Annotated in this window: 50 protein-coding genes, 1 tRNA gene and 2 pseudogenes (1 of these 53 running past the window's edge); 30 read left to right on the top strand and 23 right to left on the bottom strand. The window is 70.2% G+C overall.

Annotated features, from left to right (window positions below; translation table 11 throughout):
• A protein-coding gene (locus ACGFZQ_RS27100; RefSeq protein ID WP_393842494.1) for a flavin-containing monooxygenase crosses the window boundary here: on the bottom strand, nt 1-1,159 show its 5' portion. The gene continues 380 nt to the left of window position 1, outside the view; the window shows 1,159 of its 1,539 coding nt (coding positions 1-1,159); it begins with the start codon at nt 1,157-1,159; the stop codon falls past the left edge of the window.
• Nucleotides 1,160-1,372: 213 nt separating this feature from the next.
• On the opposite strand from ACGFZQ_RS27100, the gene ACGFZQ_RS27095 reads away from it, so the two are divergent.
• Entirely contained in the window at nt 1,373-1,993 is a 621-nt protein-coding gene (locus ACGFZQ_RS27095) for a MerR family transcriptional regulator (RefSeq protein ID WP_393842788.1), read from the top strand.
• A 186-nt stretch (nt 1,994-2,179) separates the two neighbouring features.
• Here the strand turns inward: ACGFZQ_RS27095 and ACGFZQ_RS27090 are convergent, their stop codons facing one another.
• A complete protein-coding gene (locus tag ACGFZQ_RS27090; protein WP_393842493.1) occupies nt 2,180-3,004 on the bottom strand; it encodes an exodeoxyribonuclease III in 825 nt (274 codons plus the stop codon).
• A 59-nt stretch (nt 3,005-3,063) separates the two neighbouring features.
• On the opposite strand from ACGFZQ_RS27090, the gene ACGFZQ_RS27085 reads away from it, so the two are divergent.
• Nucleotides 3,064-3,570 (top strand): GNAT family N-acetyltransferase, encoded by a 507-nt coding sequence (locus ACGFZQ_RS27085; RefSeq protein WP_351739037.1) that lies wholly within the window; start codon nt 3,064-3,066, stop codon nt 3,568-3,570.
• A 236-nt stretch (nt 3,571-3,806) separates the two neighbouring features.
• Here the strand turns inward: ACGFZQ_RS27085 and ACGFZQ_RS27080 are convergent.
• The 7 genes from ACGFZQ_RS27080 to galU all read right to left on the bottom strand — a co-directional run bounded on the left by ACGFZQ_RS27080 (nt 3,807) and on the right by galU (nt 9,517).
• A tRNA-Ala gene (locus ACGFZQ_RS27080) sits at nt 3,807-3,880 on the bottom strand.
• 103 nt (nt 3,881-3,983) lie between these two features.
• Entirely contained in the window at nt 3,984-5,213 is a 1,230-nt protein-coding gene (glpR, locus tag ACGFZQ_RS27075) for a gephyrin-like molybdotransferase receptor GlpR (RefSeq protein WP_393842492.1), read from the bottom strand.
• Between the two features lie 184 nt (nt 5,214-5,397).
• Entirely contained in the window at nt 5,398-6,069 is a 672-nt protein-coding gene (locus ACGFZQ_RS27070) for a GNAT family protein (protein WP_351739042.1), read from the bottom strand.
• A 20-nt stretch (nt 6,070-6,089) separates the two neighbouring features.
• On the bottom strand, nt 6,090-6,626 hold the full coding sequence (locus ACGFZQ_RS27065) for a molybdenum cofactor biosynthesis protein B (RefSeq protein ID WP_393842491.1): 537 nt from the start codon (nt 6,624-6,626) through the stop codon (nt 6,090-6,092).
• Entirely contained in the window at nt 6,623-7,135 is a 513-nt protein-coding gene (gene moaC / locus ACGFZQ_RS27060) for a cyclic pyranopterin monophosphate synthase MoaC (RefSeq protein WP_351739047.1), read from the bottom strand. The genes ACGFZQ_RS27065 and moaC overlap by 4 nt, the downstream gene beginning before the upstream one ends.
• Before the next feature lie 127 nt (nt 7,136-7,262).
• Nucleotides 7,263-8,585, bottom strand: a complete 1,323-nt coding sequence (glp, locus tag ACGFZQ_RS27055; RefSeq protein ID WP_393842490.1) for a gephyrin-like molybdotransferase Glp — start codon at nt 8,583-8,585, stop codon at nt 7,263-7,265.
• Nucleotides 8,582-9,517 (bottom strand): UTP--glucose-1-phosphate uridylyltransferase GalU, encoded by a 936-nt coding sequence (galU, locus tag ACGFZQ_RS27050; protein ID WP_393842489.1) that lies wholly within the window; start codon nt 9,515-9,517, stop codon nt 8,582-8,584. The genes glp and galU overlap by 4 nt, the downstream gene beginning before the upstream one ends.
• A 133-nt stretch (nt 9,518-9,650) precedes the next feature.
• Between galU and ACGFZQ_RS27045 the strand changes: the two genes are divergently transcribed.
• Nucleotides 9,651-10,232: a 5-formyltetrahydrofolate cyclo-ligase gene (locus ACGFZQ_RS27045; RefSeq protein WP_393842488.1), complete on the top strand. Its 582-nt coding sequence runs from the start codon at nt 9,651-9,653 to the stop codon at nt 10,230-10,232.
• A gap of 96 nt (nt 10,233-10,328) precedes the next feature.
• On the opposite strand, the gene ACGFZQ_RS27040 is transcribed toward ACGFZQ_RS27045, so the two are convergent.
• Complete coding sequence (locus ACGFZQ_RS27040; RefSeq protein ID WP_351739056.1) at nt 10,329-13,091, bottom strand: penicillin acylase family protein; 2,763 nt, start codon at nt 13,089-13,091, stop codon at nt 10,329-10,331.
• Between the two features lie 259 nt (nt 13,092-13,350).
• Here ACGFZQ_RS27040 and ACGFZQ_RS27035 point away from each other — a divergent pair, with 259 nt between their 5' ends.
• From ACGFZQ_RS27035 to mscL, 6 genes are all read left to right on the top strand, one after another.
• Nucleotides 13,351-14,889, top strand: coding sequence for a potassium/proton antiporter (locus ACGFZQ_RS27035; RefSeq protein WP_393842787.1), 1,539 nt, complete (start codon nt 13,351-13,353; stop codon nt 14,887-14,889).
• A 302-nt stretch (nt 14,890-15,191) separates the two neighbouring features.
• Nucleotides 15,192-16,484, top strand: coding sequence for an MFS transporter (locus tag ACGFZQ_RS27030; protein ID WP_393842487.1), 1,293 nt, complete (start codon nt 15,192-15,194; stop codon nt 16,482-16,484).
• A gap of 67 nt (nt 16,485-16,551) precedes the next feature.
• Entirely contained in the window at nt 16,552-16,884 is a 333-nt protein-coding gene (locus ACGFZQ_RS27025; RefSeq protein ID WP_393842486.1) for an FmdB family zinc ribbon protein, read from the top strand.
• A gap of 100 nt (nt 16,885-16,984) precedes the next feature.
• Nucleotides 16,985-17,818, top strand: a complete 834-nt coding sequence (locus ACGFZQ_RS27020; protein ID WP_393842485.1) for an S-methyl-5'-thioadenosine phosphorylase — start codon at nt 16,985-16,987, stop codon at nt 17,816-17,818.
• 177 nt (nt 17,819-17,995) lie between these two features.
• The gene (locus tag ACGFZQ_RS27015) at nt 17,996-18,571 is read left to right on the top strand and encodes a hypothetical protein (protein WP_393842484.1); all 576 of its coding nucleotides are present in this window, start codon (nt 17,996-17,998) and stop codon (nt 18,569-18,571) included.
• A gap of 138 nt (nt 18,572-18,709) precedes the next feature.
• A complete protein-coding gene (gene mscL / locus ACGFZQ_RS27010; protein ID WP_393842483.1) occupies nt 18,710-19,186 on the top strand; it encodes a large conductance mechanosensitive channel protein MscL in 477 nt (158 codons plus the stop codon).
• 76 nt (nt 19,187-19,262) lie between these two features.
• Here the strand turns inward: mscL and ACGFZQ_RS27005 are convergent, their stop codons facing one another.
• On the bottom strand, nt 19,263-19,442 hold the full coding sequence (locus tag ACGFZQ_RS27005) for a hypothetical protein (RefSeq protein WP_351712247.1): 180 nt from the start codon (nt 19,440-19,442) through the stop codon (nt 19,263-19,265).
• Nucleotides 19,443-19,900: 458 nt separating this feature from the next.
• Between ACGFZQ_RS27005 and ACGFZQ_RS27000 the strand changes: the two genes are divergently transcribed.
• From ACGFZQ_RS27000 to ACGFZQ_RS26985, 4 genes are all read left to right on the top strand, one after another.
• Nucleotides 19,901-21,139 (top strand): low temperature requirement protein A, encoded by a 1,239-nt coding sequence (locus ACGFZQ_RS27000; protein WP_393842482.1) that lies wholly within the window; start codon nt 19,901-19,903, stop codon nt 21,137-21,139.
• A 39-nt stretch (nt 21,140-21,178) separates the two neighbouring features.
• The gene (locus tag ACGFZQ_RS26995; protein ID WP_351739073.1) at nt 21,179-22,201 is read left to right on the top strand and encodes a P1 family peptidase; all 1,023 of its coding nucleotides are present in this window, start codon (nt 21,179-21,181) and stop codon (nt 22,199-22,201) included.
• 167 nt (nt 22,202-22,368) lie between these two features.
• Nucleotides 22,369-23,595: an Ig-like domain-containing protein gene (locus ACGFZQ_RS26990; protein WP_393842481.1), complete on the top strand. Its 1,227-nt coding sequence runs from the start codon at nt 22,369-22,371 to the stop codon at nt 23,593-23,595.
• Between the two features lie 157 nt (nt 23,596-23,752).
• Nucleotides 23,753-24,499: a DUF6227 family protein gene (locus ACGFZQ_RS26985; RefSeq protein ID WP_393842480.1), complete on the top strand. Its 747-nt coding sequence runs from the start codon at nt 23,753-23,755 to the stop codon at nt 24,497-24,499.
• A 27-nt stretch (nt 24,500-24,526) separates the two neighbouring features.
• Here ACGFZQ_RS26985 and ACGFZQ_RS26980 read toward each other — a convergent pair whose 3' ends face one another.
• From ACGFZQ_RS26980 to ACGFZQ_RS26960, 5 genes are all read right to left on the bottom strand, one after another.
• Nucleotides 24,527-24,778 carry a hypothetical protein gene (locus ACGFZQ_RS26980; protein WP_393842479.1) on the bottom strand — a complete coding sequence of 84 codons (252 nt, stop codon included), beginning with the start codon at nt 24,776-24,778 and terminating at the stop codon, nt 24,527-24,529.
• Nucleotides 24,779-24,887: 109 nt separating this feature from the next.
• Entirely contained in the window at nt 24,888-27,008 is a 2,121-nt protein-coding gene (locus ACGFZQ_RS26975) for a fructose-specific PTS transporter subunit EIIC (protein WP_393842478.1), read from the bottom strand.
• Between the two features lie 247 nt (nt 27,009-27,255).
• Nucleotides 27,256-28,203, bottom strand: a complete 948-nt coding sequence (gene pfkB / locus ACGFZQ_RS26970) for a 1-phosphofructokinase (protein WP_393842786.1) — start codon at nt 28,201-28,203, stop codon at nt 27,256-27,258.
• Nucleotides 28,204-28,250: 47 nt separating this feature from the next.
• Nucleotides 28,251-29,012 (bottom strand): DeoR/GlpR family DNA-binding transcription regulator, encoded by a 762-nt coding sequence (locus ACGFZQ_RS26965; protein ID WP_393842477.1) that lies wholly within the window; start codon nt 29,010-29,012, stop codon nt 28,251-28,253.
• A gap of 283 nt (nt 29,013-29,295) precedes the next feature.
• Nucleotides 29,296-30,741: an MFS transporter gene (locus tag ACGFZQ_RS26960; RefSeq protein ID WP_393842785.1), complete on the bottom strand. Its 1,446-nt coding sequence runs from the start codon at nt 30,739-30,741 to the stop codon at nt 29,296-29,298.
• A gap of 218 nt (nt 30,742-30,959) precedes the next feature.
• Here ACGFZQ_RS26960 and ACGFZQ_RS26955 point away from each other — a divergent pair, with 218 nt between their 5' ends.
• Entirely contained in the window at nt 30,960-31,928 is a 969-nt protein-coding gene (locus tag ACGFZQ_RS26955; RefSeq protein WP_351739090.1) for a YafY family protein, read from the top strand.
• Nucleotides 31,929-32,209: 281 nt separating this feature from the next.
• Here ACGFZQ_RS26955 and ACGFZQ_RS26950 read toward each other — a convergent pair whose 3' ends face one another.
• Both ACGFZQ_RS26950 and ACGFZQ_RS26945 read right to left on the bottom strand, forming a co-directional pair.
• Nucleotides 32,210-32,794, bottom strand: coding sequence for a TetR family transcriptional regulator (locus tag ACGFZQ_RS26950; RefSeq protein WP_351739212.1), 585 nt, complete (start codon nt 32,792-32,794; stop codon nt 32,210-32,212).
• Nucleotides 32,795-33,667: 873 nt separating this feature from the next.
• Nucleotides 33,668-34,669, bottom strand: coding sequence for a sigma-70 family RNA polymerase sigma factor (locus ACGFZQ_RS26945; protein ID WP_351712267.1), 1,002 nt, complete (start codon nt 34,667-34,669; stop codon nt 33,668-33,670).
• Between the two features lie 241 nt (nt 34,670-34,910).
• On the opposite strand from ACGFZQ_RS26945, the pseudogene ACGFZQ_RS26940 reads away from it, so the two are divergent.
• Nucleotides 34,911-35,430, top strand: a pseudogene (locus ACGFZQ_RS26940) (GNAT family N-acetyltransferase).
• Between the two features lie 13 nt (nt 35,431-35,443).
• Here ACGFZQ_RS26940 and ACGFZQ_RS26935 read toward each other — a convergent pair.
• Entirely contained in the window at nt 35,444-36,256 is an 813-nt protein-coding gene (locus tag ACGFZQ_RS26935; RefSeq protein ID WP_393842476.1) for a dioxygenase, read from the bottom strand.
• Between the two features lie 135 nt (nt 36,257-36,391).
• Between ACGFZQ_RS26935 and ACGFZQ_RS26930 the strand changes: the two genes are divergently transcribed.
• Nucleotides 36,392-36,907 (top strand): MarR family winged helix-turn-helix transcriptional regulator, encoded by a 516-nt coding sequence (locus ACGFZQ_RS26930; protein ID WP_393842475.1) that lies wholly within the window; start codon nt 36,392-36,394, stop codon nt 36,905-36,907.
• Between the two features lie 89 nt (nt 36,908-36,996).
• Here ACGFZQ_RS26930 and ACGFZQ_RS26925 read toward each other — a convergent pair whose 3' ends face one another.
• Entirely contained in the window at nt 36,997-38,535 is a 1,539-nt protein-coding gene (locus ACGFZQ_RS26925; RefSeq protein WP_351739097.1) for an MFS transporter, read from the bottom strand.
• A gap of 264 nt (nt 38,536-38,799) precedes the next feature.
• A complete protein-coding gene (locus tag ACGFZQ_RS26920; protein WP_393842474.1) occupies nt 38,800-39,450 on the bottom strand; it encodes a TetR/AcrR family transcriptional regulator in 651 nt (216 codons plus the stop codon).
• A gap of 274 nt (nt 39,451-39,724) precedes the next feature.
• Between ACGFZQ_RS26920 and ACGFZQ_RS26915 the strand changes: the two genes are divergently transcribed.
• The 11 genes from ACGFZQ_RS26915 to ACGFZQ_RS26865 all read left to right on the top strand — a co-directional run bounded on the left by ACGFZQ_RS26915 (nt 39,725) and on the right by ACGFZQ_RS26865 (nt 53,354).
• The gene (locus ACGFZQ_RS26915; protein WP_393842473.1) at nt 39,725-41,026 is read left to right on the top strand and encodes a M6 family metalloprotease domain-containing protein; all 1,302 of its coding nucleotides are present in this window, start codon (nt 39,725-39,727) and stop codon (nt 41,024-41,026) included.
• 230 nt (nt 41,027-41,256) lie between these two features.
• A complete protein-coding gene (locus ACGFZQ_RS26910; RefSeq protein ID WP_393842472.1) occupies nt 41,257-42,843 on the top strand; it encodes an IclR family transcriptional regulator C-terminal domain-containing protein in 1,587 nt (528 codons plus the stop codon).
• A 357-nt stretch (nt 42,844-43,200) separates the two neighbouring features.
• Nucleotides 43,201-43,659, top strand: a complete 459-nt coding sequence (locus ACGFZQ_RS26905; protein WP_393842471.1) for a hypothetical protein — start codon at nt 43,201-43,203, stop codon at nt 43,657-43,659.
• 12 nt (nt 43,660-43,671) lie between these two features.
• Complete coding sequence (locus tag ACGFZQ_RS26900; protein ID WP_393842470.1) at nt 43,672-44,394, top strand: hypothetical protein; 723 nt, start codon at nt 43,672-43,674, stop codon at nt 44,392-44,394.
• Complete coding sequence (locus ACGFZQ_RS26895) at nt 44,381-44,929, top strand: SLOG family protein (protein ID WP_393842469.1); 549 nt, start codon at nt 44,381-44,383, stop codon at nt 44,927-44,929. The genes ACGFZQ_RS26900 and ACGFZQ_RS26895 overlap by 14 nt, the downstream gene beginning before the upstream one ends.
• A 115-nt stretch (nt 44,930-45,044) precedes the next feature.
• The gene (locus ACGFZQ_RS26890; protein ID WP_393842468.1) at nt 45,045-46,031 is read left to right on the top strand and encodes an AAA family ATPase; all 987 of its coding nucleotides are present in this window, start codon (nt 45,045-45,047) and stop codon (nt 46,029-46,031) included.
• A gap of 97 nt (nt 46,032-46,128) precedes the next feature.
• Nucleotides 46,129-48,672, top strand: a complete 2,544-nt coding sequence (locus ACGFZQ_RS26885) for a S8 family peptidase (protein WP_393842467.1) — start codon at nt 46,129-46,131, stop codon at nt 48,670-48,672.
• A 55-nt stretch (nt 48,673-48,727) separates the two neighbouring features.
• Nucleotides 48,728-49,705: an RNA-binding domain-containing protein gene (locus tag ACGFZQ_RS26880; RefSeq protein ID WP_393842466.1), complete on the top strand. Its 978-nt coding sequence runs from the start codon at nt 48,728-48,730 to the stop codon at nt 49,703-49,705.
• A gap of 350 nt (nt 49,706-50,055) precedes the next feature.
• Nucleotides 50,056-50,499 (top strand): hypothetical protein, encoded by a 444-nt coding sequence (locus tag ACGFZQ_RS26875; protein WP_393842465.1) that lies wholly within the window; start codon nt 50,056-50,058, stop codon nt 50,497-50,499.
• The gene (locus tag ACGFZQ_RS26870; RefSeq protein WP_393842464.1) at nt 50,496-52,583 is read left to right on the top strand and encodes a hypothetical protein; all 2,088 of its coding nucleotides are present in this window, start codon (nt 50,496-50,498) and stop codon (nt 52,581-52,583) included. Before ACGFZQ_RS26875 ends, ACGFZQ_RS26870 begins: the two co-directional genes overlap by 4 nt.
• A 33-nt stretch (nt 52,584-52,616) precedes the next feature.
• On the top strand, nt 52,617-53,354 hold the full coding sequence (locus tag ACGFZQ_RS26865; protein WP_393842463.1) for a hypothetical protein: 738 nt from the start codon (nt 52,617-52,619) through the stop codon (nt 53,352-53,354).
• Nucleotides 53,355-54,175: 821 nt separating this feature from the next.
• Here the strand turns inward: ACGFZQ_RS26865 and ACGFZQ_RS26860 are convergent.
• Complete coding sequence (locus tag ACGFZQ_RS26860; protein ID WP_393842462.1) at nt 54,176-55,357, bottom strand: hypothetical protein; 1,182 nt, start codon at nt 55,355-55,357, stop codon at nt 54,176-54,178.
• A 219-nt stretch (nt 55,358-55,576) separates the two neighbouring features.
• Nucleotides 55,577-55,738 carry a hypothetical protein gene (locus ACGFZQ_RS26855; protein WP_393842461.1) on the bottom strand — a complete coding sequence of 54 codons (162 nt, stop codon included), beginning with the start codon at nt 55,736-55,738 and terminating at the stop codon, nt 55,577-55,579.
• Between the two features lie 4 nt (nt 55,739-55,742).
• Here ACGFZQ_RS26855 and ACGFZQ_RS26850 point away from each other — a divergent pair.
• From ACGFZQ_RS26850 to ACGFZQ_RS26840, 3 genes and pseudogenes are all read left to right on the top strand, one after another.
• Nucleotides 55,743-56,096: pseudogene (locus ACGFZQ_RS26850) on the top strand (hypothetical protein); the annotation flags it as partial.
• A 71-nt stretch (nt 56,097-56,167) separates the two neighbouring features.
• Nucleotides 56,168-56,536, top strand: coding sequence for an alpha/beta fold hydrolase (locus ACGFZQ_RS26845; RefSeq protein ID WP_393842460.1), 369 nt, complete (start codon nt 56,168-56,170; stop codon nt 56,534-56,536).
• A gap of 106 nt (nt 56,537-56,642) precedes the next feature.
• The coding region (locus ACGFZQ_RS26840; protein ID WP_393842459.1) for a transposase at nt 56,643-56,921 on the top strand (279 nt) is incomplete at its 3' end.

Genomic DNA, 56,921 nt, shown 5'->3' with positions numbered 1-56,921 from the left:
TGGGCCCGATGATCGTCATCCAGTTGGGAAACCCGGCGGCAGCGGCACCGCGCAACGCCTCCATGCCGCCCTTCCATGCCTCCGCAAGGGTCCGCCCGTCGGCGCCGACGACCCGCTCGGCGATGGGCATGTCGGTGACGTGGAAGCCGGTGCCGAAGATGATCGCGTCGACCTCGGCGCTGCTGCCGTCGGCGGCCACCACCGTCGATCCGCGGATCTCGCTGAGCCCGCTCGCCACCACGTCCACGTTGGGCTGCGCCAGCGCCGGATAGTAGGTGCTGGACAGCAGGATCCGCTTGCAGCCGATGCGGTAGTCCGGCGTGAGCCTGGCGCGCAGGGCGGGGTCCTTGATCGCGCGTGCCATGTTGCGCTTGGCGAGGCTCTCGACCAGGCCGAGCTCGTCGGGGCGCTTGGTGAACGCCTGGACCTGGAGTTCCCGGATCCCCCACAGGAACCCGCGCCGGGTCTGGGTGGTGAAGGGCAGCGCCCGGTGCATCCGGCGTTCGGCGGCGCTGATGGCGCGGTCCACGCGGGGCATCACCCACGGGGGCGTGCGCTGGAGGAGCGTGAGTTTCGCGACCTCGGGCTGGATGGCGGGCACGATCTGGATCGCGGAGGCGCCGGTGCCGACCATGGCGACCCGCTTGCCGCGCAGGTCGTAGTCGTGGTCCCAGCGGGCCGAGTGGAAGACCTTGCCGGGGAAGGAGTCCAGCCCCGGAATCTCGGGGATCTTCGGGTCGGACAGCGGCCCGGTGGCGGAGACGACGACGTCGGCGGAGAGCGTACCGGCGGCCGTCTCGATGTCCCAGCGCAGTTTCTCCGGGTCCCAGGTCATCCGCTTGACCTCGGAGTCGAAACGGAGGTGGGGCCTCAGCCCGAAGACGTCGGCGACGTGCTCCAGATAGGCGCGGATGTGCTCCTGCCCGGAGAAGGTGCGCGGCCAGTCGGGGTTGGGTGCGAAGGAGAAGGAGTACAGGTGGGAGGGCACGTCGCAGGCGCACCCCGGATAGCTGTTGTCCCGCCAGGTGCCGCCGACGCTGCCGGCCCGTTCCAGGACGACGAAGTCGGTGATCCCCTCCCTGCGCAACCGCACGGCCGCGCCCAGTCCGCCGAACCCGGACCCGATCACCGCCACCCGTACATGCTCGTGCTGGGCCATCCCAGAGCCTCCACACATCGACCGTGATTACGCCAGTGAACACTGGCGCAATGGGACTGTAGAGCAGCTCCGTACTGATGGGTAGGGGCCGGACGGAGGAAAGTTACCGGCGGTACAACATAGGCTGCGCACGTGACGGACGACGGCGGACGAACAACCTCCACGGACCGCGACCAGCCCCACGCATCCGGCGGCGGACCGCGCGAGTACCGCATGGAGGAACTGGCCGGCCTGGCCGGCATCACCGTGCGCACGCTGCGCTTCTACCGCGAGCGCAAGCTCATCCCGCCGCCCCGCCGCGAGGGCCGTATCGCCTGGTACGACGACCACCACCTGGCCCGGCTGCGCACGATCTCGGCACTCCTGGAGCGCGGCCACACCCTGAACGGCATCGCGGAGCTGGCGGAGGCCTTCGACCACGGCCGCGACGTGGCAGACCTGCTCGGCGTCGGCACCCCCACCGAGGAGGAGCCGGTCCGCCTGACCCCCGAGGAACTCGCCGCCCGCTTCGAGGGCGAGGCCACCCCGGAGAACCTTGCCGCCGCCCTGGACCTCGGCTACCTCGGCACCGACGGCGACGACATCGTCCACATCAGCCGCCGCCTGCTGGACGCCTCGGAGGCTCTGGTCCGCGAGGGCTTCCCGCTCGCGGAGGTTCTGGCGGCCGGCCGAAGCGTCCGCGAGCACGCCGACGCCCTCGCCGAACTCTTCGCCGACCTCGTCCTGCGCCACGGCCCCGAGGACGACATGGAACGTCTGCGCCCCCTGGCGCGGAGCGTGGTGGAGGCGGAGATGTCCCTGGCCCTGGACCGGCGGCTGCGCAAGAGGGGCTAGATCCGGGCTAGATCACCGATCGCGAACATCACTCGGACCATCGATGTGCCCAGACGTAGTCCTCAAGCGACTCCGCCCACCTCACCCCGCCCTCGCCGGCCCGGCAGCGCGCAGTCGTCCGGCTCACCGCCTCGGACCGGATACCTCACGTCCGGCCTTCGCACTCGGCGAGGGCACCGGACCGCGTCACATCTCGAAGACCACCGTCACAGGAGCGTGATCCGACCACCGTTCATCATGGCTGGCCGCCCGCTCCACGACTGCCTTGACGGCGCGGGCTGCCAGCCCAGGGGTCGCCACGGCGAGATCGATCCTCCAACCTGCGTCGTTATCGAAAGCCCGCCCCCGGTAAGACCACCAGGAGTACGGCCCCTCGACCTCCGGGTGCAGCGCGCGCACGACGTCGACGTACCCGCCGTCGGCCGGGTCCAGGACACTGCCGAGCCACTCCCGCTCCTCCGGCAGGAAGCCGGAGTTCTTGGTGTTGCCGCGCCAGTTCTTCAGGTCGGCCTGCTGGTGGGCGATGTTCCAGTCGCCGCAGACGACGACCTCGCGCCCATCGGCGGCGGCCCGCTCGCGCAGCTCCTTCAGGTAGGCGAGGAACTCGTCCATGAACCGGTACTTCTCGTCCTGCCGCTCGGTACCGACCTCCCCGGAGGGCAGATACAGGGAGGCGACGGTGACGCCAGGCAGGTCGACCTCGACGTAGCGCCCGCTCGCGTCGAACTCGCGCGAGCCGAAGCCGACGCGCACACGGTCCGGCTCACGCCGGGTATAGAGGGATACACCCGCGCGCCCCTTGGCGGCCGCGGGGGCGTGCACGACGTGCCATCCGCCGGGCGCGCGCACCCCTTCCGGGAGCTGCTGCGGCTCCGCGCGCACCTCCTGCAGGCAGAGCACGTCCGCGGAGGTCTCCGCGAGCCACTCCACGAAGCCCTTCTTCGCGGCGGCCCGCAGTCCGTTCACATTCACCGAGGTCACAGTCAGCACCAGGGCACGATACCGGCACACTGGACGCAGTCCCGATGCCCATCGCGGTTCACCGCCTGCACGAATATACGATGCCTTACATGAATATACGTCGCGTCGCCTTCGACCACCCCGACGCCATCAAGCTGAACGACGAGGTCCAGGCCGAGTACCACCTGCGTTACGGCGACGGCGGCGACGCCACGGCCCTCGACCCGGCCGACTTCGCACCGCCGAACGGCGTCTACCTGATCGCGTACGACGAGTCCGACCGCCCCGTGGCCACCGGCGGCTGGCGCAGCCAGGACGAGAACGGCGAGGGCAACGAGGACGGCGACGCCGAACTCAAGCGCATGTTCGTCATCGAGGGGATGCGTGGCCGGGGCCTGGCCCGCCGCATGCTCGCGGCCCTGGAGGACGATGCCCGCGCGGCCGGCCGCCTCCGCATGGTCCTGGAGACGGGCATCAAGCAGCCGGAGGCGATCGCCCTGTACACCTCCAGCGGTTACGAGCCGTGCGTGAAGTTCGGCTACTACCGCCACTACGAGTCGAGCCGCTGCTATGCGAAGGCCCTGCGAGGCGAGAAGACCCTGCGGGGCGATCTGTAATCCACGTCACGCCTGGTCGTTCGAGGGCGCCATTTGAGGCAGGGACTCGGCGCCGGGCGCCGGGCGGATCGTGGTGCCGCCACGTCGACCCCAACTGCCGTACCGATCCGGCCGGGTGACCACCCGGCCCTCAGCCCTGGACCAACTCGCCCTTCGGCGGCATCCGCCGGTCGGGAGAACCCGGAAACAACGGAGATCCCGGCGATCATCATGATCGCCGGGATCTCATCGTGCAGTGGACCTGTGGGGATTTGAACCCCAGACCCCCTCGATGCGAACGAGGTGCGCTACCGGACTGCGCCACAGGCCCTTGCAACGAGTGAAACTCTAGCATCCCTGTCGGGGTGCTTGGAAATCCGTTCCCTGACTGGTCAGGACCGGGGTACCGGGAGGCGCCCCGCGCTCTCTTGGTGTCACTCGTTGGCCGCGCGCGGGCGGTCGCCGTCCTCGTACTGGTCGAACAGGGGCGTGCGGCCACGCTCGCGCGCGCGGCGCGCAGAGGCCGCGCGGCGCGCGTCGGTCCGGCCGTCCGCCGACTTGTCGTCGGCAGCGGTCTCCGGCTCCTCCGCCTCCGCCTCCGGCGCGACCGGCTTGGTCTCCTGCTCCGGCGCGACGGAGCTGGACCGGGCCGAACTCCAGGCGTCGGGCGCCCCCAGGTCCACGTCGGAGGTGGCGCGGGGCGCGACCGGCGCGGTCACGTACGTCGGCAGTGGCACCGGCACCGGGTCCCAGCTGTCCCCGTGCCCGGGCCGCCGCTGCCGTTCGCGCTGCTGGTCGACCCACTCGGCGTGGTCGGTCTGTTCGACTAGGGCGCGCCGGTCAGCGGCGAGCGCGGACAGGCCGGGGTCGGTCTCGGCCGCTGGTCCCTCGTCCGGTTCGTCGGCGACCGCGCCCGGGTCGAGAGGCGCGCGCCGCCGCGGCTGGCGCTCCCGCAACCGCTGTGCGGCGACCTCGGCCTGACGCCGGTCCATCTGGTAGGCGAAGCGCCGACGCTCCTGTGCGCGGAGGTAGGCGATGTAGGCGCTGAGCATGACGGCGGGTACGCCCGGCGCCCACAGGAACGCCAGCCCCCCGACGGCGGCGACGATCGCGCCCAGCGTGAATGCGACGAAGAGCAACACTGTGGTGCGCCGACGGCGCGCGAGTGACTTCGTACGCCGGGCGCGCGCTTCGGCCGTCTGTGCCGAGGACGCGCGCCGCGCGGCCGGAACTCGCTTGCGCGCGGGGGTGGATGCCGGGGCGGGCGTGGTGCCTGCCTGACGGGCTGGTGTGGACGGGGACTTGGCCGCCGGCGCGACCGCCTGGTCGCGTGCCGGTTCCTGGCGCCCGGGCGCCTCCGGCTCCGCCTCGGCCCGGACCTGACGGCGGGTCGGAGGCATGGCGAAGGCCCGGACGTCCACCGAGTCGGTGACGGCGTCCGGATCACCGGCGTCCTGCTCCCCCTCGAAGGCGGAGCGCGCCCGCAGGTCCCTGGCGTATCGGCGCTCCATCCCCGCCCGTCCGGACAGCAGCCGGATGGCGGTGCTGAAGCGTTCCGTCGGACGGGCCTCGTTCAGCTCGTCCTGCCTACGGAGCCACATCGGCACCAAGTAGGCGGCCCAGGCCCCGACAATGACTGCGTAGATGAGGCCGCTGCTGCTCACGCCTCACACGGTAGAGGGGTTTGCGTGGGGCCATCTGCCAATTGCGCCGGTGTGTCGCACGATCTGGCTGATATTTCGAGCTTTTTTTGTGACCGATGCGATCAGCCAGGCGTCGGAGCCGCGAATTCAATGCCCCGAGACGGTCACCAGTCGATCATTTTCGAACATGTATTCCATTTTTCGGCTAGCCGGGATTCCCTGGAGTGTTCTGCGGATTCCAGGGCACGTTCGGGGTGCCCGTCGTACCCGGTGCCTTCGGCGACTCGCTCTGGGAGCGTTCCCGCCGCCAGCGGGCGAGCAACCCCTCGGGCACTTCTTCCGCCGTGAGAGCGAAGACGAGGTGGTCGCGCCAGGCGCCGTCGATGTGGAGATAACGCGGCCGCAGCCCCTCCTCACGGAATCCGAGTTTCTCCACGACCCGGCGGCTGGGCCGGTTCTCGGGGCGAATGCAGACCTCGATGCGGTGCAGACCAACCGTGCGGAAACAGTGGTCCACCACGAGCGCGACGGCCGTCGGCATCACCCCGCGGCCGGCCACCGCCCGGTCCACCCAGTAGCCGACGTGTCCCGAGCACATCGACCCCCAGGTGATCCCGGCGACCGTCAACTGCCCGACCAGGCGCCCCTGGTACTCGATGACGAAGGGCAGCATGCGGCCCGCGTTCGCCTCGGAGCGCAGGTGCCGGACCATCTGCCGGTAGGTCGGCCGGTGCGCGATCGGGCCGCTGGGCGTGGGCGGCGGGATGGTCGCCTCCCAAGGGCGCAGCCAGTCGCGGTTGCGCCGGTTGACGTCGCGCCAGGCCCGCTGGTCGCGCACCCTTATGGGCCGGAGGACGACATCGCCGTCCACCAGCACGACGGGCCAGGATGGGCTGTTCAGCTCGCACCCCCGGTGCTGGATCTGGGGTGGTCGCCGCCTCGGATCTGGTCGACGGCGTGCGCCAGCAGCGGTTCCAGGACGGCCAGGCCGTCCCGTACCCCGCCGGTGGACCCCGGAAGGTTGACGATCAGTGTCCGGCCCGCCACCCCGGCCAGACCCCGGGAGAGCGCGGCGGTGGGCACCTTTTCCCGTCCGAACGCACGGACGGCCTCCGCGATGCCCGGGACTTCGTGGTCGATCACCGCACGGGTCGCCTCGGGCGTGCGGTCGGTGGGCGAGATGCCGGTGCCTCCGGTGGTGACGACGACGTCGTACCCGGCCTCGACGGCCGCGCGCAGGGCGGCTGCCACGGGATCCCCGTCGGGCACGACCCGCGGCCCGTCCACGGTGAATCCGAAGCCCTCCAGTCCCGCCGCGACCAGCGGCCCGCCCTTGTCCTCGTAGACGCCGGCGGCGGCGCGGTTGGAGGCGGTCACCACCAGCGCACGGTACGGCGCGCGCGGCGCACCACCGGCGGACGGCCCGGCGTTCACTCCCGGCTCCAGTCGCCCGACTTGCCGCCCGTCTTCTCCTCCACGCGTACGTCCGTGATGACCGCTCCCTTGTCGACCGCCTTGACCATGTCGATCACGGTGAGTGCGGCGACAGAGACCGCGGTGAGGGCCTCCATCTCGACGCCCGTGCGGTCCGTCGTCTTCACGGTGGCCTGGATCTCCACGGCGTCGTCCGCGACCGACAGATCCAGTTTCACACCGGAGACCGCCAAGGGGTGGCACAGCGGGATCAGGTCCGGGGTGCGTTTGGCGCCCATGATGCCCGCGATGCGCGCGGTGGCGAGGGCGTCGCCCTTGGGGACGCCCTCGCCGCGCAGCAACTCGATCACGCGGGGCGAGACGAGCACGCGTCCGCTGGCGCGTGCGGTGCGCGCGGTCACGTCCTTGCCGGACACGTCGACCATGCGGGCCGCGCCCACGTCGTCGATGTGCGTGAGGCGGTCTGGCGCAGGGCGTCCGGGGGTGTCCCCCCGGGAAGGCTCAGTCATGCTGTGTGGCGCTCCCGGTCCGGGCCCGTCGCGGTGCGGCGCTCGGGCCTGCTGTGCGCGACACGGTACCGCCATGCCGGCGCGCACCACCGGGCAGGACCGCCCGGCGAACGGGTACGCGCGCGGGTCAGCCGAGCAGGACGACCTCGACCTCGCTGCCGGGCTCGACGGACTCCACGTCCTCGGGTACGACGATCAGCGCGTCGGCGTGGGCCAGGGCGGTGACCAGATGCGAACCGGCGCCGCCCACTGCGGTCACCTCGCCGTCGGCGTACGCCCCGCGCAGGAACTGCCTCCGCCCCTTGGGCGAGCCGAGCGCCCGGTCCGCCTTGAGGGTCGCCTTGGTGCGGGGCCGGTGCACGTCCGGGAGGCCCATCAGGGTGCGGATGGCGGGGCGGACGAACAGCTCGAAGGAGACGTACGACGACACGGGGTTGCCGGGCAGGGCCAGCAGGGGCGTGTGGTCGGGGCCGATGGAGCCGAAGCCCTGGGGCTTGCCCGGCTGCATGGCGAGCTTGCGGAAGTCGATGCCGCCGCCCGCCTCGTCCGCGTCGCCGACGTGCGCCAGCGCCTCCTTGACGACGTCGTACGCCCCCACGCTCACACCACCCGTGGTGACCATCAGGTCGGCTCGGACGAGCTGGTCCTCGACAGTGGAGCGCAGGGTGTCGGCGTCGTCGACGACCGCGCCCACCCGGTAGGCGATGGCTCCCGCGTCCCGGGCGGCGGCGGTGAGGGCGAAGCTGTTGGAGTCGTAGATCTGGCCGCTGCCCAGCTCCTCGTCGGGCTGGACGAGCTCACTGCCGGTGGACAGGACGACCACGCGCGGGCGCGGGCGCACGCGTACCGAGCCGCGGCCGATCGCGGCGAGCAGCGCGATCTGTGGCGGTCCCAGCACGGTGCCGGCCTCCAGTGCGCGCTCGCCCGCCCGCACGTCGCTGCCCTTCGCGCGCACGTGTGCGCGTGCCTCGGCCGGCCGGTGCACGCGCACGTGCCCCTCGGCTCCCTCGGGCGCGAGGCTGCGCGCCACCATGCCCTCGACCGGTCCCTCGCCGAGTCCGCCGTCGGTCCACTCCACGGGGACGACGGTCTCGGCGCCGGGCGGCAGCGGGGCACCGGTCATGATCCGGGCGGCCTGGCCGGGACCGACCGGGGTGAGCTCCGCCGCGCCCGCCGCGACATCCCCGACGACCTCCAGGACGGCCGGGAACTCCTCGCTCGCGCCCGCCACGTCCGCGACCCGTACCGCGTACCCGTCCATGGAGCTGTTGTCGAACGGCGGCAGTGACACCGGCACCATGACGTCGTCGACCAGAACGCAGCCCTGGGCGTCGAGGAGTTGCAGCTCGATGGCTTCCAGGGGGCGGACGGTGGTGAGGATGTCCTCCAGGTGCTCGTCCACCGACCACAGGTGGTCCTGGCCGGCGGGGCGGGTCGCGGCGCTGCTCAACTCTGCTGCATCTCCTCGGCTACGTAACTGCGAAGCCAGGTCCGGAAGTCCGGGCCCAGGTCTTCACGTTCGCACGCGAGCCTGACAATGGCACGCAGATAGTCGCCGCGGTCGCCGGTGTCATAGCGGCGGCCCTTGAAGACGACGCCGTGCACGGGGCCGCCGGCCTTCCCCGCGGCGGTAGCCGCTGATGAATACGTCTGGGCGAGCTGCTGCAGGGCGTCGGTGAGCTGGATCTCGCCGCCGCGGCCCGGCTCGGTGTGCCGCAGTATGTCGAAGACGTGCGGGTCGAGGACGTAGCGGCCGATGATGGCGTAGTTCGACGGGGCGTCCGCCGGGTCCGGCTTCTCCACCAGGCCGGTCACCCTGACGACGTCACCGTCGACCGTGGTCTCCACTTCGGCGCAGCCGTACAGATGGATCTGCTCCGGGTCCACCTCCATGAGCGCGATCACGCTGCCGCCGTACTGCTCCTGGACCTCGATCATGCGCTGGAGCAGCGGGTCGCGCGGGTCGATCAGGTCGTCGCCGAGCAGGACGGCGAAGGGCTCGTGGCCCACGTGCGGGGCCGCGCAGAGCACGGCGTGGCCGAGGCCCTTGGGGTCGCCCTGGCGCACGTAGTGCATCGTGGCCAGGTCGCTGGACTCCTGGACCCTGGCGAGCCGGCTGGCGTCGCCCTTCTTCTGGAGCGCCGATTCCAGCTCGTAGTTGCGGTCGAAGTGGTCTTCCAGGGGGCGCTTGTTGCGTCCGGTGATCATGAGGACGTCGTCGAGCCCCGCGGACACGGCCTCCTCGACCACGTACTGGATCGCCGGCTTGTCGACGACCGGCAGCATCTCCTTGGGAGTGGCCTTGGTGGCCGGCAGGAACCGGGTGCCGAGGCCGGCCGCGGGAATGACAGCCTTGCTGATCCTGGGGTGCGACTGAGTCATGTCCGCAACCTTATCCGGTGCCTTTGCGAAGAATCTGAGGCTCCGGTTAATTGACACTCATATGAGCGGATTAGAAAGGATGCGGGGACGACCTGTGCAGCACAGTGAACCCGGGGGCGAGACTGACAAGCGAATGTTGCGACGAGAATTCCTGGGGGTGAGGAACAGGTTGACGACAGACGTCGTCAGGGAGTCGTCCGACGCGTTGGCCGAGCACGCTCTGGAACTGCCCGAGCTGGCGCGTGCACGCACGGTGGCGGCGTACGTCTCCGTCGGGAGCGAGCCCGGCACCCTCACGCTACTCGACGCGCTGCTCACGCGGGGCGTACGCGTCCTGCTCCCCGCGCTCCTGCCGGACAACGACCTGGACTGGGGCGCGTACGCCGGGGAGGGCTCCCTCGCGCGCGTCCAACACGGCGGGAAGATGGCGCTGTTCGAACCCTCCGGTGAACTCCTCGGCCCGGACGCCGTGCTCGCCGCCGACGTCGTGCTGCTGCCGGGGCTCGCGGTCGACGCGCGCGGGATGCGGCTGGGGCGCGGCGGAGGGTCGTACGACCGCGTACTGGCACGTCTGGAGCGCGCGGGCGCGCGCCCGGCGCTCGTGGTGCTGCTGTACGACACGGAGGTCGTCGAACGCGTGCCCGCGGAGGCGCACGACCGGCCGGTGCAAGCGGTGGTGACGCCGTCGGGCGCGCGCCGGTTCGCGGGCTCTTGAGGCAGCCGGCACGCGCGGCGACGGCAGGCGCCGGTACGTGAAGCGGCCCTCCACGCGTGCGTGGAGGGCCGCTTTCGCCGGCGTGCGGTCAACAGTTCAGGGTTTGAGGACGAGCGTGTCGCCGGTGCTCTTGTCGACCGCCTTGTCCGAGAACGACCACGGGAGCAGCTCGCCGTCGGCCCACTTGCCGGTCTGGTCCGTGTAGTGGGCGCTGAAGGCGTGGCCGGAGGCTCCGGTGAGGTTGATCCACTTGGATTTGTCGAGGTCGTCGAGGTTGACGACCATCCGCATGGAGGGGACCCAGACGACGCCGTAGCCGCCGGCGGCGTTCCAGCCGGTCGCGTTGACCGTGGCTTCGCCGCCGCTGAGCTTCCAGGGGCCGCGGTTGAGGACGTACTGGACGATGGCCGGACCGTCGGTGCCCAGCGTCTGGTTCTTCAGGAACAGGCGGTGCAGCCGGCCCCAGCTCCAGGTGTCGATGTCCTTGCCGAGCTTGGCGGTCAGCTCCCAGCGGGCGTCGACCATGGCACGCTCGAACAGCTCGTCCATGTTGTCGGCCTTGTTGCGGTCACCCGCTCCGGCCGGCGTCTTCCACCAGTCGCTGTCCGGCTTGTCCATGAGGGTGCGGACCACCTCGAACCAGCGGTCACCGCCGTCCGGCTGGGCCTGGTCGGCGTCGCGCTCGCCGCACTCGCGGACCTTGGTGTCGTCGTCGACCGGACCGGTGCCGTCGGCCTTCTCGACCCACAGGCACTGGCCCTTCACCCGCAGTTCCTTGGGCAGCTTGTTGCCGAAGGCGAGCTTGAGGATGTTGCGCCAGACCGCGTTGAAGTAGGCGGCGGCAGCGGAGTCGGCGTCCTGGGTGTAGTCCCAGCCCTCGAGGAGCTTCTGCGCCTCGCGGACGTCCTTGTCGTCGAGGTTGATCTTCAGCAGCTTGGGCACGAGCAGCTTGGCGATCTCGCTGCTGTTGTCCAGCTGCATCTGACGCATGTCGTCGGTGGAGATCTTGCCGCCGTCCTTGATCTTCGACTCGATCAGGTCGGTGATGCGCTGGCTGCGGGCGCCGTAGCCCCAGTCCGTGGTGAGCGTGTAGGGGTACTTGTCCTTGTCGACCACGGCCTGGTTGGCGGTGACGATGTAGCCGCGCTTCGGGTCGTACTCGTAGGGCAGTTCGTCCTGCTTGATGTAGCCGGTCCACTTGTACTTGGAGTCCCAGCCGGGGGCCGGGATGGAGCCGTCGTCGGCCGACGAACGCGTGGGGATCTTGCCGGGCAGCGTGTAGCCGATGTGGTTCTTGGTGTCGGCGTAGACCAGGTTCTGCGACGGCACGTCGAACTGGGCGGCCGCCTCGCGGAACGAGCTCCAGTCGGACGCCCTGTCGAGGGCGAAGACTGCGTCCATGGTGGTGCCCGGGTCGAGGGCGGTCCACTTCAGCGCGACGCCGTAGCCGTCGCCGCGGTCGGGTGCGGCGTTGTCGACGGAGGCCTTCTTGCCGACCTTGACGAGTTCGTCGTCGCGGTCGGAGAGCAGGGGCATCCCGTCGGCGGTCTGCCGTACGACGATCTTCTTCGAGGTGCCGCCGGCGACCTTGATGGTCTCCTCGCGGCTCGTGAAGGGCTTGGTCCTGCCGTCGTACAGGTAGCCGTCGCCGGAGAGCTTCTCCAGGTAGAGGTCGGTGACGTCGACACCCGAGTTGGTCATGCCCCAGGCGATGTCCGCGTTGTGGCCGATGATCACACCGGGCATGCCGGCGAAGGTGTACCCGGTGACGTCGTACTGGCACTTGCTGGAGACCGTGGTGCAGTGCAGGCCCATCTGGTACCAGACGGACGGCAGCGAGGCCGACAGGTGCGGATCGTTGGCCAGCAGCGGTTTGCCGGTGATGGTGTACTGCCCGCCGACGACCCAGGAGTTGGAGCCGATGCCCTGGCCGTTCACGCCGACGGCCGTGGGGACGTCGTCCAGGACGTTGTAGAGGCCCGCCAGCTGGCTTGTCAGCCCCGAACCGGTGGCCGACGAGGTGGAGGAGCCACTCGTGTCCGTCGAGGTCCCGGAGCCGCTCGTGGAGCCGCTCTGCTCGAACGTCTTGGTGAGCTCGTCGTACTGGCCCTCCTGGACGATCGGCTTGTTACGGCTGTACGGGTAGTCCGGGTAGAGGTCCTTGATCTGCTGCGGGCCGAGGCGGCTGGTCATCAGGGCCCGGTCGATCTCGTCATCCATGTTGCCGCGCAGGTCCCAGGCCATCGCCTTCAGCCAGGAGACCGAGTCGACGGGAGTCCACTGCTCGGGCTTGTAGTCGTTGATGAAGCCGAGGGCCGCGTACTCCAGGGAGATGTCCTTGCCGTCCTTGCCGGCGAGGTAGGCGTTGACTCCCTTGGAGTAGGCCTGGAGGTACTTCTTCGTCGAGTCCGACAGCTTGGTGTCGTACTCCTCCTTCGCGACCCGGTCCCAGCCCAGGGTGCGCAGGAACTCGTCGTCCTTCACCTGGCCCTTGCCGAACATCTCCGACAGGCGCCCGGACGTCATGTGACGGCGCACGTCCATCTCGTAGAACCGGTCCTGCGCCTGGACGTAGCCCTGCGCCATGAACAGGTCCTCGTCGGAGGAGGCGTAGATCTGCGGGATCCCGTAGCCGTCCCGCTTCACGGTCACGGGTCCGGAGAGGCCCTTGAGCGTGAGCGAACCCTTGGTCTGCGGGAAGGACGCGCGGACCGTGCTGATCGACCAGTACGCCCCGTAGGCGATGCCCCCGACGATGGCGAGGACGAGCACCAGAACGATCAGGCGGGCTTTGCGCCCCTTCTTCCTGCCGGACTTGCCAGGCTTGTCACCCGATGTGGCGGTGGTGTTGGGGGGCATCGCTGTCCTTGCTGTCCTAACGCGAGCGGCAGGCGGTCCTGGAGTGCTGGAGCAACCATAGGCGCAGGGCCTTGCGCGCCTTGACGCGGTGTCTGGAACCGGCGGGCACGGGCGTTCGATCTTGCCTCGCGGAACGTCAAGAAAGCGTCAAGAGTTAGGTAAGGTAACGAAGTACTTGGGTGCGGGGTGCCGCAGCCTCGGGTCTTGTGTACGTGAGCTTTCGCGTCGCCCGCGCGCGAGCCGACGAAGGGAATCGCCACTGACTGTCCAGCACCTCAACCAGCTCCTGCTCGTCTGCTCCCTGGTCCTGCTCGTCGCCGTCGCGGCGGTCCGGATCTCCTCGCGTAGCGGGCTCCCCAGCCTGCTCGTGTACCTGGGGATCGGCGTCCTCATGGGCCAGGACGGCATCGGCGACATCCACTTCGACAACGCCGAACTGACCCAGGTCATCGGGTACGCGGCCCTGGTCGTGATCCTGGCCGAGGGCGGTCTCGGCACGAAGTGGAAGGAGGTCGAACCGGTCCTGGCGTCCGCGTCCATGCTGGCCCTGGTCGGGGTCGGGGTGAGCGTCGGGGTCACCGCGGCGGGCGCGCACTATCTGGTCGGGCTGGAGTGGCGGCAGGCGCTCATCATCGGAGCGGTGGTGTCCTCGACGGACGCGGCGGCGGTCTTCTCGGTGCTCCGGCGCATTCCCCTGCCCGCGCGCGTGACGGGCACGCTGGAGGCGGAATCCGGCTTCAACGACGCCCCGGTGGTCATCCTGGTCGTCGCCTTCTCCACCGCGGGACCGGTCGAGCACTGGTACGTCCTGCTCGGCGAGATAGCCCTGGAGCTGGCCATCGGCGCGGCCATGGGCCTCGCGGTCGGCTGGCTCGGCTCCTGGGGCCTCAGGCACGTGGCGCTGCCCGCCTCCGGCCTCTACCCGATCGCCGTGATGGCCATCGCGGTCACGGCATACGCCGCCGGCGCGCTGGCGCACGGCAGCGGCTTCCTCGCCGTCTACCTCGCCTCCATGGTGCTCGGCAACGCCAGGCTGCCGCACTGGCCCGCCACGCGCGGCTTCGCCGAGGGACTCGGCTGGATCGCCCAGATCGGCATGTTCGTCCTGCTCGGCCTGCTGGTCACCCCGCACGAGCTCGGCGACGACATCTGGCCCGCCCTGATCATCGGGCTCGCGCTCACCATGGTGGCGCGGCCCCTGAGCGTGATCGTCAGTTTCGCGCCGTTCCGTGTGCCCTGGCGGGAGCAGACCCTGATGTCCTGGGCCGGCCTGCGCGGCGCCGTCCCCATCATCCTGGCGACGATCCCCATGGTGAACGGCGTCGACACCAGCCACCGGATCTTCAACATCGTCTTCGTCCTGGTCGTCGTCTACACCCTCGTCCAGGGGCCGACGCTGCCCTGGCTGGCCCGCAAGCTGCGGCTCGGCACCGGGCCCGAGGCAGCCGACCTCGGCATCGAGTCCGCACCCCTGGAGCGGCTGCGCGGGCACCTGCTGTCCGTCTCGATCCCCGAGGGCTCGCGGATGCACGGCGTCGAGGTCAACGAACTGCGGCTGCCCGCCGGAGCCGCCGTCACCCTGGTCGTCCGCGAAGGAAAATCGTTTGTCCCCCTGCCCACGACGGTGCTGCGGCGCGGGGACGAACTCCTCGTGGTCGCCACCGACCCGGTGCGCGACATCGCGGAGCGGCGGCTGCGCGCGGTCGGGCACGGGGGCAAGCTGGCGGGCTGGCTGGGCACGAACGGGACGGCGGGCGCGGGGTCGGGATCGGGGTCGGGGTCGCCCTCCGGGCGGTGAGCGCGGGCGCGCGGGGCGCGTGAGGCGCGTATTAAGTGCGCGTTTCGGCGGGTTCACACCGCCGCCAATCCCAGGTGAACGGCCCCCGTGGTGCCCGTTTTCACAGGCCCACGAGGGGTTGAGCCCTGTACGATGAAAGCACCCTGATCGAACCAACTCTGCCTGACGCAGAGCTGGCGCGACCGTATGGCGGCCGGATCGCTCTTCGCAGTGGACACCGGTATCTACCGCAGTTCCGCGCAAGAGGACAGCTCTCGGCGCCCCCGCACGGGCGCGCTACCAGGCGGCAGAAAGGCACGGCCGTGGCATCCACGGTCACCACCGAGCCGTCGGAGAACTCGGCGCCGCCGTCCCGCCCGGGATACGGACAGCTGCTGCGCACCCGCGGCGCCTGGACGTTCCTGCTCCCCGGTTTCGCGGCGCGCCAGCCGTTCGCGATGCTCACCATCTCGATCGTGCTGCTCGTGCAGCACACCACCGGCTCATACGGCGCCGCGGGCGCCGCCGCGGCGGTCACCGGTGTCTCCATGGCGCTGTTCGCGCCCTACAGCGGCCGCCTCGCCGACCGCTACGGACAGCGCGCGGTACTGATCCCCGGAGTGCTGGCCCACACGCTGTCGGGCCTCGCCTTCACGGCGCTCGCGCTGGCGCACGCGCCCCTGTGGGCGCTGTTCGCTGCGGCCGTGCCGACCGGCGCCTCGGTGCCGCAGGTCGGCCCCATGGTGCGCGCCCGCTGGGGCGTGAAGCTCCAGGACTCGCCCCTCATGTCCACCGCGGCCGCCTTCGAGTCCGTCACGGACGAGCTCACCTTCGTCTTCGGGCCGCTGCTCGCGACCGCCCTGTGCACCACCGTGACCCCGGCCGCCGGCCTGGTCACGGAAGCCGCGCTGACCCTGGTCGGCGGCCTCCTCTTCGCCGCGCAGAGCGGCACCCAGCCGCGGGTGACCGGCACCGGCCACACGCGCGTGCAGCACGTCTCCGCGCTCCGCGTCCCCGGCGTGCGGGTGCTGGTCGTCGCGTTCCTCGGTATCGGATCCGTCTTCGGCGGCATGCAGGTCTCGCTCGCCGCGTTCACCGAGTCGATCGGCGAGCCCGGCCTGAACGGTGTCCTGTACGGCACCTTCGCCGCGGGCAACATGCTCTCGGGCATCGTCTGCGGCGCGATCGTCTGGAAGGCCGCCCCGCACCGGCGCCTGGTCGTCGGCTACGCGGCGCTCGCGCTGACCGCGTCGGCGCTGTGGACGTCCCACTCCGTGCTCGTCCTGGCCGGCCTCGGTCTGCTGGTCGGCATGTGCATCGCACCCGCGCTGATCACCGGCTACACGCTGGTCGAGGGCCTGGTCCCGGCCGGCGCCCGCACGGAGGCGTTCACCTGGCTGACCGGCGCGGTGGCGCTCGGCCAGGCGGCCGCGGTCACGGTCGCCGGACAGCTGGAGGACCGCCTGTGGGGCGGCGCCGGGTTCCTGGTGCCGATGGCGGGCACGGTGCTCGCCCTGGTGACCTTGCTGGCGCTGCGCTCGCGGCTCGTCACCCGGCCCCGGAACCGTACGGTCGCACGTGGCGTCGGTCACCGCGTGCCGGTGACGGTGGACTGATCCTCAGGAATACGTCACTATGGACCGTCGTTAGCACTCATCGAGTGAGAGTGCCAGGAGGAAGACAGTGCCGACCTACCAGTACCAGTGCACCGAGTGCGGCGAGGGCCTCGAGGCGGTGCAGAAGTTCACCGACGACGCCCTGACCGAGTGCCCCAACTGCGGTGGCCGCCTGAAGAAGGTGTTCTCCGCCGTCGGCATTGTCTTCAAGGGCTCGGGTTTCTACCGCAACGACAGCCGCGGCTCCTCGTCGAGCAGCAGCCCCGCGTCGAAGTCGTCCGGCTCCGGCTCGTCGAGCACGTCGTCCGACTCCAAGTCGTCCGATTCGAAGTCGTCGTCCTCGACGTCTTCGTCGGGTTCGACGTCCTCCTCGGGCTCGGCCAGCAGCTCCGCCGCCTGAGACCCCTCCTCCCGGACCCCGCCGTCGTACGACGGCGGGGTCCGAGGTGTTCCCTGGCACCGGCTCCTGTGTGCTCCGGCGGCCAGCTAGTGTGCTGGGCATGGTGAACGCAGAGATCGGCGTAATCGGCGGCTCCGGCTTCTACTCCTTCCTCGACGACGTGACCGAGGTCCAGGTCGACACGCCCTACGGGCCGCCCAGCGACTCCCTCTTCCTCGGCGAGATCGCCGGCCGCCGGGTCGCCTTCCTGCCCCGCCACGGACGCGGCCACCATCTGCCGCCGCACCGCATCAACTACCGGGCCAACCTCTGGGCGCTGCGCTCCGCCGGCGTGCGCCAGGTGCTCGGCCCGTGCGCGGTGGGCGGTCTGCGCCCCGAGTACGGGCCGGGCACGCTCCTCGTGCCGGACCAGCTGGTGGACCGTACGAAGTCCCGGGCGCAGTCGTACTTCGACGGGCTGCCGCTGCCCGACGGCACCGTGCCGAACGTGGTGCACGTCTCCCTTGCCGATCCCTACTGCCCCACCGGGCGCACCGCGGCGCTCAAGGCGGCCCGCGGCCGGGACTGGGAGCCGGTGGACGGGGGCACGCTGGTCGTGGTCGAGGGGCCGCGCTTCTCGACCCGCGCCGAATCACTGTGGCATCAGGCTCAGGGCTGGTCCGTGGTGGGCATGACCGGCCATCCGGAGGCGGCGCTCGCCCGTGAACTGGAGCTCTGCTACACGTCGTTGACGCTGGTCACCGACCTGGACGCGGGCGCCGAGACCGGTGAGGGCGTCTCGCACGACGAGGTGCTGCAGGTGTTCGCGGCGAACGTGGACCGGCTGCGGGGCGTGCTGTTCGACGCGGTGGCGGCCCTGCCGGAGAACGCGGCACGGGACTGCCTGTGCACGAACGCGCTCGGCGGGATGGATCCGGGGTTCCCGCTGCCGTAGCACAGGCGGCGGGACGGTTGCCGAGCGTCCGGCCCCCTGTGGAAAACGGGCGGAACTCCCCATTCGGGTGGCGGAGTTGTCCACAACCCGTGGATGGTCCACGGGCTCCGACGTGTTTCGGCGCGAGGCCTCATCGTGGTCTCGCAAGCCGATTCCTCGTCGCAGGTGGTGATCCACATGTCCGTTCCCCCACCCTCGTCCCCCGCCTTCCCCCCTCCCCTTCGCGTCCCGCGCCCGCTGGGCACGGACGCCCCCGCCACCTGCGAGGTCCCGCACTTCGACCCGGTGCGGGTACGCGGCGGGAGCTACCGGCTGGGGCGGCTCCTGCGGCACCGCAGGCGGGCCCTCGCGGCCGGCCTGGCGGTCACGGCGGCGGCGCTCGTCGCGGCCGGACCCCGCACCGCCACGGATCCCCTGCGCGCCGACCGGCCCCGGAAGCATCCGGTCACGCAGCCGGTACGGCGGCACGCCCCGCCTGTGGACATGGTGACGGCGCCGGTTCGGATCGCCGACGCCGCAACGGTCCGCCTGCTGCGCCCGGGCGACCGGGTGGACGTCATCGCCGCCGGGGATCCCTCGACGGGCGGGGACGCCCGGGTGATCGCGCGCGGGGTACGTGTGACGGGGCTGCCGGAGCCGGTCGAGGGGACCTCGGAGAGCGGGGCGCTGGTCGTGCTCTCGGTTCCGCGTGCCGCCGCGGCACGGCTGGTCGGCGCGAGCGCCACGGCGCGGCTGGCGGTGACGTTGTGCTGAACAGCTTGGGGAGATTTCTTGGCCGAATCCTGTCAAGCCCCTCGTTCGAGCTATCGGATTGGGCACGATGGCCGCATGGTGACGTAGGTTGCGGAGCGTTTTGTTCCACACCCTGTGCATGCAAGGAGAGTCCCCGAGGTGAGCGAGAAGAACGAACCGGGCATATGGCAGGGCTTCAAGGCCTTCCTGATGCGCGGCAACGTCGTCGATCTGGCGGTCGCGGTGGTCATCGGCGCCGCCTTCACGAACATCGTCAACTCGGTGGTGAAGGGGATCATCAACCCGCTGGTCGGCGCGATCGGCACGAAGAACCTCGACAGCTACAGCTCCTGCCTGAAGGACCCGTGCGCGCTGAACCCGGACGGCACGGTGAAGAGCGGCATTCCGATCATGTGGGGCTCCGTCCTGGGCGCCACACTGAGCTTCGTGATCACTGCGGCGGTCGTGTACTTCCTGATGATCCTGCCGATGGCGAAGTACCTGGCCCGGGTGGAGGCCCGCAGGAGGGCGAGGGAGGGCACGCGCGAGGTCGTCGAGGTGACCGAGCTGGAGGTGCTGAAGGAGATCCGCGACGCCCTGATCGCACAGCGCGGGTCCGGGCACAACGAGCGCTAGCGACGCTGCCGCGCGCGGTCCGGGCGACAGCGCGGGCCGCTCGGCGGTGGTGGGTCCGGGCTACGGCGCGGACGGTTCAGAGGTGGTGGGGCGGCTTCTCGTCGAGGAAGCGCTTGAGGTCCGCCGCCGAGTCCCCTGCGGGGCGTTCGCCCCAGCCGCCGTCCGTGTCGTCCGACGACTGCCGGTCCAGCGGGTCGTCGAAGATCAGCGCGGCCTTCGGGTCGCGCGGCTCGGGCTCAGGGGCGGCGGTACTCATGCCTCAAGGGTACGGTCCGTACGGTCACACGCCTGCCCCGAACGGTCCCGGCCCGGCCGAGGCGGCGGTCGGCCCCGGGCCTGCCACCCGGCCTGACCGGCACGAGGCCGCAGACGAGGCCGTGGATGCCGTGCCCACGCGGGAGGGCGATGGCGCCGACCCCTATACAGGGCCGGATCTGCTCACCGGATTCCGCGCGTTCCTGGACGAGCAGATCAGTCAGCTGTTCGAGAGCGAGGAGCAGCCCCTGGGCACCACGACGGTCCCCGAGCCGTACCCGGAGCCCGTGCCGGCGGTCGCCTGCGTCGCGCGCCCGGGCGTCGCCCACGCGCGCGTGCACACCGTCCGTCCGGCGGTCCGGTCAGGACGCCGCCCGCACTCCTCTCGCCGTTCTCACCGCCCTCCACTCGTGAACTCCTTCACAAGCTTTCGCTGCCCTTTTCTGCTGTGCTGGACGCATGACGTCGAGTTCCACTCCGGCGCCCGCTCCCCAGGGCGCGCCCCAGCCCCTCCGGCCGCTGCGCCGGCTCACCGCGCGCGGGCGCGACGAAGCCCACCGCGTCGCCTCGCCGCTCGAGCTCTTCTTCGACCTGTGTTTCGTGGTGGCCATCGCACAGGCGGGTGGGGAGCTGGTTCACGCCGTCGCGGAGGGCCATCCCGGCGAGGGCATCCTGAACTACGCGATGGTGTTCTTCGCCATCTGGTGGGCCTGGATGAACTTCACCTGGTTCTCCTCGGCGTACGACAACGACGACGCGCTCTACCGGGTCGTCACCCTGATCCAGATCGCCGGCGTGCTGGTGCTGGCGGCAGGCGTCTCGCGGTCCTTCGCCGACCACGACTACATGGCGGTCTGGCTGGGCTACGTGATCATGCGGCTGGCGATGGCCGCGCAGTGGCTGAGAGCCGCGCGATCGGCCGAGGGCGCGGAGAGAACGATGGCGCTCCGGTACGCGGGCGGTGTGCTGCTGTGTCTGGTCGGCTGGCTGGGACTGGTGCTGCTGCCGGAGCACGCGCGCGCCTGGGTGTTCCTGGTGATGGCGGTCGTCGAGATGTGTGTGCCGCTGTATGCGGAGAAGGCCTCTGCCACCTCCTGGCATCCGCACCACATCGCCGAACGCTACGGGCTGTTCACGATCATCGTGCTCGGGGAGACGATCGCGGCGGCGACCGTCGCCATGAAGTCGGCCCTGACCGAGCATGACGCGCTGGGAGAGCTGCTGCCGATCGCGGCGGGCGGCCTGCTGATCGTCTTCTCCGCGTGGTGGATCTACTTCGTGGTGCCGATCCACGGCCATCTGCGCTCCAACAGGGAATCGTTCCTGTGGGGTTACGGCCACTACCTGATCTTCGCGTCGGCGGCCTCGATCGGCGCGGGCCTGGAGGTGGCCGTCGAGCAGGCGGTCGGCACGGCGCACATCTCGACGCTGGCCGCCTCGGCGGCCGTGACCCTGCCGACGGCCCTGTATCTGCTGACCGTGTGGGCGCTGCACTCGCGGTACTTCAAGGTGGGCATCGCCCAGCAGCTGGTGCTGCCGATGACGGCGCTGCTGGTGATCTGCTGCACCTTCCTGGGCGACTGGGCGGTGCCGGCGGCGGGCCTGGTGTCGGCGCTCGCGGTGGCGACCGGGACGACTCTGACGGCGCGCGCAGCCGGCCGCGGGCGCACGGCGGACGCCGCCGCGACCGCCTCCTGACGCTCCGCGACGACGGCGGGCTGGGCCAGACTGGCCGCCATGACAGTTGACGCATTGACGGACGTGGCCGGGCTGCGGGTGGGACACGCGTCCCGCAGGGGCGACGGCTGGCTCACCGGCACCACGGTGGTGCTCGCTCCCGAGGGCGGCGCGGTCGCCGCGGTGGACGTGCGCGGCGGCGGTCCGGGTACCAAGGAGACGGACGCACTCGACCCGCGCAACCTGGTGCAGCGGGTGGAGGCGATCGTCCTCACGGGCGGCAGCGCCTACGGACTCGACGCGGCGTCCGGGGTGATGGCCTGGCTGGAGGAACGGGGGCGCGGGGTGCGGGTGGGGGCGGATCCGGCGCACGTCGTGCCGGTGGTGCCCGCCGCCTGCGTCTTCGACCTGGGGCGGGGCGGGGACTTCCGGGCCCGGCCGGACGCGGCCACGGGGCGCGCGGCGGTCGAGGAAGCCGCGGCGAGCGCACCCGGGGCACCGGTGCGGGAGGGGTGCGTGGGGGCCGGTACGGGCGCCGTGGCCGGGGAACTGAAGGGCGGGGTGGGCAGCGCGAGCGCGGTGCTGGAGTCTGGGATCACGGTGGCCGCGCTGGTGGTGGCCAACGCCGCCGGCGCCGTGATGGATCCCGAAACAGGCGTGCTGTACGGGGAGTTGTTCCAGGGGCGCGTGGAGTACCCCGAGGAGCGGGTGCACGCGGCCGCGCGCCGGCGGCTCGCCGAGGCCGCCGCCGAGAACGGGCTCCCGCCGCTCAACACCACACTCGCGGTGGTGGCGACCGATGCCGACCTCTCGAAGGCGCAGGCGCAGAAGCTGGCCGGGACGGCGCACGACGGGATCGCGCGCGCCGTGCGGCCGGTGCACCTGCTGCACGACGGGGACACGGTGTTCGCGCTGGCGACGGGCGCGCGGCCGCTCGACGCGAGCCCGCTTGCGCTCAACGAGATCCTCGCGGCCGGCGCGGACCTGGTGACGCGCGCCGTCGTGCGCGCCGTGCGGGCCGCCCAGTCCGTGGCCGGCCCGGGCGGAGTGTGGCCGTCGTACGGGGAGTTGTACGGGGCGTGATGACGGCGGCGAGGGGCGCGCCCTGACCTCACGCGCCCCGCTGATTGTCCCGGTTCTGTCACGTGATGGCGTTCACGGCCGTTCGGGGGAACCCGAACCCGCGCCGCCGCCCTCTCTCTCCACGCACTGGAGCGGATCACGCACATCACAAGAACCTGGAGCAGCCCGTGACAACGCCGGACATTGCAGCGCGGCGCGCACTGGGGGCCTGTGCCGCCCTGATGGTCGGCGCCCTCACCCTGACCGGCTGTGGCGGCAACGCCAACGCCAACAGCGACGACAGCAAGGGCGGCGGGCAGGACAGCGCCGCCAAGACGTCGACCGCGAAGATCCTGATCTCGGCGAAGGACGGTTCGACCGGCGCGTCCATCAACACGACCGGCGTGCAGGTCAGCGACGGCAAGCTGACCGTCGTGAAGATGACCGTGGCGGGGTCGGGGCAGGCCGTGGACGGCACCCTCGCGGCGGACGGCAGCACCTGGAAGCCGAAGGAACAGCTGGAGCGCGGCACGAAGTACGAGATATCGGCGACCGCCAAGGACTCCAAGGGGCTCACGGCGGCGGCCAACTCCATCTTCACCACCGTCGATTCGGCGAACAGCTACATCGGGACGTACACGCCGGACAATGGGACGACGGTCGGTGTGGGGATGCCGGTGTCGTTCAACTTCGACAAGGTCATCAGCGACAAGAAGGCCGTGCAGTCGCACATCACGGTGACGTCCAGCAGCGGCCAGCAGGTGGTGGGGCACTGGTTCGGGTCGCAGCGGCTGGACTTCCGACCGCAGGAGTACTGGAAGGCCGGCTCCAAGGTCACGATGAAGATCGACCTGGACGGCGTCGAGGGCGCGAACGGTGTCTACGGGGTGCAGAAGAAGACGGTGACCTTCACCGTCGGGCGTTCGCAGGTCTCCACGGTCGACGCGAACACGCAGACCATGACGGTGGTCCGGGACGGCAAGACGCTCAGGTCGGTGCCGGTGTCGACGGGCAGCCCGGAGCACACGACGTACAACGGGCAGATGGTGATCTCCGAGAAGTTCACCCAGACCCGGATGAACAGCCAGACGGTCGGCCTGGGCGGGGAGTACGACATCCCGGACGTGCCGCACGCGATGCGGCTGACGCAGTCGGGGACGTTCATCCACGGCAACTACTGGTACAACAAGGGCAACCCGCCGTTCGGCCGCGAGGGCACCAGCCACGGCTGTGTGGGGCTCGCGGACGTGCAGGGCGCGCAGGGCGACACGACGGCCAAGTGGTTCTACGACAACTCCCTCATCGGGGACGTCGTGATCGTGAAGAACTCCCCCGACAAGACCGTACAGCCGGACAACGGGCTCAACGGGTGGAACCTGTCGTGGAGCGAGTGGACCGCCGGAAGCACGGTCTGACCGGCTGGTTTTGACAGATCGTCGGGCCGCGCGGGAACTTTTCGCGCGGCCCGCGTGTTTTCCCGGCGTACGTTTTCTCGGTTCCCGGACATGATGTCCGACCGAGGGGCTACGGTATGCACCCACAAGGTGACATGCAGCAACGCCGGGAGAAACCTTGAGCGTTCCGTACGAGACGGCAGCGTACGAACCAGCCGAGTCGCCCGAGTCTCCGGAGGAGCATCTCGCGCGGCTCCTCGGCCGTGCCCTGAACTCCTTCGAACTGCCCGACGAGGCCATAAGGCAGCTGGACTGCGCGCTGGCGCACGACAGTTCGCTGCACTCCGCGCACCACAGCGCGGGGCTGCACCGGGAGACGTACCGGCACACCTGGCTGCTCGCCGACGGGTCGGCGGTCACTCTGTGGGAGCTCGTGCACAACACCGCGCCGGGCAGCGACCCGCAGGCCGAGGTGTACGTCGACGAGGAGGAGCTGCGGGCCGCGACGGCGCGGCTGCCGTTGCCGCCGGACGCCCCGGACTTCGAGCTGCCGGTACTGATGACGCTGGCGGCGGTCCCGGAACCCCGGCACGTGTATGTGCCGGACGACTCGGCGGACCACGCGCGCCGGCTTCTGCGCCGTGCGGAGAACACCGACCGGCCGGACACGGAGACGGCTCAGGTGCTGGCGACGGCGTTCGCGCACCAGATCACCCAGGCGTTCGGACGGCCCGGGCGGGCGGGCCGGACCGGCTTGAGCTTCTCGCTCTACGAGCACGCGTTCCTGCTGAGCGACGGCCGGGAGCTGTCCCTGTGGGAGGTCGAGCACACGGCGACGCCGGACGGCCGGCACATGTGCGAGGTGTACCCGTCGGAGGACGCGGCCCGGGAGGCCATGGAGCGGCGGGCGGCGCAGCGGTCCTGAGCCGAGCGCATCCCCGCCCACCGCGCCTCAGCGGCCGCCGAGTCGGCGTACCAGGCCGGCGAAGGCGTCCTGTTCGGCGGGGGTGAGTTCCACGGACTCCCGTGGCGGGCCGGCCTGTAGCGGGTGCGGGTGGCCGGGGAGGACGCGGGCCGTGTGCCAGGCGGTGGCCTCGCGGCGGGTGTGGCGCAGCACGCGCATCAGGACGACCACCCAGGCGACGGTCGCCAGGGCGAGGGCGGTCACTCCGATCAGCTGGAGGGGCGCGACGTGCTCAGACATGCGCCCCAGTACACACCACGGTCCGGGACTTTGGTCCCGGACCGTGACGTATCTCGCAGGTGCCGTGAACAACTCACAGCGAATCAAAGGGACAAGAGGGTGCGGGTGATCAGGCCGCGACGGGCTGCTTGGTCTCCTTCGCGGTGGCGGCCGGGCCGGCCGCGGAGCCGCCCTCCGGGGTCTGCGAGGCCGGCTTGCGCAGGCCCTTCAGGATGACGACCAGGGCCGTGGTGACACAGACACCGGCGGCGATGGCGATCAGGTAGAGGAACGGGTTGCCGATCAGCGGGACCACGAAGATGCCGCCGTGCGGGGCGCGCAGGGTGGCGCCGAAGGCCATCGACAGGGCGCCGGTGATCGCGCCGCCGACCATCGAGGAGGGGATGACGCGCAGCGGGTCGGCGGCCGCGAACGGGATCGCGCCCTCGGAGATGAAGGAGGCGCCCAGGACCCAGGCGGCCTTGCCGTTCTCGCGCTCGGTCTCGGTGAAGAGCTTGCCGCGCACGGTGGTGGCCAGGGCCATCGCCAGCGGCGGGACCATGCCGGCCGCCATGACCGCGGCCATGATCTTCATCGCGGAGTCACTGGGGTTGGAGACCGCGATACCGGCGGTGGCGAAGGTGTACGCGACCTTGTTGACCGGGCCGCCGAGGTCGAAGCACATCATCAGGCCGAGCAGGGCGCCGAGCAGGATGGCGTTCGAGCCGCTGAGGCCGTTCAGCCAGTCGGTCATGCCCTTCTGCGCGGAGGCGATCGGCTTGCCGATCACGACGAACATCAGGAATCCGACGATCGCCGAGGAGATCAGGGGGATCACCACCACCGGCATGATCCCGCGCAACGCGGTGGGGATCTTCACCTTCTGGATCCCGAGCACCACCCCACCGGCGATCAGACCGGCGGCCAGACCGCCCAGGAAGCCGGCGTTGATGGTGGAGGCGATCATGCCGCCGACGAAGCCGGGGACGAGACCTGGCCGGTCCGCCATGCCATACGCGATGTAGCCGGCCAGGACCGGGACCAGGAAGCCGAAGGACACCACGCCGATCTGGAAGAGCAGCGCGGCCCAGCTGTCGCCCTGGGTCCACACGAAGTGGTCCATGACCGACGGTGCCTTGTTGACCGTGTACCCGCCGATCGCGAAGCCGAGGGCAATCAGCAGACCGCCGGCCGCGACGAACGGGACCATGTAGCTCACGCCGGACATCAGCCACTTGCGCAGCTTGGTGCCGTAGCCCTCGCCGGCGTCCCCGGCGCGTTCGACCGGCGTGGCCGGCGCGGAACCGGAGGTCGCCTCGCCGCGGGCCGCCCTCTCGCGTACCTCGCCGATCAGTTCGGCGGGGCGGTTGATGCCCGCCTTCACGCCGACGTCGACGGTCGGCTTGCCGGCGAAGCGGTCCTTGTCGCGGACGGGCACGTCGTGGGCGAAGATCACGCCGTCCGCCGCCGCGATGACCTCGGGGTCGAGCCGGGTGAAACCGGCCGAGCCCTGCGTCTCGACGACGAGTTCGACGCCCGCCTCGCGGCCCGCGTTCTCCAGGGACTCGGCCGCCATGTAGGTGTGGGCGATGCCGGTGGGGCAGGAGGTGACGGCGACGATACGGAAGGGGCGCTCGGCAGTCGTGTCCGCGCCGGAGCCCGGGGCGGACGCCTGCGCCGTGTCTGCCGCTGCGACGCCGGCGGAGGCCGCCGCCGGCGTCGCAGCGGTGTTCTGGGAGGCGCTCACGGCGCCCTCAGCGGCGCTCGCAGCGCCCTTCGCGCCCGCGGCCTCCGCGCCCTTCGCGGGGGTCTCGTCCCCGCGGATCAGCGCCGCAGCCGTCTCCGCGTCGCCCGCCGACCGCAGCGCGTCCGTGAACTCGCTGTTCATCAGCTGGCGGGCCAGCGAGGAGAGGATCGTGAGGTGGGCGTCGTCGGCGCCGGCGGGGGCCGCGATCAGGAAGACGAGGTCGGCGGGGCCGTCCGGCGCGCCGAAGTCGATGCCGGCGGCGCTGCGCCCGAAGGCGAGCGTCGGCTCGGTGACGTGGGCGCTGCGGCAGTGCGGGATGCCGATGCCGCCGTCGAGACCGGTCGGCATCTGGGCCTCGCGGGCGGCCACGTCGGCGAGGAAGCCCTCCAGGTCGGTCACCCGGCCCAGGGCCACCATGCGCTCGGCGAGGGCGCGCGCCGCCGCTTCTTTGGTGTCGGCGGACAGGTCGAGATCGACCAGGTCCGCGGTGATCATGTCGCTCATCGCGGGCTCCAATGCACGCGTGTCGCCCGGGATGTGGGGTGGGCGAGGGTGGGGACGGGGGTGCCGTGGGGGGCGGGGTGGGAGGCGGGGCAGGGGAAGCCCCGCCTCCCGGGGACGGCAGGGCGGCTCAGGGTGCCCCGTCGGCCCGTCGGCGCGGTGAGTAAGGAAGAACCTCGCCGCTCCTGGGCGGGTTGGAGAAGGGCGGCGTCGGTGAGAGGCGCGGCCGCGTGCGGGGTCGTACGAGCGTTCATGACACCGGCTCCGTCAGTTCGCGGTCGACGGGGACGCGGTCGGTGACGGTCACCACCGTGGGGTCCAGGTCGGCAGGGGTGGGCATGACGCTGCCGGGCAGCTGGACGGCGGCGGCGCCGTGGGCGACGGCGGAGGCGAGGGCCTTGGGGCCGCTGCCGCCGGCGATGAGGAATCCGGCGAGGGAGGAGTCGCCGGCGCCTACGTTGCTGCGGACGGTGTCCACGCGGGCGCTCGCGAACCAGGCGCCCTCGTCCTCCACGAGGAGCTGGCCGTCGGCGCCCAGGCTCGCGAGGACGGCGCGTGCGCCCATGCCGCGCAACTCCTCGGCCGCCTTCAGCGCGTCGCCGACTGTCGTCAGGGGGCGCCCGACGGCCTCCGCGAGCTCCTCGGCGTTCGGCTTCACCACGTCCGGGCGCTCGCGCAGCGCTTCCAGCAGCGCACGCCCCGAGGTGTCCAGCGCGATGCGCGCGCCCCCTGCGTGCGCCTGGGCGACCACATCGGCGTACCAGGACGGCGCGAGCCCCCGGGGGAGGCTCCCGCAGCACGCGATCCAGTCCGCGTCGCGGGACTGCTCGCGCACTGTCTCCAGGAGCAGCTCCTGCTCCGCCCGCGAGAGTTCCGGACCCGGCGCGTTGATCTTGGTGAGCACCCCGTCGGACTCCGCGAGGGCGATGTTCGAGCGGGTGGCTCCGGCGACCGGGACCGGCGCGACCTCGATGCCCTGCGCGTCGAGCAGGTCGGATACGAGCGCGCCGGGCGCACCACCCAGGGGCAGCACGGCGACCGTGCGCCGGCCGGCGGCCGCGACGGCGCGTGAGACGTTCACGCCCTTGCCACCGGGGTCCATGCGTTCGCCGGTGGCGCGGATGACCTCGCCGCGCTCCAGGGAGGGGACCTCGTAGGTGCGGTCCAGGGAGGGGTTGGGGGTGACGGTGAGGATCATGGCCGTACCGCTCGTGCCGTTCGTCGCGCTCGCGCTGTTCGTGGTGCTCATGCTCGTACTACTTCCGTGCCGCCGCGCTCGATGGCGGCGGCGTCCTCGGGGCTCAGCCCGCTGTCGGTGATCAGCAGGTCCACGTCGCTCAGGTCGCCGAAGCGGGCGAAGTGCTCCTGGCCGTGCTTGGCGGAGTCGGCGAGCAGGACCACCCGGCGGGCCGCGGCGACGGCCGCCCGCTTGACCGCGGCCTCGGCGAGGTCGGGGGTGGTCAGGCCCTGGTCGGCGGAGAAGCCGTTGGCGGCGACGAAGAGGACGTCCGCGCGGATCTCGCTGTACGCGCGGAGCGCCCAGGCGTCCACGGCGGCGCGCGTGCGGGGCCGTACGCGCCCCCCGACCAGATGGAGCTGGATGCCCGGGTGGTCGGCGAGGCGGGCCGCGATCGGCAGGCTGTGCGTGACGACGGTGAGGGACGCCTCCAGCGGGATGGCTCCGGCCAGGCGGGCGACCGTCGTGCCGGCGTCGAGGATCAGGGTGCCCTCGGTCGGCAGTTCCGAGACGGCGGCCTTGGCGATGCGGTCCTTCTCGTCGGCCGAGGTGGACTCGCGTTCGGCGAGGTCCGGCTCGAAGTCGAGGCGGCCGGCCGGGATGGCACCGCCGTGCACCCGGCGGACCAGACCGGCGCGGTCCAGGGCTTTCAGGTCGCGGCGGATCGTTTCCGCGGTGACCTGGAACTCCTCGGCGAGCGACACGACGTCCACCCGGCCGCCGTCACGGGCGAGCCGGAGGATCTCCTGCTGCCGCTCCGGTGCGTACATGCCCTGCGCCTCCGCTCCAAGATACGTCCGACTGATGTCCGGCCCATGTCCGACTACGTCTGACTCGTGCCCGAACTTGTGGTTTCGCTGGAGGCTACGCCCGGATTTCCGGAAAGTAAACAGGTTCGGGCATCGACCGGGCATGATCGGACTTCCGTGCGGTTCGCGGAGGGGCGGGCGGGGAGCGCGGGAGGCTCCCTCGCGCACGCTGGCGGGAGACTCCCTCGCGCGTGCTGAAGGGCCCGGCACCGGGAGGTGCCGGGCCCTTCAGCAGGGGGCGCGCTCAGTGGACGAGCACGCCCTCCTCCTTCGTCTGCGCCGGGAGCGGCTCCTGCGCGCCGCTGCCCTCCACGTGCTGCGCCGGGCGCTTCGGCAGGGCGGACATCAGCAGGAACATCACGGCTATGACGGCGGCCACCCAGAGCAGCGCGTGCTGGAAGGCGTTCGCGAAGGCCGGGCCGGGCCGGGCGGGGTTCAGGCGGTCGTCGATGACGCCGAAGAAGACGACCGAGACCAGGCCGAGGCCGAGCGCGTTGCCCATCTGCTGCACGGTGTTGATCAGCCCGGAGGCCGAACCGGCGTGCTCACGGGGCACCTCGGACAGCACCGCGTCGGTCAGCGGGGCGACGATCAGGCCCATGCCCGTACCCATCACGACCAGCGGCAGGGCCATCTGCCAGGAGGCGATGGCGAGGCCGTAGCGATCGGACTCCCAGATGTAGAGCAGGACGCCGAGGCCCATCACCAGGGCGCCCGCCTGGAGCACCTTGCGGCCGAAGCGCGGGACCAGTTTCTGCACGGACAGGCCGGCCGCCACGGAGACGGCGATCGAGAACGGCACCCCGGTCAGGCCCGCGTGCAGCGGGGTCCAGCCGAGGCCGACCTGCATGTAGAGCGTCCAGACCAGGAAGAAGATGCCGAGGGCGACACCGAAGACGGTCTGCACGGCGATGCCGGCGGCGAAGCTCTTCACCTGGAACAGGGACGGTTCGATGAGCGGGGAACCGTCGCGGGCGGCCTTGCGGCGTTCGTACGCCACCAGCGCACCGAAGACGACGAGCGCCCCCGCCATGGACGCGTACCCCCACAGCGGCCAGCCCAGCTGGCGGCCGCGGGTCAGCGGGTAGAGCAGCATCAGCAGGCCGAGGGTCACCAGGGCGACACCGACGAGGTCCAGCTTCAGTGCGTGCGGAGCCTTGGATTCGCTGATGTAACGGCGGCCGAGGAGAAGGGCCGCGATGCCGACCGGGAGGTTGATGAGGAAGATCGGGCGCCATTCGAGGCCGAGGATGTTCCACTCCGTGAGGAGGGCGCCGAGCACCGGGCCGGAGACCGCGCCCAGGCCGACGATCGCGCCGAACAGGCCGAAGACCTTGCCGCGTTCGTGCGCCGGGAAGGTGGCGTGCACGATCGACAGGACCTGCGGGACCATCATCGCGGCCATGCCGCCCTGCAGGATGCGGGCGGCGACCAGCATCTCCGGGTTGGCGGCGAAGCCGCACAGGGCCGAGGCGAGGGTGAAGCCGCCGACGCCGATGAGGAAGATCCGTTTACGGCCGTGAATGTCGCCGAGGCGTCCCCCGGTGATCAGGCCGGCCGCGAAGGCGAGGGCGTAGCCGGCGGTTATCCACTGGATCTGGCTGAAGGAGGCGTGGGCGGTCCGCTGGATGGACGGGATGGCGACGTTGACGATCGTGACGTCGACCAGGTCCATGAAGGCGGCGGTCATGACGATGGCCAGGGCGAGCCAGCGGTGCGGTGCCCCGGGGGTGGCCGACGTTTCGGGCGCCGCCGGGGTCGCTGTGGCGGGTTGCCTGCGGGTTCGTCGTGGTTGAGTGCGCAGTTCCCCGCGCCCCTTTGCGACGTTGTCGTCAACGGAAGTCATGTCGTCAACGTAGGAGGCGAGTAGGTCAGATCCTGTCCTAGTAGTACGGCATCCTCTGGTGCATGACGACAGACACTCCGGCTCGACTGCTCCAGCTGCTGTCTCTGCTCCAGACGCCCCGCGAGTGGCCCGGCGGTGAACTCGCCGAACGGCTCCGGGTGTCCCGGCGCACCGTGCGGCGGGACATCGACCGATTGCGGGAACTGGGGTATCCCGTGGAGGCCAGCAAGGGCGCCGACGGCGGGTACCGGCTGGTCGCCGGGAAGGCGATGCCACCACTGCTCCTCGACGACGAGGAGGCGGTGGCCATCGCGGTCGGACTGCGCGCCGGGGCGGGACATGCCGTGGAGGGGGTGGACGAGGCGTCGGTGCGGGCGCTGGCGAAGCTGGAGCAGGTGCTGCCGGCCCGGCTACGGCACCGGGTGGCCACGCTCCAGGCCGCGACCACCCCGCTGACCAGCGGGGACGGGGCGAGTATCGCGCCGGAGACACTGACCGTGATGGCGTCGGCGGTGGCCGGGCGGGAGCGGCTGCGGTTCGCCTACCGGGCGGCGGACGGAAGCGAGACGCGGCGGCAGGCCGAGCCGTACCGGCTGGTGTCGACGGGACGGCGGTGGTACCTCGTGGCGTACGACCTCGATCGCGACGACTGGCGGACGTTCCGGGTCGACCGGGTGAGCGAGCCGTTCGCGACCGGGGCGCGGTTCGCTCCGCGGGAGATGCCGACGGGGAGCGCGGCGGAGTATCTGCGCCGGTCGATCCAACGGCAGCAGGAGACGTACGAGTTCGTGATCGCGTTCGCCGGGACGGTGGAGGAGGTGGGGGCCCGGGTGCCGGGGTGGTTGGGGACGCCGGTGGACGAAGGGGACGGGTGGTGCGTGGTGCGGGGGGCCGGCGGGGATCCGGTGGAGTGGCTGGCGGTGCGGTTGGCGATGGCGGGGGGCGAGTTCGTGGTGCGGGAGCCTCGGGAACTCGTGGAGTGCGTAAGGGAGTTGGGGCGTCGGCTGGTTCGGGCGGGTGGGGGTGCGTGAGCGGGAGGCTGGGGCATCCCCGGCCTTTCAGACACCGGAGGCCCTTCAGACGCCGGGGGTCCTTCAGACGCCGGAGGTCCTTCAGGCACCGGAGCCCTTCAGACACCGGAGGCCCTTCAGACACCGGAGGCCCTTCGGGCGCCAGGTGCCCCCTCAGACACCGGGGGCTCTTCAGGTCCTGAGGGTTCTTCAGACGCTGAAAGCCCCTCAAGGTGCTGGAGGCCCTCAGGTGCTGGGGAGGCAAGAGGACCGCCCGCAGCCGGCTTGAGCAGCCGTACCGGCTACGCCTGCTCCCCCCAGGCGAACCCGCGCAGCTCCCCCAGGTTCCGCAGCGCCAGCGCCGCCGGTCCCTCCGCGCCCGACGGGGACGCCGTGCCCGCCGCCCAGGACTCCACCGCCACCCGGACCGCCGCGCCGGCCACCGCCGAGGTGAAACGGAGGCGAGGAGTGGGGGCAACGTTGTCGGGTGTGGTGCGCTCCGCCAGGATCGTCGCCAGGAGGTCTTCCGAGGACTGGCATACCTCCGCCCACACCTTGCGCAGGGCCGGGCTGGTGTCGGCGAGGTGGATCAGGGTGCGCACCCATTCCCAGGACGCCGCGGAGACGCCCACGCCGGGGGTCAGGGTGTGGTGGACGGCGTGTTCGAGTGCCTCGGAGACCGAGAGGGCCGCCGGGGCCGACCGTACGGCCTCCGCCCAGCGCCGGGCGCCCGCCGCGTAGAGCGGGGCGACCGCCTCCTCCTTCGTGGCGAAGTAGCGGTAGAACGTGCGGGGGGCGATGCCGGCGGCGTGTGCGATGTCCTCGGCGCGGGTGGCCCGCAGGCCCTGCCGTACGAAGAGGCCCGCGGCCGCCCGGGCGATCTCCATCCGGGTCTCCGCCTTGCGCCGCTCTGTCAGGGAGACACCGGGAGGATCCTGCCGAGAGGTGTTGCCGGTGGTGCTGGGGGTGCTCACCTCGGCAGGCTATGCCGCTATGGCAGAATCTGCCATCCGGCGGTTCACCCCGTGGTTCAGGTACGGGGTGGGCCGCCGTTCCAGAATGCCGGGGAGGGACAGGACCGGCAAACGCGCCGATCCATGGCCGGCGATCGAGCCTCGCCGAGCCATGACGGACGGGCCGACCGCCTCGACCGCGCCGATCGCATCGACCGCGCGCCGAGCCGTATCGAGCAACCGCGGAACAGTCGCCGGGCAATCCGCCGGGCGATCCGCCGGGCAATCGCCCAGCAATAGAACCGGGCTCCGGCACCCGGGGGGGGTTAGGCGCCGAAGCCCGGTTCTGCGGAAGTCCCGGCGCCGGGGGGATGGCGCGTCGGGACATGGCTCACTGAGGGGTCGTCATACGTGGGGTCGTCATACGTCGTCGTCAGAGGTCGGCGCAGGCTGCCACCGGCAGTCGGCCAGGCACAAGTTGGCCAAGGGGACCCCCCTCCAGTGGACCCTCCGAAGCAGACTCACCGGAGCCTGCTCTCCCGAGCCGGCTGTCCTGAGCCGACTACCGCCCCGGCCGGGGCCCTCAACTCCCCGGCCCGGAATGGTTGTTCCCTACACACGGAGCCTTGAAGCGGCGGTACAGCGCCATGTTTGCGCCGTCTTTCGCCACCCAGCGCACGCGCTCGGCGTGAACGGTTCCACGCGCGCCCCCAGGCTCGCGAACCCGCACGCACACGGGAGTTCCCACGGACCCGCGAGCCCCCGCGGACGCGGGAGCCCCATGCGCACGAGCCCCGTCACCCTCCCTTACGCGGCCGGCTCGAACCCCGTACTGCGGGCCAGCTTCTTCAGCTCCAGCAGTGCGTGCTTCTCGATCTGGCGGATGCGCTCGCGGGTCAGTCCGTGCTCCTTGCCGACCTCGGTCAGCGTGCGCTCGCGGCCGTCCTCGATGCCGTACCGCATCTTGATGATGGAGGCCGTGCGCTGGTCCAGGCGGCCGATCAGGTCGTCCAGTTCCTCGCTGCGCAGCAGGGTCAGGACGGACTGCTCGGGGCTGACCGCCGACGTGTCCTCGAGGAGGTCGCCGAACTGCGTCTCGCCCTGGTCGTCCACCGCCATGTTCAGGGACACCGGGTCGCGGGCCCAGTCGAGGACGTCGATGACGCGCTCCGGGTTGGAGCCGAGCTCGGCGGCGATCTCGGCGGGCTCCGGGTCGCGGCCGTGTTCACGGTTGAACTCGCGCTGGACGCGCCGGATCCGGCCCAGCTCCTCCACCAGGTGGACGGGGAGCCGGATGGTCCGGGACTGGTCGGCGATGGAACGGGTGATCGCCTGGCGGATCCACCAGGTGGCGTACGTGGAGAACTTGAAGCCCTTGCGGTAGTCGAACTTCTCGACGGCGCGCACCAGGCCGGCGTTGCCCTCCTGGATCAGGTCGAGGAGGGGCAGACCACTGCGCGGGTACCGTCGGGCGACGGCCACGACCAGGCGGAGGTTGGAGCGGATGAAGACGTCCTTGGCCCGCTCGCCGGCGGCGAAGAGCGCCTCCAGCTCCTCGCGGGTGGCGTCCGACCCGGACTCCTCCTCGCCGTCGAGGACCTGCCGCGCGAACACCCCCGCCTCAATGGTCTGGGACAGTTCGACTTCCTTGGCGGCGTCGAGGAGCGGTGTGCGCGCGATCTCGTCGAGATACATGCCGACCAGATCGCGGTCGGCGATCTCGCCGCCATGGACGCGGCGAACACTGCTTGCCGAGTCGGCCGTCTCGCCGGTGGCGGACTGACGACGGGCGACGGCACGGGTTGCCATGCGGTGCTCCCTTGCGATGGTGGGCGGGCGGGGTGGTCCTATCCGGTTCTTCTCGGTCTTCCGGTGGATGCTCGGCGCTCGGCTCGCGGCGCCCCGGAAGTCCCCTTCTGGAACTCCCGGCGTCCTGGTCGGGTGCCCGGCATCCGAAGGAAACAACGACTGGAATCCGGACAGAATTCCCATGCCGCCCCCCGATTTTTCTGATCATGCAGTACCCTGTGCGACCAGCCGAGGGGACATGATGTCGTCGGAACGTACAGAGGTGCAGGTCAGGCCAGGAGTCGAAGGGGACCTCGAAGCCCTCACGAACCTCTACAACCACTACGTACGTGAGACCTCCATCACCTTTGACACGGCGGTCTTCACGCCGGAAGAGCGTCGTGCGTGGCTGCTCTCCCACCCGGAAGACGGCCCGTACCGGCTGATGGTTGCCACGTCGGCGGACTCACAGGAGATTCTCGGGTACGCCACATCCAGCCCTTACCGCGTGAAACCCGCCTACGGGACCTCGGTGGAGACCACGGTCTACGTCGCCCCGGACGCCGGCGGGCGTGGCATCGGCACGCTCCTCTACGAAGCCCTCTTCGGGGCGCTCGCGGGCGAGGACCTGCACCGCGCCTACGCGGGCATCGCGCAGCCGAACGAGGCGTCCACCCGGCTGCACGAGCGCTTCGGGGTTCCGGTACGTCGGCACCTACCGCGAGGTGGGCCGCAAGTTCGGCCGCTACTGGGACGTGGCCTGGTACGAGCGGCCGCTGTAGGCGACCCTCCCGGTCACCCGAACTGCACCGACCGCTTAGCCATCCCCATCCAGAACCCGTCGATCACCGACTTCTGCGCGTCCAGCTCACCGCCGGCCTCCGCCGCGCCCATGGTGACGAAGAGCGGGGCGAAGTGCTCGGTGCGCGGGTGGGCGTAGCGGCCGGCCGGGGCCTTGTCGAGGAAGTCGAGGAGGGCGTCCCAGTCACGCTTCTCCAGCGCCCGGTGTCCCCAGTCGTCGAACTCCGAGGACCAGGAGGGCACCCCGGCCCCGGTGTGGCGCAGGGCGGCCAGGTTGTGGGTGAAGAAGCCGGAGCCGACGATCAGCACGCCCTCGTCGCGCAGCGGGGCGAGCCGGCGGCCGATCTCCATCAGGCGGACCGGGTCGAGGGTGGGCATGGAAATCTGGAGGACAGGGATGTCCGCGCCCGGGAACATCTCCACCAGGGGCACATAGGCGCCGTGGTCGAGTCCGCGGTCCGGGATGTCCTGCACGGGGGTGCCGGGGGCGCGCAGCAGCTTGCGTACGGACTCGGCGAGCGCTGGTGCGCCGGGGGCCGCGTAGCGCACCTGGTAGTAGTGCTCGGGGAAGCCCCAGAAGTCGTAGACGAGGGGGACGGTCTGTACGGCACCGAGGGCGAGGGGGGCCTCCTCCCAGTGGGCGGAGACCATCAGGATCGCCCGGGGACGGGGCAGACCGGCGCTCCAGGCGGCCAGTTCGCCGGGCCAGACCGGGTCGTCGGCGAGCGGCGGCGCTCCGTGGCTCAGATAGAGGGCGGGCATGCGCTCCCCGGCAGCGGCGGATCGCTCCTGTGCGACGGCGGTCATGACGGCGGCTCCCTCCACGGACGGGAACCCCCCAGGGCCCCCATGGTCCCTATGTTTTAACTCTCAAGCTTTCCGTGGAACACCATACGCCCCACTTGTTTAACCTTCAAGGAGAGGCCTCGTACAGTGGGATACATGAATACGGCAACCACATCCGCGACCGCCGAACGGCACCGCTGGCTCAGCGACGACGAACAGCACGTCTGGCGCTCGTATCTGCACGCCACGACCCTGCTGGAGGACCATCTGGACCGTCAGCTCCAGCGGGACGCGGGGATGCCGCACATCTACTACGGCCTGCTCGTCGGGCTCGCCGAGGCGCCCGGGCGGCGGCTGCGGATGACCGAGCTGGCCATGGGGGCGAAGATCACCCGGTCCCGGCTCTCACACGCCATCGCACGCCTGGAGAAGAACGGCTGGGTACGCCGGGAGGACTGCCCCTCCGACAAGCGGGGCCAGTTCGCCGTCCTGACCGACGAGGGCTCCGAGGTGCTGCGGCGCACCGCGCCGGGCCATGTGGCCGCCGTACGGCAGGCGCTGTTCGAGCGGCTGACCCCCGAACAGCAGCAGACCCTCGGCGAGATCATGCAGATCGTCGCCGAGGGCCTGCAGCCCAACGAAGCGGGCGCGGACCTGCCCTGGCTCCGCTGAGGAATCTCAGGAAGCCCTGGACAGGTCCGCGTGCGGGTACCCGGTCGACCGGTGGCCGGTCAGTGGTCGCTCAGAGGTCGCTCAGAGGCTCAGTGGGCGACCACCGGGACCGCCACCTCGTCCTCCGCGCCCTCGCCCGAGGCCACCGTCGTGGTGTCCGGCTTGCCGGCGTTGACGAAGGTCACCACGACCACCGCGGCCAGCACCAGCATGCCGACGGCGACCCAGATCGCGTTGGCGTAGCCGTGCACCGCGCCCTCCATCTGGACCAGCTGCTGCTGCGACTTGGAGGTCGCGGTGCCAATGTGGTCCTTGATGTACGACGTCGTCGCGGACGCGGCGATCGTGTTCAGCAGGGCGGTGCCGATCGCGCCGCCCACCTGCTGCGAGGTGTTGACCATCGCGGAGGCGACACCGGCGTCCCGGGGTTCGACGCCGAACGTGGCCAGGGACATGGCCGGCATGAACGCCGTACCCATGCCGAGACCGAGCAGCAGCATCGCCGGCAGGATCGTCGAGGCGTACGACGAGCCGATCTCCATCTGGGTCATCACCAGCATGCCGGCCGCGGCGACCAGGAAGCCGGGGCCCATCAGTGCCCGGGCCGGGACCCGGGTCATCAGACGGGTGCCGATCTGGGTGGAGCCGATCATCATGCCCGCGATCATCGGCAGGAACGCGAAGCCGGTCTTGATCGGCGAGAAGCCCTTGATGACCTGGAGGTAGTAGGTCAGGAAGAGGAACGTGCCGAACATCGCGATGATCGCGATACCGAGGGAGAGGTAGATACCGCCGCGGTTGCGGTCGAGGACCACGCGAAGCGGCAGCAGCGGGGCCTTGACCCGGGTCTCGGTGACGACGAACGCGACCAGCAGCACCACGGAGGCGACGAACAGGCCGATGGTGGTGGCGTCGCCCCAGCCGTCGGACTCGGCGCGGGTGAAGCCGTACACCAGGGAGACCAGGCCCAGGGTGGACAGGAGCACGCCGGGGATGTCGAGCGGGTTGCGGTTGCGGCCGCCCTCCGGCTCACGGATGACGAAGTACGCGCCGAGCGCCGCGACGATGGCGAACGGGATGTTCACGAAGAACGTCCAGCGCCAGTCCAGGTACTCGGTGAGCACACCGCCGAGGATGAAGCCGACGGCGCCGCCGCCACCGGCGATCGCACCGTAGATACCGAACGCCTTGGCACGCTCCTTGGCGTCCGTGAACATCACGGCGAGCAGGGAGAGCGCGGCCGGGGCGAGCATGGCGCCGAAGACGCCCTGCAGGGCGCGGGCGCCGAACATCATCGCGCCGCTGGTCGCCGCGCCGCCGAGCGCGGAGGCGGCGGCGAAGCCGGTCAGGCCTATGACGAAGGCCCGCTTGCGACCCCACAGGTCGGCGATCCGGCCGCCGAAGAGCAGCAGACCGCCGAAGGCGAGGGCGTAGGCCGTGACGACCCACTGCCGGTTGCCGTCGGAGATGCCCAGGTCGGTCTGGGCGGAGGGCAGTGCGATGTTCACGATGGTGGCGTCGAGGACGACCATCAGCTGGGCGAGCGCGATGAAGACGAGCGCTTTCCAGCGGTTGGCGTCACCGGACTGCGCCGGTGCGCCTGGAGCCTTGGCGGCTGTTTCAGACATGGTGGTACCCACTTCGTGACTTCGTGAATGCGTGACGGAAAGTCGGTGCTTCTTGATGGAAAGTCGGCGGTTCGTGACGGAAGGTCGGCGTTCTTGACGGAAGGTCGGCGTTCGTTACGGAAGGTCGGCGTTCGTTACGGAAAAACAGATCGGTGGAGCGCAGACGGTGGTCGGCGCGAATCAAGGGGCGCGGCGGATGAAGGACCGTTGTTCGGTCCGGAACTGATCGGCCCCCTGCGGGACGGTGCGGTCGCTCTCGGTCGTTCAGGCCTGGCGGAGGTCCTCCATGGTCACGGCCGTGCCCGGCAGGGCGGAGCAGGCCGGGGCCCGCAGTCCGTCCAGGAACAGCTGCAGAAGACGGTGGACGAAGCGGTCGCCGACCAGGCAGTCGGTGCCGAACGGGGGCCGGCTGAGCTGAGCCACGGCGATCATCACGTCGCCGACACCCACGTCTCGACGGAGCTGTCCGGCCGCCTTGGCGCGATCCATGAGCTGCTCGATGAGCCGCTCACACCGCTCGCGCGCCGCTTCCAGGTCGGGGTGGTTCTTGTCGAAGGTGCTGGAGACCATCGGGCACAGCGCGCTGACCCGCTCGTCGGCGGAGGCGTGCACGAACCGCTCCAGCGCCCCGAAGGCGTCCCCGCTCTCGGCGAGCGCGAGCTCGGCCGCTTCCGACGTCCGGTCCATCACGGAGCAGACGACCTCGCGGACGAGTGCGTCACGGTCGGGGAAGTTGCGGTACACCGTGGCGTTGCCGACGCCGGCCCGGCGGGCGATCTCGTCGAGCGGCACGTCGGGGCCGTACTCGGTGAACATCTCGCGGGCGGCGGTGACGATCCGCTCCCGGTTGCGCAGAGCGTCGGCGCGAGGCCGGGGCGCCTTGCGCACGGTGGGGATGGCGGTCGCGGTCTGCACGGCGCACTCCTGGTCTGGTGGTCTGGGTGATGCTCTGGGCTTCCACGATCCGGGGATCCGCTCCCCGTTTCGCGCGGACACACGTCTAAACGGGGAGAGGGTCCCCGGTTATTTCCACACCTTCTCCAAACTTCATGTGACCTGAGTCACGCCTTCTGCCGCGGCGGATCCCACGATCGGCCTCTCCAGCGCGCGCCCAACGCCCCGTCGACACAGGGTGATCGAAAGGGTGCAGCCGGAAACCGGCGGCTGCCGTGGAGCGGAAGGTCCATGCATGCAGCCGCAGCCCCGCCGCCCGATACCCCCGAACCGCCGGATAGGCCACCGCCGTGCGGTCTCCCTCGCCGCCGTGACCGTGCTGATCCTCGCGGTCGGCACCTCGGCGGGCACCGGGCACCTCACGGCGGCGCCCACGCCGGCCGGCGCCGGCCCGATCGCGCTGGCCCGCTCCTCGGCCTACGGCCCCTGCCTGATCAGCGGCGGCCACGAGGTCCAGATGACCGAGGGCATCCCCACCCCGGGCGGCTACTCCCGCTCCACCGGCACCGTGCACGCCCTGACCCTGATGGTCGACTTCTCGGACGCGCCCGGCCAGGGCAGCGCGCTCGACCGCTACCACGAGTTCTTCCCGCAGACCCAGGACTGGTTCCGCAACGCCTCCTACGGCAAGCTCGACTATCAGCCGGCCGCCCCTGTCGACCACTGGCTGCGGATGCCCAAGCCGTTCGCGGCGTACGGCATAGAGCGCGGCGCCCCCTTCGACCCCGGCTACCGGCAGCTGGTCCAGGACATCGTGGCCGCCGCCGACCCGGACGTGGACTTCCGGTCGTACGACCTCCTGAACGTGCTGATCACCCCGAACGCCGGCCCCTCCGCCCTGGACACCGTGCTGTCGGTGACCTTCGCCGGCAACTCCGACGCCCCGGTCGCCGACGGCGTCCCGGTCGCCAACGCCTCCTTCGTCTACTCCCGCCAGGACGACGGCTCCGGCTCCTACCCGCAGACCGGCTACCGGGTCCTCCCCCACGAGAACGGCCATGTCTTCGGCCTGCCCGACCTCTACACCCAGGAGGGCGGGGGCTCGGTCGGGCACTGGGACATCATGAGCGAGGACTGGGGCGCCGACAACGACCTCCTCGCCTGGCACAAGTGGAAGCTGGGCTGGCTCGACGCCGACCAGGTCAGCTGCGCGGCGGCCCACGGCACCACCGACCAGACGCTGACCCCGCTCTCCCGGGCCGGCGGTCACAAGCTGGTCTTCGTCCCCGTCGACGCCCGCACCGGCTACGCCCTGGAGGTCCGCACCAAGGGCGGCAACGACGAGGAGGTCTGCCGCCCGGGCGTCCTCATCTACAAGGTCGACGCGAACGTCGACACCGGCCGCGGACCGATCAAGGTGTACGACGCCCACGGCGACACCGGCGGCTGCACCCGCAGCCCCAACGTCCAGGCGGAACTCTCCGACGCCCCGTTCGGCCCGGGCGAGACCTTCAAGGACCCGAAGCACGGGATCGAGGCGCGGGTGCTGGGGGTGGACGCGACGGGGGACTACCGGGTGCGGGTCGCTCGGGGGTAGGGGGGCGCGGAGTCGTGACATCCGGCGCGGAGATGCCGGACCCGGCGCGGAGTCATGACGCCTGGCGCGAAGCTATCGGACCCGGCGCGGAGTCATGACGCCTGGCGCGAAGCTATCGGACCCGGCGCTGATCGGCTCGGGCGCCCACGGTCTACGGTAGGCGTGCCCCGATCGAGGCCTGTACTGATGGCCGTACCGAGGCCTGTGCTGATGGCCGTACCGGAGAGTCGATGACCGCCGCCGCCCCCCTGCCCTCCTCCTCCACCGCACCGCACGAGCCGCCCGCGGAAGCGGTCGCGCCGCTGATCCGGGGCGTGGCGGTGCTGGAGGCGCTGACCGAGACGGGCGGGACCCTGAGCGCGAGCGCGCTGGAACGCCGTACCGGCCTGGCCCGTTCCACGGTCGACCGGATCACCGCGACCCTCGCCCGCATGGGATACGTCCGCCCGGCCGGCCGGGACGCGGTGCTCACCCCGCGCGTGATGGAGCTCGGCAACGCCTACCTGGCCGCCCTCCGCCTGCCCGCCCTCCTCGACCCGTACGCCGACGCGCTCGCCGACGAACTCGACGAGTCGGTCTCGCTCGCGGTCGCCGACCAGGACGGCATCCGTTTCATCCACCAGGCCACCCGCCGCCGCGCGATGTCCGTCAGCTTCCGCATCGGCGACCTGCTGCCGGCCGAACGCACCGCCCCCGGCCCGCTGTTCGCGGCGGACTGGACGGAGACGGAGTGGTCGGCCTGGCGGGCCCGGCGCGCGGCGGACCCGACCGACGCGGGTTTCCCGGCCGTACCGGCCCGCGGCCCCGGTGTGGAGGACGGCTTCGAGGCGAGGGCGGACCGGGCCCGCCGGGACGGCTGGGCCCTGGACGACCAGCTGATCGAACCGGGCCTGGTCGCGGTGTCCGTCCCCGTCCGCGACCCGGCCACCGGCAGGGTCGCCTGCGTGGCCAGTGTCGTCAGCCACACGAGCCGTCACACGGCGGCGGACCTGCGTGCCACACTCCTCCCCCGCCTGCGCAGGGCGGTGATGGCGATGGAGACGGAACTGCGCGAGGCCCCGCCGCCGCGGCCGGGCCCGCCGCCCTCCGGCCTGGCCGGCTGGACCACGGCGTCCAAGCACGAGTTGGGCCGCGACTTCGTGGAGTCACTGGCCCGCGGGCTGACGGTCCTCACGGCGTTCGGCGAGGGCCGCTCGGCCCTGACGCTGACGGATGTGGCGAAGGCGACGGGCCTGGCCCGGGCGACGGCCCGACGGGCCCTGATCACGTACGAGCACCTGGGCCTGGTGACCGCGGCGGGGCGCACGTTCGCCCTCACCCCCCGGGTGCTGTCCCTCGGCTACCCGCCGCTGTCCCGCACCACCCTCGCCCGCCTGGCCGCCCCCCGCCTCCGAGCCCTCACGGACCGCGTGCACGAACCGACGGCCCTGGCCGTGCTCGTCCCGGGGACCGACCCGCCGGAGATCCAGTACACCGCGGTGGCGACCGCGAGCCGCGTCCTGACCGTGGACATCACGGTCGGCACCCGCCTGCCGGCGGCCCGCACCGCCCTCGGCCGGGTCCTCCTCGCCCCCGACGAGCCACGCGGATACGCCCTGGCGGACGAGGAACTGGAGTCGGGCCTGCGCTCGATCGCGGTACCGGTACGCGACCGCACGGGCCGCCCGGTCGCCGCCCTGAACGTGGCCACCCACGCGGCACGCCGCACCCTGGAGGAATGCGTGACCGAGCTCCTCCCGGAACTCCGCGCCACAGCGACCCACATCCAGACCGACCTGCACACCGCCTCCCGCTTCACCCGCGTCCCACCCTCCTGACACCCCCACACCCCACCAACCGAATCCGGTACGCTGACGCCTGTGGCCCACACGGCCACGATCCACCTTCGCCTTCGTGGGATGTGTGGGAAATTCCGTCGCCGCAGGTCAGGCCTGGTGGTGTGCGACGCCCCAAAACGCGGTAACCCCGAATCCCAAACGCCTTTGCAGCGTTTTCGCAGCTCACGACCTATGCACAGAGTGCAGCGGAGTGCATGAAACCTTTGCGAGGCGTGCACGCTGGGGGGCAGGTACAGGCCACGACACTGCCCGCTTCTGACGCTGCCAGAGTGAAGCTGTCACCCAAGGGACGGCACACGGATTGCTACTTGAGTAGCTCGGCGACAGCCTGGCCACATGGCAACCTCCCACGCCTCGCCAATCGCGGACCACCGCGTCCTCCTGCTCCTCCTGGACGACCAAGATCGCCTGATGCTGTGCGGTAGATGCTGCGATGGCTGGACGGTCCCGCAGACATTGCTCGCCGTCGGCATCGATTTCAAAGACGGAGCCGCCCAGTATCTCGCCGAGCGCTTTCAAATCACGAATCCGAGCTTCGGATCACTTTACGGTGTTCACGAAACGCGGGAGTCCGACTGCTGGGAGCACGACCAGCGAACCGTTTCCCGCGTTTTCATCGTACGGATCAGCGCGGAAGAGTCGGATTCATTTCAGGCGATGTCTCCACAGCACGCCCGATGGAAAATCAGCGAGCTTAAAGCTCGCCATCGCGACATCTCTCCTGAGGGCGTAACCCTGCTTGCCTCCGGATACGTGGAAGGTTGGCTTCCCGACGGCCCCATCTCGCTGCACTGATCTGGAGTAACCATGCCTCTGCACGCAATTGAGATCACCCTTACCCGGACCGTAAGCGGAGTCGAGCTCAAAGCTGCGCGACGGATCAGCGGCATGCCCATGGCATCGTCGCCGGACGGCAAAAGGATCGCCGTTCTCGTGTCGGCGCGGGACGAGAAGCTCGCCATCAGAAAGGTTTGGAGACGGCTTCAGGACTCGCTTCCCATTGACGTACTGTGCACTCTCTTCCCTGGGCCGGACGGGTTGCTACGGATGAGCATTCCCTTCGCGCCGGGCGTAAAGAGACGAATCCGCGCATGGGCCAAAGCGTCTGGGGCGAATACGGAGGAGTTCTTGAGCCAGGCAATCAAAGATGCGTTGGCTCGCGATCGTTCTACGGAGACAGCTCGTCAGGAGTGTGCGCTGAATTTCCTGCTCCACACCTGCTCTTGGCTGGATACTCCGCTCAGCGCCACAGACCGCATCCCTGTTTCAAGGCTGCCGGCGTCACTCGGAGACCTTGTCCGAAGGACCTCCAGTCTCGGAACACGTGTCGTCTTCACCGACATCACCGGGCCCGTCGCCTCGCTGATCAGCGAGCGAGAACTGAGGGAACTCGAAGACACGCTCGCGATTGCGGAGTGCGAGCGACGGAAGGCCGACTCCTCATCCTTCATGCCGCACGACGAAGCGGTCCAGGAGAGGCCGACCGGCGCCGGGACCGGGGAAGACGGGGAGCCGCATGGCACTGGCTGATTCCCGCGTGCTGGTGTGTGGCGACCGCCGGTGGGCGTGGCCCGGCACGGTGACCGCGGTGTTGGACCGTCTGGCTGCTCGCCACGGTGAACGACTCGTCGTGATCGAGGGTGCCGCGGCCGGTGCCGATCGGGCAGCACACATCTGGTGCGAGCGCAACGGACTCGGCACGAACCGTCACCGTTGCCACCCGGTGGACTGGCAGACCGCGCGTCGTACGTGGCCGAAGACGTGGCGGCTGGCGGGGCCCGAGCGGAACACTCGGATGCTGCTACAGGAGCGCCCTCAGTTGATCATTGCCTTCCACTCTCCCTTGTCCTTTGACTCTGGCGGTACTTCGGACATGTGTCTGCGCGGAGTGATGGACGATGTTCCCGCGTGGCTTGTGATCGGCCCGGACCCGGACGCCGGGCGGTGGCTGCGGCTGGAGGATTTCCCCCAGCGGCGTCGGGAACGTGTGGGCAGCGAGCTGACTGTGGCACGGCAGACTGGGCCCGCAGTGTCATGTGACAACGATGCCAGCGAGACCGAATAGATGACGTGCGGGCGGTTTCGTCGAGTGGGTACGTGGGACGAGATCCTCGTACGATGCCTTGTCAGTGGCAGCGGCTACGGTGGCCGCACCGGTTACTCGGGGAGGTGTGACGCGGATGGCTGCCAGCGCTGAACATCTCAAAGCCCTTGTGCGGGCACACGCCGAGGCCGACGACGACCGTTTCTACAGCATCGCCCTGCAGGTGGCGGCCAAGTCCGCACGTCAGGGGCACGGCAAGTTCGCGGTAGAGCTGCGCGATCTCGTCGAGTCGATGCGGCAGCAGGGCGCGAAGACCATCGGTGCGGTCGGCCCGACGCCTGTGGTCCAGCCCCGAGGTGAGTTGTCGAGCCTGCTGACGGCCTGGTATCCCGACGTCCGGCTCGACGACATGACCCTCGCGACGGAGCTACGTGCCTCCCTCGACCGGGTATTGCACGAACAGCGTCAGCGTGCTCGGCTTGAGCGCTTCGGCTTCACGCCGGTCCACCGGATTCTGCATTCAGGCCCGCCGGGGACCGGCAAGAGCATGACGGCTGCCGCGCTGGCCGGCGAGCTGTCCCTACCGCTGTTCACGATCCGCTTGGACGGATTGATCAGCCGTTTCATGGGCGAGACGGCGTCCAAGCTGCGGTTGGTGTTCGATGCCGTGGCCCAGACACGGGCGGTCTACCTGTTCGATGAGTTCGACGCTCTGGGTGCGCAGCGAGCCGTCGGCAACGACGTAGGCGAGGCGCGGCGCATCCTCAACTCCTTCCTGCTGTTCCTGGACGAAGCCCCCTCGGAGAGCCTCGTGGTAGCGGCCACCAACCACCACGAGATCCTGGACCGGGCTCTGTTCAGGCGCTTCGATCTGGTGATCGCCTACGAGGCACCCACATCGGAGCAGGCGGTGGAAGTGATGCGCAGGAGGCTCGCGGGAATGGACACCAGCGCAGTACGGTGGCCCTCTGTAACCAAGAGCGTGGCCGGGCTGAGCCATGCGGAACTCGTGAAGGCTGCCGAGTCCGCTGCCAAGCAGGCCATCCTGGGGGGTGCTGACGTGATCGACGATCGCCTACTGCTGGATGCTCTGAGTGAGCGGCACGCGCTCCACCATGCCTGAGTCGCACTCGTCTCCCACCGCTCCGCACCTCATCGTTCCCTGGCCTGCGCGCACCTTGCGGCCCAAGCAGCCCCGGCCGGCGAGGGACAAGGACCCCATGGATCGGTCCGCCGACCGGCAGGGGCACGTGTCCTGCCTGGTCGGTGGGTTGGAGCAGGCCCGCGACGAGGCAGTGGGCGCCCGTGCCGAGATCCCCGAGCCGTACCGGGCGGACGGCTTCGCGGTTCGCGTCGAGGCCGCGGCCGGGCACGCCCTCAAACTGGAGGCTCTCGACAGCTCGGGGCTGACGCTGATGAGCGTCCATCCGCGCACCGACGAGCGTCCCGAGGATGCGTTGGTGTGGGTCCCGTACGAGAGGGTCGGGGATCTCTCCCGCCGTATCAAGCAGTTCACCGAGGACACCGACAGCGGCACTCCCAAGCAAGCTCCGCTGGTCGCCAACATGGAGAAGGTTCAGCGAGCCTTCTTCGAACATCTGTGGCAGGAAGCTGATCCTCTGCCGCCGCTGGAGGAGCACCGCTGGTGGGAACTGTGGTTCGACCCGCAGATCGTTGAATCCGATCCCGTCGCGACATTGCGGGAGCTGGCCTTGGAGCGTCACTGGCCCCTGACAGAGGTCGCTCTGGCAGTCGGCGAGCGACTCGTCGCCCATGTGCATGCCTCCGGCGAAGACCTGCAGGCTCTCATGGGGACCAACGCCACTCCTGTGGAGATCCGTCGACCGACCTTCGCCCAGGAACTGCACTCCGTGGACCGCTCCCTCCAGCACGAGCTGGTGGACAACCTTGCCGAGCGCGTCGAGACCGCCCCGCCGGACGCTCCCACGGTGTGCGTCCTGGACACGGGGGTGAACCAGGAACACCCCCTCCTGAAGGCCTCATTGCACGGTCGGGCGCACAGCGCGCTGCCACGTCACACCGCGGCGGACCGGCACGGACACGGCTCCGAGATGGCCGGCCTTGCCCTCTACGGAGATCTCGCCGGACCGCTGGAGAATGCGAACCCCGTGGTGCTGACGCACGGGCTGGAGTCCGTGAAGATCCTGGATGGTGTGACGGGGGACCCCGCGCACCCCCGTACGTATGCGGAGGTGACGGCGAACGCGGTGGCGACGGCGGAGATCGGGGCCTTGAGCGCGGGTCCGCCGCGTGCGCGCGTGTTCTCCATGGCGGTCACCGATCAGTCGGGTGACGGCAAGAACGGGGTCGACGGGACCCCGACCCTGTGGTCCGCCGCCCTTGACGCACTCGCCGCAGGAACAGACGTGGTGGCTCACGAGGACCGTATCGAGCTGATCGGGGCTCCCGATCCGAATGCCTCACGGCTGATCGTGGTCAGCGCAGGCAACATCAGAGGCCTGGCGCCCCGGGACATCCGCACGCCGCAGGGACGCTTGGACCACCTGACGATGTGTGACCTCTCGCGGATCGAGGAGCCCGCCCAGGCCCACAACATCCTCACCGTCGGAGCGTTCACCGAGCTCACCGATGTCCCCGACGACCCGTCCTTCGCGGATTTCCGGCCACTGGCTGCCCCCGGTCAGCTCTCACCCTTCAGCCGAACGTCAGTCGCCCTGACCGGAACACCCGTGGTCAAGCCGGACATCGTCATGGAGGGCGGCAACCTCCTGGTCGACCCGGGCGAGACCCTGCTGGACACCCACCCAGTGGTCAGCGTGACCACGACCGGCAAGGACTTCTTCCGGCAGATCTCCTCCGCGAACGCGACCAGCTCCGCCACCGCCCAGGCCGCCCGTCTCGCCGCTCTCGCCCATGCCGCCTATCCCGGCCTGTCGCCGGAGGCTGTGCGTGGGCTGCTGGTGCATGAGGCTCGCTGGACGCCTGCGATGACGGGTAGCGGCCTCTACACGAAGTCCGGGCGCCCGAGGCTGGTCAAGAAGGAGTTGATGAGGCAGGTCATCCGCCGCTACGGCTGGGGAGTGCCGACCGCCGAGCGAGTCCTGTCCAGCGCCGCCAATGCCGTCACCCTCATCGTGCAGAGCCAGCTGATCCCGTTCCAGAGAGACAACAGTGGCGGCGTCCGCCTGGCAGAGCTGGAGTTCCACGAACTGCCTTGGCCACTGGAGCAGTTGCGGGAGCTGGGTGCTGCCACCGTCGCGCTCCGGGTGACGCTGTCGTACTTCGTCGAGCCGAACCCGGGCCGCCTCGGTATGCGGGGCAGATACAGCTACGCCTCCCACCGGCTCCGCTTCGCGATCAGAGCGCCCGGCGAATCCGTGGACGGCTTCGAACGACGTATCACCGCTCAGGCCGAAGCCGAAAGCGATACCCCTTCCCACGCCAAGGCCTTCGAAGGGGACAAGAACTGGCTCGCCGGCCCCCAGGGTCGCAATCAGGGATCGCTCCATACCGATGTCTGGCAGGGCTCGGCGGCGGAACTGGCCGACTGCGGTGTGCTGGCCGTCCATCCCTCCGGCGGCTGGTGGAAGAACCACAACCGCACCGACCGGGTGGGGCGCCCGGTACGGTACGCGCTCCTGGTGTCGCTGGAGACGCCGGAAGTCGAGACGGATCTGTACACCCCGATCGCGAACAAGCTCGACATTCCGATCCTCGGCGCGCCTGCGGTACGCAACGAGGTCGACACGCACCTGCCAGTGCAGACGGAGATCGGCTGGTAGTCGTCCCGCACCAATGCCCTCCGGGCACATCGTCGCAACCCTGGATACTGGGCCGATGACTGATCTCGCCACCGTCTACCAGGCAGCTCTCCAAGGGCAGTGGGACAGCGTTCTCGGCCTGCCCGAAACTTCTTGGCTCGACGTGAAGAGCTCGATCTATGCCCTGGATCAGGCCGGTCCTCGTGCCGAGTTGTGCAAGGACGTGGCCGCGATGGCCAACGCGCAGGGCGGCCTGCTGCTGGTCGGCCTGCGGACCGAGCTGGTAGAGGGGCGGGAGATCATCAGTGAGCTCAAGCCGGTTCCTCAGCGCCTCATCGACCCGGGCCGCCACCGCAAGATCCTTATGGAACAGGTGCGGCCTCCTGTGCGTGAGCTCCACACCGAATGGGTCCCCTGCGGGGAAGACAGCGGTGTTCTCGTGATGCACATACCGCCGCAGCGCTCGACGGACAAGCCGTTCGTGGTTCCGGCCACGGACCCCAAGGGACGCGAGGGCGTGGCTGTCCCGGTCCGGTCCGGGGACGATACCTCATGGCTCAAACCGGCCGAGTTGCAACGGCTGCTGGCCCTGGGCTGGTCAAGCACCAACGGGGCGCCGAGGCCGTCGGCAACCGCCACCGCCGACCAGACCACCGCTGCCCGCCTGTTGCAGTTGGTCCCGCTGGACACCCCGTGGATCAAGCATCTTCGTAACGGCGGCCCGTTCCACCGCGTCCCTGCGACAGTCAGCGACGGGGTCCACGACGCCGCCGAGGCTCTGGCAGGTGAGGTTCTGCGCTTCCGCGACCCCGAACTGGCCGCAGCCACCGAGTACTTCACGAACGCCGTCCGCGAACTCAGCAACGTGTTCGGCGGATTGCACACTCCGCTGGACGGCCCTCTCACGTACTTCGAGGTTCCACCGGAGTGGAAGCGGACCGATCCCGCGCGCTACTACGAGGCCCTCAAGGAAAACTCCCAGGCCGCGAAGTCGGTGCTCGATGCCTACCAGAACTGGGTGAACAAGCTGAACAAGAAGGGCCTGCTCACCTGACCCGGACCCCCGGAGCCCGGTGCGCCCCTCCGTCACCGGACGCGTACCGGATTAACAGCACCCACACCAGTTCTTTCTGCTTGTTTCCGGACAATCACCCAAAGTGGCGCTTTGGCCAAGTTGCACCGTAGCCGGAACATGAACTACCCCCCATCCTGGGCTTTACGGAGGATTTCCGGGCCTGACGTTTCGCACCCTCGATCCGAATCGGCCGGATTCAGGCGCTTGATAATTACTCATTCCGGTATGTGGCAAATATTTTCGATTGCCGACCTCTGCGCCGACATCCACCCTGATGTGTCGAATATGCCGCCGCCCCCTGCGCACGTCATTGGGCAGGGGAAACGACCATGGGGGACGCGTTGGACATCATGCAGGTCGCGGGTGTAGGAGCTGCCGCTCTCGTCACCGAGATGGTCAGGAGCACTTGGGACTCGGTGCGAGGCGCGATGGCCCGGATCCTTCGTCGAGACGGCGAGCAGGGTGCCGGACAGGTGCTGGACCTGATCGACGCGGCACGGCAGCAGCTCGTCGACATCCCCGACAGCGAACGCGGGACGGTGCAGGAGCGCCTGCACCGTGACCTGTCGATCCAGTTGGCGGCCTTTCTCCAGAGGCATCCGGACGCGGCGCAAGAACTTCAGGAGTTGGCCGATACGGTCCAAGGGGCCGACGAGGGTGCCGACGCACGGACGAGCGTGCACCACAACACCAACAGCCAAGTCGTCATCGCCGGCGGTGGCATCAACGCCTCGGGCGGCTTCCACTACCGGGCGCCGGAGGGAGGCCGGTGAGCGAGGAGACCGGACTCGGTTCCGTTCCACCGCCTTTCGCTCCCCCGGCTGCCGTCCCGGCGCCCGAACTGCGGGTCGAGGTAGGCAACAACCAGAACTCGAAGATCATCGTGGCTGCGGGCTCCGTCACCATGACGAGCAAACCGCAGCTGCCGGTGACCGGCATTCCTCAGGCGGAGCTCGACGTCGTACGCCTCGCGTGGGTGGGTCTGAGCTCGCGGGACGAGGAGGTACGGACGGCGGGTGAGGCCATGGATCGTCTGACCGGGGGTGGGCCCCGGCTGGCCGTCGTCACCGGACCGGCCGGCTACGGCAAACGCACTGCCGGGATCAAGGCCCTCTGGGAGATCTCCCAGAGGGAACAGGCCGATCCCGGCAGGCCGTTGGCCCTTCGGGAGATCCGGCCCGACTGGGAGAGACCCCGCTCCCCTGACATCTCTGTGCTGCCCGACGAGCCAGGCACCGGGTACTTGCTGGACGTGGCCGCGGAGATCAGTTCTTGGCGCAACGTGGGCAACTTCGCTGAGCAGCTGGTGAGTTACGCCGAGGAGCTGCTCTATGTGGGCTCGTACCTGGTCGTGATCGCCGACGAGCACGGGTGGCCCGAAGCCTCCTCCGGGACGCTGGCCCGGGTCGTCGCCCGCGCAACGGCCAAGCCCTGCGCCCAGCGGGTGGCACGGACGCACCTGGAGTACGTGCATCGCAGGCCGGACCGGCTCCGTTGGCTGAACACGGCTTCCTCCGGGACAGGTCTGGTCGGCGAGGCCGCGCATCTGCTGACCGATGACAGCCGTCCTGCGGACGGCGCGCGCCTGGCCGACACTCTCGCCTCCGCCGTGAACTCCGCAGAGGGGCTGAAGGCGGCGCTCAGCGCCTTCCAGGAGTGGCGGTCCGACGTCCAGAAGGTCTTCGCCGACACGGAGGACAAGCCGGAGGACCGCGCGCTGCTCGTCTCCACCCTGTTCCTGAACAACAAGGACGCGCTGACCATCCAGGACGGATCCAGGATGCTCCTGGGCGAGCCGAGGGAGACCAGCGTTCGGACGATCCTGACCGGGCCCGATCTGACCACCCGGCTCAAGGCCTTGGGCGCGAAGATCACCGGGCGGACCGTCACGCTCGACCACCAGCGCGGCTACGCCCGTGCCGTCCTGCTCCACCTCTGGCAGCAACGGGCCGACATCCACCCGCCGTTGCTTGCGTGGCTCGACACCATCACGTCGCCCAAGGGGCCCGGGGCCGATCGGCTCGCGCCCATCGGCGACCTTCTGGTCGAGCTGGCCGTCGCGGAGAACGACATCCGCGTCATCAAACAGATCCACGCCTGGATCGACAACGGCGACACCAGCGCCGAGCACTTGCAGCTGATCGCTCGCGTCCTCACAGTCGCCGCCGAGGCGGACACCTTGGGCGCCGAGGTCCGTTCCCTGCTGCTGGACTCTGCGCAGGAGACCTCGGAGGCCGTGGCGACCGTCGTCGCCCTGGTCTGCCAGGGCGACTTCGCCGACCACTACCCGCGCCAGGCCCTCGTCCGCCTGCGACACATCCTCGACCGGCCCGACTCCGATGACGCCGTACTCGTGGCGCAGCGGGCGCTGCGCGACATCGCCGCGCGCGAGGGCCAACTGCCCCGCGTGTGGAGCACCGTCATCAAGTGGGCCACCGAGAAGAAGCACCTGGCCGGCCACCGGGCCTTCCTCTCACTCCTGGATCCACGCGTCGATCCCTACGTCCTGCAGGTCATGCTGGCGGCCGCGGAGCAGAAGGAGGACGTCAAAGAGGCGCTCATCCAGGGCTGGAACGTGGCGCTGGCCGACGACCGGGTCGACGCGGAGTGCCGCGAACTGCTGACCGCGTGGGCGCGGTTCCGGCAGACGACGGAGGTGTCGCGCGCACTCGTGACGGAGATCCTCAACGAGATCGTCGTACAGCACCTGTACTCCACTCCGATCTCGGCGCTCATCTTCGGCGAACCCGGCGTGGCCAACGACGAGGCTGTGATCGATCTACGCAAGGACCTCAGGCTGCCCGCAGCCCTGTCGGCCGCGCGCCTCAACCACGAGCCCGCATCTGTGGAGTCCTGATCCGTGGCCCCCTCAGCCTGGTCGCGCCACCGTATGCGCAGGTCAGCGCGGCGCGGCCTGACCGACTTCGAGGTCCGGCTGCGCAGTTCACGTCCCGGTATCGGCTTCGCTGCCCGCATCACGGCCACGGTCCTCACCGAGCCGCCCTATCCGATCACAAGCGAGGAGCTCGCAGCGGCTGTCCGCGCGCTCCTCAGGAAGGCAGCGGCCGATGTCGCCGCGGCGTGCGATCCGGCGGATCTCGCCACCGCGCGGGATGTCGTCGGGGAACACCTGCGCGCCAAGCGCTCGTTGTCCACGGATCCGCCTGTCGAGTTCCGGGCCTCGCTCGCGCTCGATCTGCCGCCCGAGGACCAGGCCGCCGTCGCCGCTCTGCTGTCCGCGCAGCGACAGCAGGCCGTGACCGACATCCTGCGCCGGCAGGCGGCCGAAGCGGTTGCCTCCGAACTCGCCGATCCTGTTGCCCTGTTGGTGCGCTGGATCGAGCGGGACGACGCCGACTGGTCCAAGCTCTCCACCGTTCTCGCCGACGCGGACAAGGTGACGGAGGTGTTCGCCCGGTACAAGCCCGAGCACGAGCGGACAGTCGAGCACCAGGCGCTTGAGGTACTGCGCGAATTCCTGGCCAGCTTCCCCGAGCCCAGTCAGAAGCTCATGCTCTACACGCTGCTGGCCGCGGGCATGGAGAGCGCCCAGCGCCCTCAACTCGCCCTGAAGACAAAGGCGTTGCTGAACGGTCACACGTCGTCCGTCCTGTCGGGGGAAACGTGACCGGCCCCGGGGCTCCGCGCCCCCCATACGGGATGGCGGGATGCCGGTGAGCACGCTAGTACTGCGGTGGCTGCTGTCGCCGCGGACCAGTTGGCATGCGTGGCGCCTCGTACTGGCCAGCGATGGCGACCTCTCCTTCGATGCGGCCTGGCGGCGTACACGCGTGGACCGGCACCCCGAGGAAAGGCCCTACCTGGAGTACGGTCACCGCTCACCCGGCGACCCGGCGCCCCGCAGCGGCCTGCCTCCTCATGCGGCCCGGCCAATCGACGGCGAGCGGTGACTTCGAGACCTGTCCGACACCAGTTCATGTCCGAGTCCGAACCGGACTTGGGTCCCCTTCGTAGCTACACCAGGCCGTGCGCGTCGAGACTGCCTGGTGTAGCCGCTGCTTGCTAGACGAGGCGAAGCGATGCCGCCCCGCAAGTGGGTCGGGAAATCAGGATCGCGGTAGGCCTCGGAGACGTATCCGAGGGCGATGTAGAATGGCCCGCCGACCTCGGTGAGCAGGTCGGTGTTCCAGGTCGAGCCGAGGGCGGAGGCGGTGGGGAAGCAGGTGGCGGGCAGGTTGACCTCGAAGCTGAAGCGCTCGGTGCCGTCGCACAGCTTGCGCAGGCCGTGCGGTCGCCATCGATCCGCGGGCAGCGGCCCGGCAGAGCGCCGTAATGGTGCTCGTCGGCCTGTCGAGCCGCACGCCTCATGTGCTCTTCGAACCGGCTGGCCCACAGATCATTGAGCGATCGTCCACCTGAGGCCGCCCCGGCCGCGCCGGACCCGTGCCCAGCGGCCCACTCCGGTTCCGAACCACGGGAGCTCGTCGATCACGCAGCAGGGCGATGCGGCGCGAGCGCGCGCAGATCCTCCATGTCGGTGCAGAAGTCCTCGTCCGGACGGATCCAGTCGCGGTCCCATGGGTCACCGTCGGCGGCGTGTACCTGGGCCTGGAGGTCGGCCAGTTCGGCGGGCAGGTCCCGCAGTCGCGTGACGATGCGCGTGCCGGTGCGCGGACCGGCCTTGGACCGTGACAGCAGATTCGCCATTTCCCGGTCCGGGACGACGACGTGGCAGTACGGCACCGCGATCCCCAACGCGTCGACGTCGTACAGGGCGTTCATCGTCCAGGTCTTGGTCTGATTACTGAAGAGCTCGGCTTTCAGGTCCACGGCGATGCGCACCGATGGCATCCGGTCGCCGAACGCGGTCATGCGGGGGCGGCCGGACCTCGGACGGGCCGTATCGAGTCCGATCTCCCGGTGGAGGTCGATGCGGTACTCGTCGAGTAGTTCCCGGAGCAGTTCGTAGTGCTCGTGGAGGAGCTCGCGTGCCTGGACTCGTACGCGCAGTTCATGCCGGCTGACCGGATCGTCTGCCAGCATCCCGGCGTACGTCTCCTCCCACTCCAGTCTGCTCCGGGTGACTTCGCGCATGGCTTCAGGCCGGTATCCATGCCGCCGCAGGTTCTCGATCTCCTCGTCCCTCGGTCCCGCAAGCAGTTGGAACTCGGCGTACTGGTTGGCCTTGCGCAACAGGTCCCGCAGCTCCGGGACCGTGTCCATGTCGACCTTGCCGGAGGGGCCACGGAGGATCAGCGGGGCGCGTTCGCCGACGAGCGCCCATGCCGCCCCGATGCCGAGCACTCGCGGTGGGCGGGGCCGGAACGTGGGTCGGCCGAAGCTCACGTGCATGGCGTACAGCATCTGGTGCCGGAGCAGGACACGGCGTGAGCGCATGGTGCGACAGTGCGAGATGGAGGCCATGACCCGGGACACGTCCGCCCGCTGGCGCGGGTCGGCGATCTTGCCGACCTCCATGTAGTGGGTGGCCGAGAGCGGGAAGAGGACACCTGCCGCGGAGGCGTCTCGAACGGCCGCGAGCAGGCTCGTGTCGGATGCCTCCTGCGGTGTTCCTTTCGCCGCGCGTGCCAGACGGATCCACACCCACAGATCGAGGTAGACCGACGGTGTGGCCATATGGAGGTTCGGTGAGTCGGCGGCCTCGGACATCGACGTCTCCTGGTTCTCCGCGCCACGCGATATGTGACCGTGCGGCGGGCGAGACGGGCGGCGCCTGGTCCCGCTGACCGGCGTCGTGCTCGCAGACGACCATGTTCCCAGCAGGCCAGCGCGGGCGCCGCCCATTTTCCTGGCGGCACATGCGGGTCACCGACATCTTCCCGCCCTGGTGGGCCTGTTGGGCATCCACGCGCCGCGACGCAGGTGAACTCACGTCGGATGCGTGAAGGCCTTCGCCTGGGCACGAAGGCGTTCGCTCGCGTCGGCGCCATCGGCAGCTGCCCACGAGTCGGCGTCGCGCATGGCGACGACGCGCTGGTAGCCGTTCTCGGCCACGACGCGAGCGAGTTCGTCCTTGTCTGCGAAAGGCAAGTACATGGTCTCGGCGGTGATGCCAACCTCGCGCAGGGACCGCGTACTACAACACCCGCAACTGGCACTATCTGTACTTCACTTCGGCCGACCATGGCAGCCCCGCCCTGAACGCCCTCAGCTGCGAACGAGGCGCCCGCACCAGCCACCCCGTCCAGGCCCCTCTGCCCCCGGCGCACCCGTCGCGCTTCGGGCCGAACTCGACGGTCCCGTAGTGCACTTCGCCTACGACACCGGCGAGGGAACCGTGCCCCTCCCGCTCGAACTCGACGCCACAGTCCTGTTCGACGAAGCCTCCGACGAGTTCCACGACGGCCAACTGCGCGTCCTCGGCGTCACCGGCGCGATGCTCGGCCTGTGGGTCCAGGACCTCGACGGCGCGGGCGTGCACGCCGACTTCGGCCACGCCACGTACGAGGAGGTGACCGGATGGCCACGACGGTGGACCTCTTCCACACCGTCCTCGACCCGGGTCCCCCCGATGTCGCAGACGCCAACACGCTGCTGCTGGTGCACGGTTGGGGCGGCGCCGGCCGCGAATGGTCGCCGCAGGCCGAGGTCCTGGCCGCCGCCGAGCACCGTGTGATCGTCCCCGACCTGCGTGGTCACGGCCGCTCGCCCGTCTTGGACGAGGACAACACCCCGGTGGCGATGGCCCAGGACCTGACGGCGCTGATCGGTGCGACAGAATCGCCTCGAACTTGGCTGCCAGCACGGCCCGTTGCTCTTCCAGCGCGCTCATCCCGGATCAACGAATCACCGAGCAGAAACCCACGAGTTAACCTCGCGCTTTCATGAAGTCTGGTGTCCGACGGATGGTCAGATAAACGAAAAGTGCCTCTGACCAGCAAGAATGAGGATTGTCGAGGTCCTTGTTCCTGCCACCGCCGGAGGCACTTCCCAGGTGAAGAAGCGTATCGGGTCCTACCCGCGTGTCCGCGTCGAGGGTGGTGGCCGGGCAGTGGACTCGCAGGCGGGAGGCGTCCTGCTGGTGGAGACGGCCCGTAAGGCCGGGCTGGACCAGGCGATATCTGCAGCTCTGACACCGTGGCGCAAGCCGCGGGTGGTGCACGATCCGGGGAAGACGTTGCTGGATGTGGCCCTGGCGGTCGCACTCGGCGGGGACTGCCTGGCCGATGTGGGGATGCTGCGGGCCGAGCCGGCCGTGTTCGGGCCGGTGGCT

It is taken from the genome of Streptomyces sp. NPDC048254, from assembly GCF_043201895.1.
Taxonomy (GTDB): Bacteria; Actinomycetota; Actinomycetes; order Streptomycetales; family Streptomycetaceae; genus Streptomyces.
This window is presented reverse-complemented; position numbering and strand designations above follow the sequence as displayed.

What these genes read in the sequence shown, in the direction of transcription:
- ACGFZQ_RS27095 (WP_393842788.1), top strand. Translation starts at nt 1,373, where the DNA reads ATGGAGGAACTGGCCGGCCTGGCCGGCATCACCGTGCGCACGCTGCGC.
- ACGFZQ_RS27085 (WP_351739037.1), top strand. Translation starts at nt 3,064, where the DNA reads ATGAATATACGTCGCGTCGCCTTCGACCACCCCGACGCCATCAAGCTG.
- moaC (WP_351739047.1), bottom strand. Translation starts at nt 7,135, where the DNA reads ATGACTGAGCCTTCCCGGGGGGACACCCCCGGACGCCCTGCGCCAGAC.
- galU (WP_393842489.1), bottom strand. Translation starts at nt 9,517, where the DNA reads ATGACTCAGTCGCACCCCAGGATCAGCAAGGCTGTCATTCCCGCGGCC.
- ACGFZQ_RS27045 (WP_393842488.1), top strand. Translation starts at nt 9,651, where the DNA reads ATGTTGCGACGAGAATTCCTGGGGGTGAGGAACAGGTTGACGACAGAC.
- ACGFZQ_RS27040 (WP_351739056.1), bottom strand. Translation starts at nt 13,091, where the DNA reads ATGCCCCCCAACACCACCGCCACATCGGGTGACAAGCCTGGCAAGTCC.
- ACGFZQ_RS27020 (WP_393842485.1), top strand. Translation starts at nt 16,985, where the DNA reads ATGGTGAACGCAGAGATCGGCGTAATCGGCGGCTCCGGCTTCTACTCC.
- ACGFZQ_RS27015 (WP_393842484.1), top strand. Translation starts at nt 17,996, where the DNA reads ATGTCCGTTCCCCCACCCTCGTCCCCCGCCTTCCCCCCTCCCCTTCGC.
- ACGFZQ_RS27005 (WP_351712247.1), bottom strand. Translation starts at nt 19,442, where the DNA reads ATGAGTACCGCCGCCCCTGAGCCCGAGCCGCGCGACCCGAAGGCCGCG.
- ACGFZQ_RS27000 (WP_393842482.1), top strand. Translation starts at nt 19,901, where the DNA reads ATGACGTCGAGTTCCACTCCGGCGCCCGCTCCCCAGGGCGCGCCCCAG.
- ACGFZQ_RS26995 (WP_351739073.1), top strand. Translation starts at nt 21,179, where the DNA reads ATGACAGTTGACGCATTGACGGACGTGGCCGGGCTGCGGGTGGGACAC.
- ACGFZQ_RS26980 (WP_393842479.1), bottom strand. Translation starts at nt 24,778, where the DNA reads ATGTCTGAGCACGTCGCGCCCCTCCAGCTGATCGGAGTGACCGCCCTC.
- ACGFZQ_RS26975 (WP_393842478.1), bottom strand. Translation starts at nt 27,008, where the DNA reads ATGAGCGACATGATCACCGCGGACCTGGTCGATCTCGACCTGTCCGCC.
- pfkB (WP_393842786.1), bottom strand. Translation starts at nt 28,203, where the DNA reads ATGATCCTCACCGTCACCCCCAACCCCTCCCTGGACCGCACCTACGAG.
- ACGFZQ_RS26965 (WP_393842477.1), bottom strand. Translation starts at nt 29,012, where the DNA reads ATGTACGCACCGGAGCGGCAGCAGGAGATCCTCCGGCTCGCCCGTGAC.
- ACGFZQ_RS26960 (WP_393842785.1), bottom strand. Translation starts at nt 30,741, where the DNA reads ATGACCGCCGCCTTCATGGACCTGGTCGACGTCACGATCGTCAACGTC.
- ACGFZQ_RS26955 (WP_351739090.1), top strand. Translation starts at nt 30,960, where the DNA reads ATGACGACAGACACTCCGGCTCGACTGCTCCAGCTGCTGTCTCTGCTC.
- ACGFZQ_RS26950 (WP_351739212.1), bottom strand. Translation starts at nt 32,794, where the DNA reads ATGGAGATCGCCCGGGCGGCCGCGGGCCTCTTCGTACGGCAGGGCCTG.
- ACGFZQ_RS26945 (WP_351712267.1), bottom strand. Translation starts at nt 34,669, where the DNA reads ATGGCAACCCGTGCCGTCGCCCGTCGTCAGTCCGCCACCGGCGAGACG.
- ACGFZQ_RS26935 (WP_393842476.1), bottom strand. Translation starts at nt 36,256, where the DNA reads ATGACCGCCGTCGCACAGGAGCGATCCGCCGCTGCCGGGGAGCGCATG.
- ACGFZQ_RS26930 (WP_393842475.1), top strand. Translation starts at nt 36,392, where the DNA reads ATGAATACGGCAACCACATCCGCGACCGCCGAACGGCACCGCTGGCTC.
- ACGFZQ_RS26925 (WP_351739097.1), bottom strand. Translation starts at nt 38,535, where the DNA reads ATGTCTGAAACAGCCGCCAAGGCTCCAGGCGCACCGGCGCAGTCCGGT.
- ACGFZQ_RS26915 (WP_393842473.1), top strand. Translation starts at nt 39,725, where the DNA reads ATGCAGCCGCAGCCCCGCCGCCCGATACCCCCGAACCGCCGGATAGGC.
- ACGFZQ_RS26910 (WP_393842472.1), top strand. Translation starts at nt 41,257, where the DNA reads ATGACCGCCGCCGCCCCCCTGCCCTCCTCCTCCACCGCACCGCACGAG.
- ACGFZQ_RS26905 (WP_393842471.1), top strand. Translation starts at nt 43,201, where the DNA reads ATGGCAACCTCCCACGCCTCGCCAATCGCGGACCACCGCGTCCTCCTG.
- ACGFZQ_RS26900 (WP_393842470.1), top strand. Translation starts at nt 43,672, where the DNA reads ATGCCTCTGCACGCAATTGAGATCACCCTTACCCGGACCGTAAGCGGA.
- ACGFZQ_RS26895 (WP_393842469.1), top strand. Translation starts at nt 44,381, where the DNA reads ATGGCACTGGCTGATTCCCGCGTGCTGGTGTGTGGCGACCGCCGGTGG.
- ACGFZQ_RS26890 (WP_393842468.1), top strand. Translation starts at nt 45,045, where the DNA reads ATGGCTGCCAGCGCTGAACATCTCAAAGCCCTTGTGCGGGCACACGCC.
- ACGFZQ_RS26885 (WP_393842467.1), top strand. Translation starts at nt 46,129, where the DNA reads ATGGATCGGTCCGCCGACCGGCAGGGGCACGTGTCCTGCCTGGTCGGT.
- ACGFZQ_RS26880 (WP_393842466.1), top strand. Translation starts at nt 48,728, where the DNA reads ATGACTGATCTCGCCACCGTCTACCAGGCAGCTCTCCAAGGGCAGTGG.
- ACGFZQ_RS26875 (WP_393842465.1), top strand. Translation starts at nt 50,056, where the DNA reads ATGGGGGACGCGTTGGACATCATGCAGGTCGCGGGTGTAGGAGCTGCC.
- ACGFZQ_RS26865 (WP_393842463.1), top strand. Translation starts at nt 52,617, where the DNA reads ATGCGCAGGTCAGCGCGGCGCGGCCTGACCGACTTCGAGGTCCGGCTG.
- ACGFZQ_RS26860 (WP_393842462.1), bottom strand. Translation starts at nt 55,357, where the DNA reads ATGTCCGAGGCCGCCGACTCACCGAACCTCCATATGGCCACACCGTCG.
- ACGFZQ_RS26845 (WP_393842460.1), top strand. Translation starts at nt 56,168, where the DNA reads ATGGCCACGACGGTGGACCTCTTCCACACCGTCCTCGACCCGGGTCCC.